This is a genomic window from Lichenibacterium dinghuense, from assembly GCF_021730615.1.
Classification (GTDB): Bacteria; Pseudomonadota; Alphaproteobacteria; order Rhizobiales; family Beijerinckiaceae; genus Lichenihabitans; species Lichenihabitans dinghuensis.
In genome coordinates this window covers 2,822,917-2,878,509 of the sequence record NZ_JAJLMN010000001.1, presented here as the reverse complement: position 1 = coordinate 2,878,509, position 55,593 = coordinate 2,822,917, and the positions used below count along the sequence as shown (strand labels likewise).

Annotated in this window: 56 protein-coding genes (1 of these 56 only partly in view); 32 read left to right on the top strand and 24 right to left on the bottom strand. The window is 72.9% G+C overall.

Annotated features, from left to right (window positions below; translation table 11 throughout):
• Positions 1-73 precede the first annotated feature (73 nt).
• A complete protein-coding gene (locus L7N97_RS13725) occupies positions 74-511 on the top strand; it encodes a helix-turn-helix domain-containing protein (protein WP_237478920.1) in 438 nt (145 codons plus the stop codon).
• Positions 512-639: 128 nt separating this feature from the next.
• On the opposite strand, the gene L7N97_RS13720 is transcribed toward L7N97_RS13725, so the two are convergent.
• From L7N97_RS13720 to L7N97_RS13705, 4 genes are all read right to left on the bottom strand, one after another.
• Entirely contained in the window at positions 640-1,812 is a 1,173-nt protein-coding gene (locus tag L7N97_RS13720) for a dimethylmenaquinone methyltransferase (protein WP_237478919.1), read from the bottom strand.
• A 91-nt stretch (positions 1,813-1,903) separates the two neighbouring features.
• On the bottom strand, positions 1,904-3,094 hold the full coding sequence (locus L7N97_RS13715; RefSeq protein WP_237478918.1) for a PA0069 family radical SAM protein: 1,191 nt from the start codon (positions 3,092-3,094) through the stop codon (positions 1,904-1,906).
• 104 nt (positions 3,095-3,198) lie between these two features.
• Positions 3,199-3,663, bottom strand: a complete 465-nt coding sequence (locus L7N97_RS13710) for a hypothetical protein (RefSeq protein ID WP_237478917.1) — start codon at positions 3,661-3,663, stop codon at positions 3,199-3,201.
• 4 nt (positions 3,664-3,667) lie between these two features.
• Positions 3,668-3,931, bottom strand: coding sequence for a helix-turn-helix domain-containing protein (locus L7N97_RS13705; protein ID WP_237478915.1), 264 nt, complete (start codon positions 3,929-3,931; stop codon positions 3,668-3,670).
• Positions 3,932-4,115: 184 nt separating this feature from the next.
• Here L7N97_RS13705 and L7N97_RS13700 point away from each other — a divergent pair, with 184 nt between their 5' ends.
• From L7N97_RS13700 to L7N97_RS13680, 5 genes are all read left to right on the top strand, one after another.
• Complete coding sequence (locus L7N97_RS13700) at positions 4,116-4,943, top strand: glutamine amidotransferase (protein ID WP_237478913.1); 828 nt, start codon at positions 4,116-4,118, stop codon at positions 4,941-4,943.
• A gap of 66 nt (positions 4,944-5,009) precedes the next feature.
• Entirely contained in the window at positions 5,010-5,957 is a 948-nt protein-coding gene (locus L7N97_RS13695; protein ID WP_237478912.1) for a class I SAM-dependent methyltransferase, read from the top strand.
• Positions 5,954-6,709 carry a pseudouridine synthase gene (locus L7N97_RS13690; protein WP_237478911.1) on the top strand — a complete coding sequence of 252 codons (756 nt, stop codon included), beginning with the start codon at positions 5,954-5,956 and terminating at the stop codon, positions 6,707-6,709. The genes L7N97_RS13695 and L7N97_RS13690 overlap by 4 nt, the downstream gene beginning before the upstream one ends.
• Positions 6,710-6,806: 97 nt before the next feature.
• Positions 6,807-7,016: a hypothetical protein gene (locus L7N97_RS13685; protein WP_237478910.1), complete on the top strand. Its 210-nt coding sequence runs from the start codon at positions 6,807-6,809 to the stop codon at positions 7,014-7,016.
• 158 nt (positions 7,017-7,174) lie between these two features.
• Positions 7,175-7,420, top strand: a complete 246-nt coding sequence (locus L7N97_RS13680) for a DUF6894 family protein (RefSeq protein ID WP_237478909.1) — start codon at positions 7,175-7,177, stop codon at positions 7,418-7,420.
• 167 nt (positions 7,421-7,587) lie between these two features.
• Here the strand turns inward: L7N97_RS13680 and L7N97_RS13675 are convergent, their stop codons facing one another.
• Together L7N97_RS13675 and L7N97_RS13670 are read right to left on the bottom strand one after the other, a co-directional pair.
• Complete coding sequence (locus L7N97_RS13675; protein ID WP_237478908.1) at positions 7,588-9,021, bottom strand: M20 family metallopeptidase; 1,434 nt, start codon at positions 9,019-9,021, stop codon at positions 7,588-7,590.
• The gene (locus tag L7N97_RS13670) at positions 9,018-10,436 is read right to left on the bottom strand and encodes a M20 family metallopeptidase (protein WP_237478907.1); all 1,419 of its coding nucleotides are present in this window, start codon (positions 10,434-10,436) and stop codon (positions 9,018-9,020) included. Before L7N97_RS13670 ends, L7N97_RS13675 begins: the two co-directional genes overlap by 4 nt.
• A 256-nt stretch (positions 10,437-10,692) precedes the next feature.
• On the opposite strand from L7N97_RS13670, the gene L7N97_RS13665 reads away from it, so the two are divergent.
• The 5 genes from L7N97_RS13665 (at position 10,693) to L7N97_RS13645 (ending at position 18,462) form a co-directional block, all read left to right on the top strand.
• On the top strand, positions 10,693-12,486 hold the full coding sequence (locus L7N97_RS13665; RefSeq protein ID WP_237478906.1) for a peptide ABC transporter substrate-binding protein: 1,794 nt from the start codon (positions 10,693-10,695) through the stop codon (positions 12,484-12,486).
• Between the two features lie 130 nt (positions 12,487-12,616).
• Positions 12,617-14,407 carry a peptide ABC transporter substrate-binding protein gene (locus tag L7N97_RS13660; protein WP_237478905.1) on the top strand — a complete coding sequence of 597 codons (1,791 nt, stop codon included), beginning with the start codon at positions 12,617-12,619 and terminating at the stop codon, positions 14,405-14,407.
• A gap of 32 nt (positions 14,408-14,439) precedes the next feature.
• Positions 14,440-15,399 (top strand): ABC transporter permease, encoded by a 960-nt coding sequence (locus tag L7N97_RS13655; protein ID WP_237478904.1) that lies wholly within the window; start codon positions 14,440-14,442, stop codon positions 15,397-15,399.
• A 106-nt stretch (positions 15,400-15,505) separates the two neighbouring features.
• Complete coding sequence (locus tag L7N97_RS13650; RefSeq protein WP_237482226.1) at positions 15,506-16,441, top strand: ABC transporter permease; 936 nt, start codon at positions 15,506-15,508, stop codon at positions 16,439-16,441.
• A 161-nt stretch (positions 16,442-16,602) separates the two neighbouring features.
• Positions 16,603-18,462: an ABC transporter ATP-binding protein gene (locus L7N97_RS13645; RefSeq protein ID WP_237478902.1), complete on the top strand. Its 1,860-nt coding sequence runs from the start codon at positions 16,603-16,605 to the stop codon at positions 18,460-18,462.
• 75 nt (positions 18,463-18,537) lie between these two features.
• Here the strand turns inward: L7N97_RS13645 and L7N97_RS13640 are convergent, their stop codons facing one another.
• Positions 18,538-19,914, bottom strand: a complete 1,377-nt coding sequence (locus L7N97_RS13640) for an MATE family efflux transporter (protein WP_237478900.1) — start codon at positions 19,912-19,914, stop codon at positions 18,538-18,540.
• A gap of 172 nt (positions 19,915-20,086) precedes the next feature.
• On the opposite strand from L7N97_RS13640, the gene L7N97_RS13635 reads away from it, so the two are divergent.
• The 4 genes from L7N97_RS13635 to L7N97_RS13630 all read left to right on the top strand — a co-directional run bounded on the left by L7N97_RS13635 (position 20,087) and on the right by L7N97_RS13630 (position 21,275).
• Complete coding sequence (locus tag L7N97_RS13635; protein ID WP_237478898.1) at positions 20,087-20,335, top strand: DUF6894 family protein; 249 nt, start codon at positions 20,087-20,089, stop codon at positions 20,333-20,335.
• A 118-nt stretch (positions 20,336-20,453) separates the two neighbouring features.
• Entirely contained in the window at positions 20,454-20,588 is a 135-nt protein-coding gene (locus L7N97_RS29760) for a hypothetical protein (RefSeq protein ID WP_255721663.1), read from the top strand.
• Between the two features lie 71 nt (positions 20,589-20,659).
• Positions 20,660-20,794 carry a hypothetical protein gene (locus L7N97_RS29755; protein ID WP_255721662.1) on the top strand — a complete coding sequence of 45 codons (135 nt, stop codon included), beginning with the start codon at positions 20,660-20,662 and terminating at the stop codon, positions 20,792-20,794.
• Positions 20,795-20,843: 49 nt separating this feature from the next.
• A complete protein-coding gene (locus tag L7N97_RS13630; RefSeq protein ID WP_237478896.1) occupies positions 20,844-21,275 on the top strand; it encodes a hypothetical protein in 432 nt (143 codons plus the stop codon).
• Here L7N97_RS13630 and L7N97_RS13625 read toward each other — a convergent pair whose 3' ends face one another.
• From L7N97_RS13625 to L7N97_RS13615, 3 genes are all read right to left on the bottom strand, one after another.
• Complete coding sequence (locus tag L7N97_RS13625) at positions 21,276-22,073, bottom strand: DUF2189 domain-containing protein (protein WP_237478894.1); 798 nt, start codon at positions 22,071-22,073, stop codon at positions 21,276-21,278.
• A gap of 232 nt (positions 22,074-22,305) precedes the next feature.
• Positions 22,306-22,578: a hypothetical protein gene (locus L7N97_RS13620; protein WP_237478893.1), complete on the bottom strand. Its 273-nt coding sequence runs from the start codon at positions 22,576-22,578 to the stop codon at positions 22,306-22,308.
• Positions 22,579-22,658: 80 nt separating this feature from the next.
• On the bottom strand, positions 22,659-23,225 hold the full coding sequence (locus L7N97_RS13615) for a TetR/AcrR family transcriptional regulator (RefSeq protein WP_237478892.1): 567 nt from the start codon (positions 23,223-23,225) through the stop codon (positions 22,659-22,661).
• Positions 23,226-23,433: 208 nt separating this feature from the next.
• Here L7N97_RS13615 and L7N97_RS13610 point away from each other — a divergent pair, with 208 nt between their 5' ends.
• The 3 genes from L7N97_RS13610 to L7N97_RS13600 are packed head-to-tail and all read left to right on the top strand — an operon-like array spanning position 23,434 to position 28,135.
• A complete protein-coding gene (locus L7N97_RS13610; protein WP_237478891.1) occupies positions 23,434-24,918 on the top strand; it encodes an HlyD family secretion protein in 1,485 nt (494 codons plus the stop codon).
• A complete protein-coding gene (locus tag L7N97_RS13605; protein ID WP_237478890.1) occupies positions 24,915-26,498 on the top strand; it encodes a DHA2 family efflux MFS transporter permease subunit in 1,584 nt (527 codons plus the stop codon). The genes L7N97_RS13610 and L7N97_RS13605 overlap by 4 nt, the downstream gene beginning before the upstream one ends.
• Positions 26,499-26,500: 2 nt before the next feature.
• The gene (locus L7N97_RS13600; protein WP_237478889.1) at positions 26,501-28,135 is read left to right on the top strand and encodes an efflux transporter outer membrane subunit; all 1,635 of its coding nucleotides are present in this window, start codon (positions 26,501-26,503) and stop codon (positions 28,133-28,135) included.
• A gap of 98 nt (positions 28,136-28,233) precedes the next feature.
• On the opposite strand, the gene L7N97_RS13595 is transcribed toward L7N97_RS13600, so the two are convergent.
• From L7N97_RS13595 to L7N97_RS13570, 6 genes are all read right to left on the bottom strand, one after another.
• A complete protein-coding gene (locus L7N97_RS13595) occupies positions 28,234-28,515 on the bottom strand; it encodes a hypothetical protein (RefSeq protein ID WP_237478888.1) in 282 nt (93 codons plus the stop codon).
• 159 nt (positions 28,516-28,674) lie between these two features.
• Positions 28,675-28,902, bottom strand: coding sequence for a hypothetical protein (locus L7N97_RS13590; RefSeq protein ID WP_237478887.1), 228 nt, complete (start codon positions 28,900-28,902; stop codon positions 28,675-28,677).
• Between the two features lie 220 nt (positions 28,903-29,122).
• Complete coding sequence (gene leuC, locus L7N97_RS13585) at positions 29,123-30,550, bottom strand: 3-isopropylmalate dehydratase large subunit (protein ID WP_237478886.1); 1,428 nt, start codon at positions 30,548-30,550, stop codon at positions 29,123-29,125.
• A 201-nt stretch (positions 30,551-30,751) separates the two neighbouring features.
• On the bottom strand, positions 30,752-31,177 hold the full coding sequence (rplS, locus tag L7N97_RS13580; RefSeq protein ID WP_237478885.1) for a 50S ribosomal protein L19: 426 nt from the start codon (positions 31,175-31,177) through the stop codon (positions 30,752-30,754).
• Positions 31,178-31,293: 116 nt separating this feature from the next.
• Positions 31,294-32,472, bottom strand: coding sequence for an MFS transporter (locus L7N97_RS13575; protein WP_237478883.1), 1,179 nt, complete (start codon positions 32,470-32,472; stop codon positions 31,294-31,296).
• A gap of 4 nt (positions 32,473-32,476) precedes the next feature.
• Positions 32,477-33,664 (bottom strand): MFS transporter, encoded by a 1,188-nt coding sequence (locus tag L7N97_RS13570; RefSeq protein ID WP_237478881.1) that lies wholly within the window; start codon positions 33,662-33,664, stop codon positions 32,477-32,479.
• Positions 33,665-33,894: 230 nt separating this feature from the next.
• On the opposite strand from L7N97_RS13570, the gene L7N97_RS13565 reads away from it, so the two are divergent.
• Positions 33,895-34,539, top strand: coding sequence for a VOC family protein (locus tag L7N97_RS13565; protein WP_237478879.1), 645 nt, complete (start codon positions 33,895-33,897; stop codon positions 34,537-34,539).
• 41 nt (positions 34,540-34,580) lie between these two features.
• On the opposite strand, the gene L7N97_RS13560 is transcribed toward L7N97_RS13565, so the two are convergent.
• Positions 34,581-35,459, bottom strand: a complete 879-nt coding sequence (locus tag L7N97_RS13560; RefSeq protein ID WP_237478877.1) for a beta-keto acid cleavage family enzyme — start codon at positions 35,457-35,459, stop codon at positions 34,581-34,583.
• Between the two features lie 143 nt (positions 35,460-35,602).
• Between L7N97_RS13560 and L7N97_RS13555 the strand changes: the two genes are divergently transcribed.
• Both L7N97_RS13555 and L7N97_RS13550 read left to right on the top strand, forming a co-directional pair.
• Positions 35,603-36,319 (top strand): hypothetical protein, encoded by a 717-nt coding sequence (locus tag L7N97_RS13555; RefSeq protein WP_237478876.1) that lies wholly within the window; start codon positions 35,603-35,605, stop codon positions 36,317-36,319.
• Positions 36,316-36,825, top strand: a complete 510-nt coding sequence (locus L7N97_RS13550) for a hypothetical protein (protein WP_237478875.1) — start codon at positions 36,316-36,318, stop codon at positions 36,823-36,825. Before L7N97_RS13555 ends, L7N97_RS13550 begins: the two co-directional genes overlap by 4 nt.
• Positions 36,826-36,922: 97 nt before the next feature.
• Here L7N97_RS13550 and L7N97_RS13545 read toward each other — a convergent pair whose 3' ends face one another.
• Positions 36,923-37,684: an ABC transporter ATP-binding protein gene (locus tag L7N97_RS13545; RefSeq protein ID WP_237478873.1), complete on the bottom strand. Its 762-nt coding sequence runs from the start codon at positions 37,682-37,684 to the stop codon at positions 36,923-36,925.
• Positions 37,685-37,821: 137 nt separating this feature from the next.
• Here L7N97_RS13545 and L7N97_RS13540 point away from each other — a divergent pair, with 137 nt between their 5' ends.
• Both L7N97_RS13540 and L7N97_RS13535 read left to right on the top strand, forming a co-directional pair.
• Positions 37,822-39,207 (top strand): ActS/PrrB/RegB family redox-sensitive histidine kinase, encoded by a 1,386-nt coding sequence (locus tag L7N97_RS13540; RefSeq protein WP_237478871.1) that lies wholly within the window; start codon positions 37,822-37,824, stop codon positions 39,205-39,207.
• Positions 39,208-39,344: 137 nt separating this feature from the next.
• Positions 39,345-39,914, top strand: coding sequence for an ActR/PrrA/RegA family redox response regulator transcription factor (locus tag L7N97_RS13535; RefSeq protein ID WP_237478870.1), 570 nt, complete (start codon positions 39,345-39,347; stop codon positions 39,912-39,914).
• 13 nt (positions 39,915-39,927) lie between these two features.
• Here L7N97_RS13535 and L7N97_RS13530 read toward each other — a convergent pair whose 3' ends face one another.
• The 3 genes from L7N97_RS13530 to L7N97_RS13520 are packed head-to-tail and all read right to left on the bottom strand — an operon-like array spanning position 39,928 to position 41,249.
• Positions 39,928-40,575: an alpha/beta hydrolase gene (locus L7N97_RS13530; protein WP_237478869.1), complete on the bottom strand. Its 648-nt coding sequence runs from the start codon at positions 40,573-40,575 to the stop codon at positions 39,928-39,930.
• An 18-nt stretch (positions 40,576-40,593) separates the two neighbouring features.
• A complete protein-coding gene (locus L7N97_RS13525; protein ID WP_237478868.1) occupies positions 40,594-40,971 on the bottom strand; it encodes a DUF5615 family PIN-like protein in 378 nt (125 codons plus the stop codon).
• Positions 40,968-41,249 carry a DUF433 domain-containing protein gene (locus tag L7N97_RS13520; RefSeq protein ID WP_237478866.1) on the bottom strand — a complete coding sequence of 94 codons (282 nt, stop codon included), beginning with the start codon at positions 41,247-41,249 and terminating at the stop codon, positions 40,968-40,970. Before L7N97_RS13520 ends, L7N97_RS13525 begins: the two co-directional genes overlap by 4 nt.
• Before the next feature lie 130 nt (positions 41,250-41,379).
• Here L7N97_RS13520 and L7N97_RS13515 point away from each other — a divergent pair, with 130 nt between their 5' ends.
• The 9 genes from L7N97_RS13515 to L7N97_RS13475 all read left to right on the top strand — a co-directional run bounded on the left by L7N97_RS13515 (position 41,380) and on the right by L7N97_RS13475 (position 52,140).
• Complete coding sequence (locus L7N97_RS13515; RefSeq protein ID WP_237478865.1) at positions 41,380-42,594, top strand: lytic murein transglycosylase; 1,215 nt, start codon at positions 41,380-41,382, stop codon at positions 42,592-42,594.
• Between the two features lie 218 nt (positions 42,595-42,812).
• Positions 42,813-44,054 (top strand): aromatic ring-hydroxylating oxygenase subunit alpha, encoded by a 1,242-nt coding sequence (locus tag L7N97_RS13510; protein WP_237478863.1) that lies wholly within the window; start codon positions 42,813-42,815, stop codon positions 44,052-44,054.
• On the top strand, positions 44,051-45,139 hold the full coding sequence (locus tag L7N97_RS13505; protein WP_237478861.1) for an FAD-binding oxidoreductase: 1,089 nt from the start codon (positions 44,051-44,053) through the stop codon (positions 45,137-45,139). Before L7N97_RS13510 ends, L7N97_RS13505 begins: the two co-directional genes overlap by 4 nt.
• A 122-nt stretch (positions 45,140-45,261) precedes the next feature.
• The gene (gene fdhA, locus L7N97_RS13500) at positions 45,262-46,446 is read left to right on the top strand and encodes a formaldehyde dehydrogenase, glutathione-independent (RefSeq protein WP_237478860.1); all 1,185 of its coding nucleotides are present in this window, start codon (positions 45,262-45,264) and stop codon (positions 46,444-46,446) included.
• Positions 46,447-46,528: 82 nt separating this feature from the next.
• A complete protein-coding gene (locus L7N97_RS13495) occupies positions 46,529-47,014 on the top strand; it encodes a formate dehydrogenase subunit gamma (protein ID WP_237478858.1) in 486 nt (161 codons plus the stop codon).
• A complete protein-coding gene (locus tag L7N97_RS13490; protein WP_237478856.1) occupies positions 47,011-48,552 on the top strand; it encodes a formate dehydrogenase beta subunit in 1,542 nt (513 codons plus the stop codon). Before L7N97_RS13495 ends, L7N97_RS13490 begins: the two co-directional genes overlap by 4 nt.
• 26 nt (positions 48,553-48,578) lie before the next feature.
• On the top strand, positions 48,579-51,422 hold the full coding sequence (gene fdhF / locus L7N97_RS13485) for a formate dehydrogenase subunit alpha (RefSeq protein WP_237478855.1): 2,844 nt from the start codon (positions 48,579-48,581) through the stop codon (positions 51,420-51,422).
• Positions 51,419-51,715 (top strand): formate dehydrogenase subunit delta, encoded by a 297-nt coding sequence (locus tag L7N97_RS13480; RefSeq protein WP_237478853.1) that lies wholly within the window; start codon positions 51,419-51,421, stop codon positions 51,713-51,715. Before fdhF ends, L7N97_RS13480 begins: the two co-directional genes overlap by 4 nt.
• Before the next feature lie 266 nt (positions 51,716-51,981).
• Entirely contained in the window at positions 51,982-52,140 is a 159-nt protein-coding gene (locus tag L7N97_RS13475) for a DUF1127 domain-containing protein (RefSeq protein WP_237478852.1), read from the top strand.
• 84 nt (positions 52,141-52,224) lie between these two features.
• On the opposite strand, the gene L7N97_RS13470 is transcribed toward L7N97_RS13475, so the two are convergent.
• The 3 genes from L7N97_RS13470 to L7N97_RS13460 form a co-directional block, all read right to left on the bottom strand.
• Positions 52,225-53,919: an electron transfer flavoprotein-ubiquinone oxidoreductase gene (locus L7N97_RS13470; protein ID WP_237478851.1), complete on the bottom strand. Its 1,695-nt coding sequence runs from the start codon at positions 53,917-53,919 to the stop codon at positions 52,225-52,227.
• 169 nt (positions 53,920-54,088) lie between these two features.
• Positions 54,089-54,916, bottom strand: a complete 828-nt coding sequence (locus tag L7N97_RS13465) for a substrate-binding periplasmic protein (RefSeq protein ID WP_237478849.1) — start codon at positions 54,914-54,916, stop codon at positions 54,089-54,091.
• Between the two features lie 34 nt (positions 54,917-54,950).
• Positions 54,951-55,593: the 3' portion of an amino acid ABC transporter permease gene (locus tag L7N97_RS13460; protein WP_237478847.1), read on the bottom strand. The gene runs 17 nt beyond the window's last position; the window shows 643 of its 660 coding nt (coding positions 18-660); its start codon lies off the right edge, out of view — the gene reads right to left on this strand; its stop codon occupies positions 54,951-54,953.

Genomic DNA, 55,593 nt, shown 5'->3' with positions numbered 1-55,593 from the left:
GGTCGCATCCCATGCACGTTCCCCGAGGGCCGCCGCGGTTGTGGCGGTGCTCCACCCGCGGGCGAGAAGGTCGATGAACGAGCAGCTGTCGAAACGCACCGCCGAGGCCGACAAACGGGTGGGGGCCTGCGTGCGCGCGGCCCGCGTCAAGGCCGGGCTGAGCCAGTCGAAACTCGCCGCCGAGCTCGGCATCACCTTTCAGCAGCTGCAGAAATACGAGAAGGGGAAGAACCGCATCGCGGTGAGCACCCTCCTGCTCATCGCCGACGCCCTGTCGCTGCCCGTGCAGGGCTTCTTCGACTCCGTGGAGCGCCAGGCCACCGACGCCAGCGACTGGCCGGACCTCCTGAGCAAGGACAATATCCGGTTGATCCGGGCCTTCTCCAACATCGGCGATCCCGAGGTCAGGCGCCGCATCATGGGGCTCATCCTGGCCGTCACCGAGGACGGCGAGGAGCTGAACTTCCCGCCCACCGCTGAGCCGCCCGCGCGGGACGCCCACGCGGCCTGACGCCCGGACGCCGCGCCGGAGCACTCCCGGCCGGACAGGACCCGGGCCGACAGTCGAATTTTCTCCTCGCGACCTTCCCCATCCTGAGCCGGGCGGTGGGTCGAGACTTCTGCCTGCCGGTCCGACGCCTACAGCTTGAGCCCGCGCAGCGCTGCGAAGGGGCTCGACGCGGGATCGGGCTTCGGCGGGTCGAGCAGGGGCACCACCTGCGCGACCGCATCCTCCAGCGAGGCGACGGCGCCGCTCGTGAGCCGGCCGCCCGCCGCGTCGCGATGGCCGCCGCCGCGGAATTTTCGGGCAGCGTCGAGCGCCGTGCCGTCGTTGGAGCGGAACGACATGGTGCCGGCGCGGCCGACGTTGATCACCAGCGACGCGTCCCCGCTCGTCATGACGACGTCCGACACGCGCTGGAACGTGCCCGCGTCGAGCCCGAAGCTGAGCTTCGCGCCGCCGGGCAGCCGCCGGAACAGCTCCGGCGACACCGCCAGCAGCGACGCGATGCGGGTGCGCGTGGTGGCCTCGGGGTCGTCGCCGGGCCGGCCGGACAGCGCCGCGTCGACGATGCGGGCCCGCAGGCTCCCGGCGTCGCGCTCGATGGCGGCCGGCGTCGCGCCGCCGCCGAGCCGGGCCGCCATGCCGAGCAGCAGGTCGCCGATGAAGCGGTCGTGCCACGGGTGGCCGAGCGGCACGAAGCCCGTCACGTTGTCCCAGAACACCTCGTCGAGCACCTGGGCCTGGCGGAAGAGCGGCCGGTCCTTCTGCCACAGGTCGACGGCGTCGACCGCCTCGACCAGCACCGCCATCGCGTCGGCGAGTGCCGGGTCGGCGTCGTGCGCGGCGTAAAGGTCCGCGTGGTCGCGGGCGAGGCGCGTGGCGCAGCGCGTGTCGTCGATCAGCACCGTGACGGCGGGGTCGCCCGTCGCGATCGACTTGAGGCTCGGCCAGGGCGACGCCGGGTCGGCGTCGGCCTGCACCAAACCGCCCTCGCTCAGGCGGTCGAGCGAGGAGGCGTGGTGGTCGAGCACGACGAGGCGGTGGCGGCGCTCGGGCGGGCGCTTCGCGTTCATGGCCACGAAGTCCTTGATGAAGCTGACCGCGACGGGCTCGAGCCCGAGGTCGGTCATCAGCAGCATCTCGGGCTCGGCCGCGCCCCCGAGGCGCTTCAGCTCGGCCGCGACCACGGGGCCGACGTCGGAATAGCGCGCCACGTGGACCAGGCGCCCGATCGCGGCGCGGGACGCCGCGACCGTGGACGCGCCGTAGCCGTCGAGGTCGTGGTGGGTGAGCTGCGTGATCTTCACGGGCGGGCCTTCGGGACGGAGGACGTCGGGGTCGGCCCGAGCCGATAGCACGGCGCGGGCCCCGGTGGCGCCCCTCCCCCGGTCCCCGGCGTCAGAACAGGCTGAGCTGCTGCCCGTGCGGGGCGGGCGCCTGGAACAGGTCCGTGCGGAGCTTGGCGCGCACCTTCGGGAAGCCGAGCTTGGCCGCGGCGATCTCGAAGCGCCGGCCGAGCATCCAGGCGTAGGGGCCGGTGCCGGTCATCCGCTTGCCCCAGGTCGCGTCGTAGTCCTCGCCGTCGCGCATCGACTGCACGAGGCCCATGACGTGGCGCAGCTTGTCAGGGAAGTGCGCCAGGAGCCATTCCCGGAACAGGTCGCGCACCTCGGCCGGCAGGCGCAGCACGACGTAGCCGGCCTCGACGGCGCCCGCCTGCCGCGCCGCCTGCAGGATGGCCTCCATCTCGTGGTCGTTCACGGCGGGGATCATCGGCGCCGTCATCACCGTCACGGGGATGCCGGCCTCGCTGAGCTGCCGGATGGCGTCGAGCCGCTTGCGGGGCGCAGGCGCACGGGGCTCCATGATGCGGGCGAGCGCGGGGTCGAGCGTGGTCACCGACACCGCCACCTTGACGAGGCCCTTGGCCGCCATGGGCGCGAGCAGGTCGATGTCGCGCACCACCAGCGCCGACTTGGTGATGATGCCGATCGGGTGGCCGCAGCGCTCCAGCACTTCGAGGATCGAGCGCATCACCTTCCGCTCGCGCTCGATCGGCTGGTAGGGGTCCGTGTTGGTGCCGATCGCGATCGTGCGCGGCTTGTAGTTCGGCGCCGCGAGTTCGCGCTCCAGCCGCCCCGCCGCGCCCTCCTTGGCGAAGAGCCGGGTCTCGAAGTCGAGCCCCGGCGACAGGCCCACGAAGGCGTGGGTGGGCCGCGCGAAGCAGTAGACGCAGCCGTGCTCGCAGCCCCGGTAGGGGTTGATCGAGCGGTCGAAGGAGATGTCGGGCGAGTCGTTGCGGGTGATGACGGTCTTGGGCCGCTCCACCGTCACCGTGGTGGCGAGGCGCGCGGGGTCGGGCGCGGAAGCCTCGTCCCGAGGCTCGGCGACCCGCTCCTCGGCCTCGAAGCGCCCGGCGGGGTTCGACACCGCACCGCGGCCGCGGCGGCGGTTCGCCAGCACGTCGTCGAGCGACAGCGGCTCGGCGCGGCGCGGCGGGTGCTCGGCCCTGCGGTGCTTGACCGGCGTGCCGGCCGCGGGGAAGGGCGGCGCGATCGGCGTCCCGCCGACATCGAAACCGGTCAACATCGGCGCTCTCCGGGCTCGAAAGCGGGGCATCGCTGTGGATAACCCCGCCCGGTCCGGAACAGATAGAGAACACCGCCGGAGGCGTCAATCGCCGAATCGGGCCCTCAGGGCTTGGGGCTCGGCGGCTTCGCGGCGTGCTCGTCCGCGGGATGCGGGGCCGACGGCACGGCCGCCTTGGCGGGCGCGCCGCCGGGTGCGGGCGCCGCCACCGTGCATCGCGCGTAGCGCAGCGGGCGGGCGATCTTCAGCCGGGCCGCCTGGCGGCGCATCTGCATCAGGTCCGGCCCGAGCATGCGGATCGTCTCGGTGTAGTTGCCGGGATGCTCGGCGCGGCGGCAGTCCTCGAAGATCTCGAACTGCCCTCCCCCGGCCGCCACCTTGCGGTAGGTGCAGTGGCCGGTCGGAAAGGTGACCTCGTGCGCCGTATAGGTGCGCACGCGCGGCGCGTTGGCGGCGCAGACGCGGTTGGCCCGCACCCAGGTCCCCTCGAACGGGTAGGAGGGTTCGGCGGCGAGGGCCGGCAACGCCCCCGCGGCAACGGCCATCAGGCCGATCAGAGCGGCGCGCAAGCCTTCACTCGTCATTGTAGGAGTTCATCTCTTCGAGCGGCACGGTCTTGGCGGTGGTGAGGCGCGGGTCGTAGCGCACGCCGTCCGCGTCGAGGAACGCGATGCCGGCGCCCTCCAGGGTGGCGCGCAGCCGCGCCGAGGCTATGCCGTCGCCGCCGCCATGCTCCATCTGCGCCACGTCCTCGGACGAGAGTCCCGCCTCGCGGGACAGCTCCTCGGCCGTCATGCCGAGGGCGGCGCGCGCCATCCGGACCTGCACAGGTGTCATCGCGTGTTCCCCTCGTCGACCCGTTCACCGGCCTGCGGCGTCACGGTGGCGCCGGATTTCCACCACAGAGCGTCTCTGGTCCCATCATAGGGCGATGCCGGAGGTGCGGCAACGCCGCGGCCCGCCGGCGGCGGCGTGGCACCGGACTTGCTGCGGGCGGCGGGAAGCGGGAGAAAGCGCTGGAATGCGAGACCTATGTCCGTCGGACGCGCCGCCCCGTCCCGTTCCGGCCGCGGCGCGGCCGATCCTGGTCGTGCTCCACCAGGAGCATTCGACGCCGGGCCGCGTCGGGCGGCTGCTGCGCGCCATGGGCCACCCGCTCGACGTGCGCCGCCCCCGCTTCGGCGACCCCCTCCCGGGCACCATGGCCGACCACGCCGGGGCGGTGATCTTCGGCGGGCCGATGAGCGCCAACGACCCCGAGCCCTGGATCAAGGCCGAGATCGACTGGACGGCCGTGCCGCTGCGCGAGGGGGCGCCGCTGCTGGGCCTGTGCCTCGGCGCCCAGATGATCGCGCGCCAGCTCGGCCAGCGGGTGGCGCCGCACGCCGACGGGCACGTCGAGGTCGGCTACTACCCGATCTTCCCCACCCCGGCCGGCGACGCGCTGGTGGGCCAGCCCTTCCCGCGCTGGGTGTACCACTGGCACGGCGAGGGCTTCTCCCTGCCGGCGGGCGCGGAAGCCCTCGCCGAGGGCACGGACTTCGCCTGCCAGGCGTTCCGCTACGGCCGCGCCGCCGTCGGCCTGCAGTTCCACCCGGAAGTCACCTACGCGATGATGAGCCGCTGGATCGTGCTCGGCCACGAGAAGGCCTGCGCCAAGAACGCCCGCCCGGTCCACCAGCACCGGCCGGACTGGTTCCTGCACGACGCGCCGGTGGCCCGCTGGGCCGAAACCTTTCTGCGGGCCTGGGCCGACGGCGCCCTGCCCGAGCCCCGCGCGCGGCCGGCCGGCCCCGGCCCGAGTTGCCCGATCCCGGACGATGCCGCGCCCCGCGTCTCGGCCGCGTGACCGGCCGCCGACGGCGCCCGGCCGCCCGGCCCGATCTGACCGTGGCGTTCGGCGCCGCCCATCCCTATGTTCCGCGCGAGCGGACGGGGAGGCGGCGTGGGCGAGGCGGCGAGGCGGGGCGTGTACGGCAGCCCCATCGAAGGACTGAAGATCGACACGGCGGGGGCGGAGCAGCTGTCGCCGCTCGTGCCCGGCGCGGCGGCGCTGGAGGACCTCGGCGAGGGCGCGCTCGACGGGCTCGTGATCGTGGCGCCCCCCGGCACGGCCGAGCGCCGGCACGCGCTGGCGCTGGGCCTGAAGGCCCTCAGGCCCGGCGCGCCCTTCACGGTGCTGGCCCCCAAGGACAAGGGCGGCTCCCGGCTCGGCGACGAGCTCGACGCCTTCGGCTGCCGCTTCGAGGAGACCGGCAAGCGCCACCACCGCATCTGCGTCGGCGTCCGGCCCGAAGCGCCGCAGGGGCTCGACGAGGCGGTCGCGGCCGGCGCGCCGCGGCTCGTCGAGGCGCTGGGGCTGTGGTCGCAGCCCGGCATCTTCTCCTGGGACCGGCTCGACCCCGGCTCCGCCCTGCTGATCGAGATGCTGCCGGCCCTGGCGGGGCGGGGTGCCGACTTCGGCTGCGGCCTCGGCGTGCTGAGCCACGCCGCGCTGCGCTCGCCCAAGGTGAAGGCGCTGACCCTGATCGACGTCGACCGCCGCGCCGTCGAGGCGGCGAAGCGCAACGTCGACGACCCCCGCGCGACCGTGCGCTGGGCCGACCTCCGCACGGGCCCGCAGGGGCTCGCCAACCTCGACTTCGTGGTGATGAACCCGCCGTTCCACCAGGGCGGCATCGAGGACCAGGGCCTCGGCCAGGGCTTCGTGGCGACGGCCGCCAAGGCGCTCCGGCGCGGCGGCGCGCTGTGGCTCACCGCCAACCGGCACCTGCCCTACGAGGGCGTGCTGAAGCCGCTGTTCGGCCGCGTCGAGGTGCGGGCCGAGGCGCGCGGCTTCAAGGTCTTCGAAGCGCGGACGTGACCGCCTCCGTCCGCATCGACCGGCTGCTCGGCAACCTCGGCTACGGCTCCCGGCGCGAGGTCATGGCCCTGTGCCGCTCCGGCCGCGTGCTGCTCGACGGCGCCCGCGTGCCCTCGGCCGACCTCAAGGTGGCGCTGGAGCCGGCCCTCGCCGCGCGGCTCACCGTGGAGGGCGAGGCGCTGGACCCGCTGCCCGGCCTCGTGGTCGCGATGAACAAGCCGCTCGGCCACACCTGCTCGCACGACGACGCCGGGCCGCTCGTCCACGACCTGCTGCCGGAGCGCTGGCGGCACCGCGACCCGCCGCTGTCGAGCGCCGGCAGGCTCGACAAGGACACAACGGGCCTGCTGCTGCTGACGGACGACGGCCCCCTGCTGCACCGGATCATCTCGCCGCGGAGCGAGGCGCGCAAGCGCTACCGCGCCACCCTGGCCGAGCCGCTGCGTGCGGACGCGGCGGCGGTGCTGGCCTCGGGCACGCTGGTGCTGCGCGGCGAGGACCGGCCGCTCCTGCCGGCCGACCTCGTCGTCGAGGCGCCGACCCTGGCGGTCGTGACGGTGGCCGAGGGCCGCTACCACCAGGTCCGCCGCATGTTCGCGGCCCTGGGAAACCACGTCGTGTCGCTGCACCGGGACCGCATCGGCGCGCTCGACCTGCCGGCCGATCTGGCGCCGGGCGACTGGCGCATCCTGGAACCCGGCGAGGTCGCGGCGGCGCTGGCGGCGGCTCCCTCCCCTGCGTCCGACGATTGACATAGGATGATGACACGGTGCCACAGTGCGCTTCCGCGCGTGGCGCCCCGAACCGCCCCGGCCTATCTCGAAGGGACTGCAACCCAGGTGGACCTCCATGCTCGACAGGCTGTGGCGCCGCCTGCTCTGGCCGGCGGTGATGCGCGACGCTGACCGCCTGATCGAGGCCCACGGCCGCGGCGCCTACGGCATGGCGCGGCTCGGCGCGACCGCGTCCCACGAGGTGGACGGGCACGGCCACTGGTGCAGCGTCGCCCGCGAGATCGCCCGGCGGCTGGAGCAGGACTACCGCGTCCGCCAGGGGTGAGGGCCCGTCGGCCGGCCCTGCATGCCGTCCCGCGGGCGAAAGCGTCGCGGCGCCGTCGCGCGACCGGATGCAACCGGTATGACGCATGTGAATGCGGGCCGCCCGAGGCGCCTCCACCGTGGGTGCGTGGATCCCCTCTGACCGGATCGGGGTGCGAGATGCCGTTCTTCTTCTTCGACATCGTCGACGACGGTGTGTTCAGCCGCGACGACTACGGCGTCGACCTGCCGGGGGTCGACGAGGCGCGGGATCAGGCGATCGACCTGATCCCGGACGTCGTCCGCACCGGTCTGGCGGACGGCGCGCGCCACACCGTCACCTGCTCGGTGCGGGACGAGCCCGGCCGCGTGATCTACCGAGGAACGCTCACCTACGAGGGAGGGCGGCCGGAGGATGGTTCCTGACGCCGCCAGCCGGGGCGGCGACCCCTCACGGTCCTCGCCGGGCGACCCGTGGCCGCGGCACGGGCCGCCCTCGATCCCGCGAAGCATAGAGGCGCGCAGACCGAGGAGAGGCGGGCCATGCGCGCCCCTCATCCCCCCCCGCGAGAGAGCATCGGGGAGGGCAATGTTCAGGCGGCCCGCGCTGCCCTTCGCGCCCTCACCCCCGCCCCGTCCTCGCCGAGGTCGAAGAACAGCCCCGCCATCACGGCGAGCCCTTCCCGCGCGATCGCGCCGAGCATGTGCTCGTTCGGCGCGTGCTGGCCGCAGGCCGCGTAGGAATGCGGCACCCACAGGGTCGGCAGGCCCAGCGTGTCGGCGAAGACGTCGTTGGGCAGCGAGCCGCCGAGGTTGGGCAGCAGCGCGACCCTCTTCCCCGTGGTGCGCTCGATCGAGCCCGCGGCCCAGCCCACCCAGGGGTCCTCGGGGTCGAGCCGCGTGGCGCCCAGCACCTCGCCCCGCGACGCCCGCACGTCCAGGGTGTCGAGCCCGATCGCGTCGAGGTGGCGGCGCAGCGCCGGCACGAGGCTCCGCCAGTCCGTGCCCACCACGAAGCGGAGCTGCAGCGTCGCGCGCGCCTCGTGAGGGATCGCGTTCTGCGGCCCTTCCGGCGTGCCGGCCAGCATCGCCAGCACCTCGACGCTGTTCCAGCCGAAGACCCGCTCGGCGTCGGTGAGGCCCGGCTCGCCCCAGCCGGCGTCGACCGCGGGGTCGTCCGGCCCGCCGCCGACCGCGAGGCCGGCCAGCGCCGCGCGCACGGCCGCGGGGATCGGCGGGGGCCGCAGCGCCTCGACCAGGATGCGCCCGCGCGCGTCGACGATGGAGGCGATGGCGGCGCTGAGCACCGTGGCGGGGTTGCGCAACAGGCCGCCCCAGTTGCCCGAATGGTGCGCGCGGTCGCGCAGCGCGACGGTGAGCTCGAAGTTGAAGGCGCCGCGCGCGCCGAGGAACAGCGTCGGCCGGTCGGCGGCGAGGCGCGGCCCGTCGGACGCGATCAGCAGGTCGGCTTTGAGGGCGTCGCGATGCGCGGCACAGAAGTCGTCCAGCCCCGGCGAGCCCGTCTCCTCGCCGGTCTCGATCAGCACCTTGGCGTTGAAGCCGAGCCGGCCGCCGCGCGCCCGGAGCACACGCTCCAGCGCGGTCAGCACCACCGTGTGCTGGCCCTTGTTGTCGGCGGTGCCGCGCCCGTAGAGGCGGTCGCCCTCGACCGTCACCGCGAAGGGGTCGAGGCCCGCCCGCCAGGCGGCGTCCTGGCCCAGCACCGTGTCGCCGTGGCCATAGAGGAGCACGGTCGGCAGGTCGTCGCCCTCGCGCCGCTCCGCCACGAGGAAGGGCCCGAAGCCGGCCCGCCCGTTGGGGTGGATGGTCGACGCGAAGCCGAGGGCCGCGAGGCTCGGCGCCATCTCGTCCGACAGGTAGGCGCGGAGCGCGCCGAGGTCGGCCTCGCCTTCGCCGCCGCTCTGGCTGACGGAGCGCATCGCCACGCGCCGCCGCAGCGCGGCGAGGAAGGAGCCGTCGTCGTAGGCCGCGACGGCCGCCGCGACGGCCTCGTCCCGCGGGCTCACGCGACCGACATGGTCAGTGGGGGCTCGACCCCGGCCGGCAGCGGCGAGGTGTAGCCGCGCGGGCCGGTGCGGGCCGCGAGGTCGGCCTTGGCCTCGGCGAGGAGGTCCGGGTCGCGCACAAGGGCGGCGCCGGTGGCCGCCATGGCCTTCGCCACCTGCACCATGGCCTTGTGGGCGGCGGGGGACTGGCCCTGCGCCACGACCTGCCAGGTGTGGAACGGCGTGCCGATCGCGACCGTGGGCGCGTGGGCCTGCACGGTGGGCACCACCCAGCTCACGTCGCCGACGTCCGTCGAGCCCACCGCGGGCTCGCGCCTGGCGTCGAACGGCACGAGGAAGTCGGCCAGCGGCGCGTCGGTGGGCGCCATGCCGATCGTCTTGTAGACGGCCTCGACGGCGCCGGCGCCGAAGGTCGCGCGGATGTCGCGCGCGAAGGCGCGGTCGGCCTCGTCGAAGTGGGGCGCGCCGAGCTCGGCCATCACCTCGTGCAGCTTGCGCTCCAGCGGCGCGTTGGCGACGAGGTTCGACACGGCGGACACGATGCGGACCTCGACCTCGGTCTCGGTCATCAGGGCGGCGCCCCGCGCGATCTTCTTCACGCGCTCGACGAGGTCGAGCATGTCGGCGAGCTCGCGGGCGCGGATCGAGTAGCGCACGCGGGCGTGGGCCTGCACGACGTTGGGCGCGATGCCGCCGGCTTCGAGGTAGGCGTAGTGCACGCGCGCGTCGCTCGGCATGTGCTCGCGCATGTAGTTGACGCCGACGTTCATCAGTTCCACGGCGTCGAGCGCCGAGCGGCCGAGGTGCGGGGCCGCCGCGGCGTGGGACGAGCGGCCGGTGAACACGAAGTCGGCGCGCGTGTTGGCCAGCGCGATCGCCGGCGCCACCTCCCAGAAGCTCGACGGGTGCCAGGTGATGGCGGCGTCGGCGTCCGCGAAGGCGCCGGCCCGCACCATGAAGGCCTTGGCGGCGCCGCCCTCCTCGGCCGGGCAGCCGTAGTAGCGCACGCGGCCCGGCGTGCCGGTGGCGGCGAGCCAGTCCTTCACCGCGGTGGCGGCCAGCAGCGCCGCGGAGCCGAGCAGGTTGTGGCCGCAGCCGTGGCCGGGACCGCCGCTTTCGAGCGGCCGGGGCTCGGCGACGCCGGCCTCCTGGCTGAGGCCCGGCAGCGCGTCATATTCGCCCAGGAAGGCGATGACGGGCCCGCCCTCGCCGGCCTCGCCCATCACCGCCGTGGGGATGCCCGCGACGTTCTCGGTGACGCGGAAGCCCTGGTGATCGAGCTCGGCCACGTGCTCGGCGGAGCTCCGCCGCTCGGTGTAGCAGACTTCCGGCATGGTCCAGACGCGGTCGGACAGCGCGATCAGCCGCTCGCTCTGGAGGTCGACGTGTCGCCAAAGGTCGTTGCGGTTGTCCATGGCCTCGATCCCGTCATCAATGGGCGCCCACCGGCTGCCGCACGGACGCGCCGCGACGGCCTCAGGTCGCGGCAGCCTAGCACGCGCCGCGGCAGGGTCACATGCATGCAGAGGGCCAGGCGCCGGGCCGGCACCGGCCGCACGGGGCCCGCGCGGGCCGGCGCCGCCCGCACAGCCTAATTCGTGGGCAGCCCTTGCGGAACGCGGCACCTTCGCCATGCTGGGGGAGGAACGGCAGCCGGAAGGGTGGCGAGCGATGGACGAGACGGAACTGCGGGGCCTGATCGCGGACGTGAAGGACGGCCGGCTGACGCGCCGGAGCTTCGTGGGCCGGATGGCGGCCCTGGGCCTCACGGCGCCGATGACGGGCGCGCTGCTGGCGCAGGGCGGCGTCGCGCTGGCGGCCCCCTCCGAGGGGGCCGGCTACAAGCCCACCAGGGCGGGCGGCGGCGGCACGGTGAAGATGCTGTTCTGGCAGGGCCCCACCGCGCTCAGCGCCCATTTCTCGACGGGGCTCAAGGACGCCGAGGCGTCGCGCATCTTCTACGAGCCGCTCGCCAACTGGACCTCCGAGGGCACGCTCGTGCCGGTGCTCGCGGCCGAGATCCCGTCCAGGGAGAACGGCCTCCTCGCGGCCGACGGCAAATCCGTCACCTGGAAGATCAAGCCCGGCGTGACGTGGCACGACGGCAAGCCGCTGACCGCCGACGACCTCGTCTTCACCCGCGACTTCGTCGGCGACCCGGCCTCGGCCTGCGTGACGCTGACGACCTATCGGGACATCAAGGTCGAGAAGGTCGACGACCTCACGGTCAAGGTGCTGTTCGACGAGCCGACGCCCTTCTGGGCCAACGCCTTCGTGGGGGTGAACGGCGAGGTGCTGCCCCGCCACGTCTTCGCGCCCTACATGGGCGCGAAGTCCCGCGAGGCGCCGGCCAACCTCGCGCCGGTCGGCACGGGCCCCTACACGTTCGTGGAGTTCCGGCCGGGCGACACGCTGCGGGGCAAGCGCTTCGAGGGCTACCACCAGCCCAACAGGCCCTATTTCGACGCCTTCGAGCTCAAGGGCGGCGGCGATTCGGTGTCGGCGGCCCGCGCCGTGCTGCAGACGGGCGACTACGACTACGCCTACAGCCTCGCGGTCGAGGACGAGGTGCTGAAGCGCCTGGAGGGGGGCGGCAAGGGCCGCGTCGACATCGTGTTCGGCAACGTGCCCGAGTTCATCTACCTGAACCCGACCGACCCCAACAAGGAGGTCGACGGCGAGCGCTCCTCGCTGAAGACGCAGCACCCGGCCTTCAAGGACCCGGCGGTGCGCCGGGCCATGGACATGCTGATCGACCGCAAGTCGATCGGCGAATACATCTACGGCCGCACCGCCAAGCCCACGGCCAACATCCTCAACGGCCCGCCCGACGTCGTGTCGACCGCGACGCGCAACAGCTTCGACATCGCGGGCGCCAACAAGCTGCTCGACGAGGCCGGCTGGGCGCGCGGCCCGGACGGCATCCGCGCCAAGGACGGCTACCGGATGCACTTCGTGTATCAGACGTCCATCAACGCCCTGCGCCAGAAGATCCAGGCCATTGTCAAGCAGGCGGCCGCCAAGGCCGGCATCGAGATGGAGCTGAAGGGCATCGCCGCCTCGGTGTTCTTCTCGGACGACCCCGGCAACACCGACACGGACGCCCACTTCTACGCCGACATGCAGGGCTACGCCGACACGGCGACGACGCCCGACCCGGCCGACTTCATGAAGCAATACGTGTCCTGGGAGATCACCCAGAAGAGCAACAAGTGGACGGGGCAGAACCAGTGCCACTGGTCGAGCCCCGAGACCGACGCGCTCTACAAGCAGGCCGCGGCGGAGCTCGACCCCGTCAAGCGCGCGGCGCTCTACATCAGGATGAACGACATCGTGGTGGCCAACAACGTGCTGCCCCTCGTGCAGCGCGGCTCGGTCGTGGCCCTCGCCGGCACCCTGCACGCGCCGCGCAGCGCCTGGGACGTCGACATGGCGAACCTGCCCGACTGGTACAAGGACGCGTGAAGCCTGCCGGGCGCCGCACGCCCGCCCCGCGTGCGGGCCCGTCCTGCATGCAGGGCGAGCGGCATGGCGCCCGTCTTGCATGTGGATCGTTACCACGCGGCGCGCGGCGCGCCCGGGCCGGGAGTGACAGATGAACGAGCAGGATCTGCGGGGCCTCGTCGCCGACGTCCGAGGGGGACGCCTGTCGCGGCGGGGCTTCGTGCAGCGCATGATCGCGCTCGGGCTCACGGCGCCGATGGCCGGCGCCATGCTGGGCGGTGCCGGCACGGCCAGCGCCGCGACGGCGGGTGATCCCTACAAGCCCACCAAGGCGGGCGGCGGCGGGCCGCTGAAGCTGTTGTTCTGGCAGGGCCCGACCGTGCTGAACGCGCACTTCTCCACGGGCACCAAGGACGCGGAGGGTTCCCGCCTCTTCTACGAGCCGCTCGCGGCGTGGGACGACGACGGCAACCTCGTGCCGGTCCTCGCCACGGCGGTTCCCTCGGAGGAGAACGGCATGCTGGCGGCCGACGGCAAGTCCGTCACCTGGAAGATCAAGCCCGGCGTGACGTGGCACGACGGCAAGCCGCTGACCGCCGACGACCTCGTCTTCACCTGGGAGTTCATCAAGGACCCGGCTGCGGCCTGCGTCACGATCGCCACCTACCGCGACATCACGGTGAAAAAGGTCGACGATCTCACGGTCGAGGTCGTCTTCGCGGGTCCGACCCCGTTCTGGGCCGACGCCTTCGTGGGCCGCAACGGGCTGATCCTGCCCAAACACGTCTACAGCGACTACATGGGCGGCAAGTCGCGCGACGCGCCCGCCAACCTGATGCCGATCGGCACCGGACCGTACCGCTGCGTCGAGTTCCGGCCCGGCGACACGGTGCGGGGCGAGCGCTTCGAGGCCTATCACAAGCCCAACCGGCCCTACTTCGACACGGTCGAGCTCAAGGGCGGCGGCGATGCCGTGTCGGCGGCCCGCGCGGTGCTGCAGACGGGCGACTACGACTTCGGATGGAACCTGCAGGTCGAGGACGAGGTGTTGAAGCGGCTCGAGGACGGCGGCAAGGGCCACGTCAACACCGTCTTCGGCAACTATTGCGAGTTCATCTATCTCAACGCCACCGACCCCAACAAGGAGGTGGACGGCGAAAGGTCCTCGCTGAAGACGACGCATCCCGCCTTCTCCGACCCGGCCGTGCGGCGCGCCATGAACATCCTCGTCGACCGCAAGTCGATCTCGGATTACATCTACGGCCGCACCGGCAAGCCCACGAGCAACGTGGTCAACGGCCCGGCGCGCTACACTTCCACCAACACGCGCTACGCCTTCGACGTCGCGGGTGCGAACAAGCTGCTCGACGACGCCGGTTGGGCGAAGGGCTCCGACGGCATCCGCGCCAAGAACGGCTACCGGATGCACTTCCTGTTCCAGACGTCGATCAACGGCCCGCGGCAGAAGACGCAGGCCATCATCAAGCAGGCCGCCGCCAAGGCCGGCATCGAGATCGAACTCAAGGCGGTCCCGGCCTCGGTGTTCTTCGCGGGAGATCCGGGCAACACCGACACGGATGCGCACTTCTACGCCGACATGGAGGAATACGCGAACCAGGCGACCACGCCCGACGCGGCCGACTGGATGAAGCAATATGCGACATGGGAGATCGCCCAGAAGAGCAACAAATGGTCGGGCTGGAACTACTCCCGCTGGTCGAACAAGGAATTCGACGACCTGTTCAACGGGAGCAAGGTCGAGCTCGACCCCGTCAAGCGCGCCGCGATGTTCATCAAGATGAACGACATCGTGGTGACGGACAACGTCCTTCCCATCATCCAGCGCGCTTCCGTGGCGGGCCTGTCCAACAGGCTGCACGCGACCCGCAGCGGCTGGGACAACGACCTGTGGGCCGTGTCCGACTGGTGGAAGGACGCGTGATCCTGCCGTCCGCCATCCGGGAGGCCTGAGCCTTGGGCGCCTACCTGACCCGCCGCCTCCTCATCGCGATCCCGAGCCTGCTCGGGATCAGCCTGATCCTGTTCGTGGTGCTGGCGCTGGCGCCGGGGGACCCGTTCAGCGAGCTCGCCACCAACCCGAGCGTGCCGCCCGAGGTCCGCATGGCGCTGCGGGCCAAGTTCGGCCTCGATGACCCGGTGATGTTCCGCTACTGGCACTGGCTCGTCGCCATGGCGCAGGGCGACTGGGGCTTCTCGTTCCAGAGCCGCACCGACGTCGCGGGGCTGATCCTCGGCCGCGTGCCGACCACCATCTTCGTGGTCGGCTCGTCGCAGGTGCTGGCGCTGCTGATCGCCGTGCCGGTCGGCATCGTCGCCGCGGTGCGGCCCTACTCGGTGTTCGACAAGGTCGCCAACACGCTGGCCTTCGCGGGCTTCTCGCTGCCGACCTTCTTCACCGGCATCCTGTTCATCCTGGTCTTCTCGATCAACCTGCACTGGCTGCCCTTCGTCTACGACGCGGACATCCAGGCGACGGGCTTCGCCTGGTACTGGCTTCACGTGAAGCAGGCCATCATGCCGGTCTGCGTGCTGGGCTTCTTCCAGGCCGCCTCCTACACGCGCTACGTCCGCTCGGCCGTGCTCGACGTGGCGCGGCTCGACTACGTCACGACGGCCCGCGCCAAGGGCCTGTCGGACCGCACGGTGACGCTGCGCCACGTGGCCCGCAACGGCCTCATCCCCGTGGTGACGCTGGTGGCGCTGCAGATGCCCGCGGTGTTCGGCGGCGCCATCGTGACCGAGCAGATCTTCCGCGTGCCGGGGATCGGGTCGCTGCTCATCACCGCCATGCTCAGCAACGACACGCCGGTCGTGATGGCCGTCACCTTCGTCTTCGCCTGCCTAGTCGTCCTGTTCAACCTCATCGCGGACCTGCTCTATGGCTGGCTCGACCCCCGCATCTCCTTCGGCTGACCTCGCGGTGGCTGACCTCGCGGTGAAGGGAGACCCGGCCTATCTCGGCCTCGACCCGGCCCCCGCCTCGACCGGGTCGCACCTCGTGTCGGACGGCACGGCGGCGGTGGCCTCGGCCTATCCGGCGCTGGCCGCCGCCGTGCCGGACGCGCCGGCGGTCGAGAAGCGCCGCTCGGGCGCCGGCGAGGTGTGGTTCCGCTTCAGCCGGCACCGCCTGGCGCTCGTCAGCGTGGTGGTTCTGGCCGCGCTGGTGCTCGGCGTCGTGCTCGGCCCGCTCCTGTGGCCGACCGCGATCGACGACATCGACTTCTCGGCCATGCTGCAGGGCCCGTCCGCCGCGCATCCGCTCGGCACCGACGACCTCGGGCAGGACCTGCTGGCCCGCATGATCTACGGCGGCCGCATCTCGCTCGCGGTCGGCATCGCCGCCATGCTGGTGGCGACCACCGTCGGGCTGACCGTGGGCTCGCTCGCCGGCATGTCGCGCGGGGCGCTCGGGCCGGTGCTGATGTGGGTGACGGACCTGTTCCTCGCCCTGCCGCAGCTGCCGCTGCTGCTGCTGCTCATCTACCTGTTCCGCGACGCGCTGAAGCGGGTGTTCGGCGTCGAGGGCGGCGTCTTCGTGATGATCGTGCTCGTCATCGGCGGCCTCGGCTGGATGCCGGTGGCGCGGCTCGTGCGCGCGCAGTTCCTGTCGCTGCGCGAGAAGGAGTTCGTGGAGGCGGCCCGCTCGCAGGGCGGCACCACGCTGCACCTCGTGCTGCGCCACATTCTGCCGAACGCGCTGGGGCCCGTGATCGTGGCCGGCACCATCGAGGTGTCCTCCGCCATCATCGCGGAATCGACGCTGTCCTTCCTCGGCCTCGGCTTTCCGCCCGACATCCCGACCTGGGGCCGCATCCTGTTCGACGCCAAGGACCACCTCGACACGGCGACCCACTGGGCGCTGTTCCCCGGCCTCGCGATCTTCCTGACCGTGCTGTCGATCAACTTCATCGGCGACGGCCTGCGTGACGCGCTCGACGCGCGCCGCGTGGTCTGAGCGAAACTCCCCTTCTCCCCTCGCGGGAGAAGGTGTCGCGGCGAAGCCGCGACGGATGAGGGGGCAACCCCGACGCGTGCCGCCTGCCCCCTCATCCGACCCCGCTTCGCGGGGCCACCTTCTCCCGCGAGGGGAGAAGGAGACCGCTTCGAGATTCCCCCATGACCGCACCCCTCCTCGACGTGCAGAACCTCACGACCAGCTTCCGGCGCGACGGCGCCTGGCGCGAGGTCGTTCACGGCGTGTCCTTCGCCGTGAACCCGCGCGAGACGGTGGCGCTGGTCGGCGAATCCGGCTCGGGCAAGAGCGTCAGCGCCCTGTCGGTGATGCGCCTCACCCCGCAGGGCTCCAGCCGCAGCGGCGGGCGCGTGCTGTTCGAGGGCCGCGACCTGCTGGCCCTGCCCGAGGCCGAGATGCGCAAGGTGCGGGGCGACGCCATCGCCATGGTGTTCCAGGAGCCCATGACGAGCCTGAACCCGGTGCTGACGATCGGCTTCCAGGTCGCCGAAAGCCTGATGCTGCACCGGGGCATGAGCCGTGAGGCCGCCGAGGCCGAGGCCGTCCGCCTGCTCGACCGCGTTCGCATCCCGGCGGCCCGCTCGCGCCTCAACGACTACCCGCACCGCTTCTCGGGCGGCATGCGCCAGCGCGTCGTCATCGCCATGGCGCTGGCCTGCCGGCCGAAGCTGCTCATCGCCGACGAGCCCACCACGGCGCTCGACGTCACCGTGCAGGCGCAGATCCTCGACCTCCTGAAGTCCCTGCAGGACCAGGAGGGCATGGCGGTGCTGTTCATCACCCACGACATGGGGGTGGTGGCCGAGATCGCCGACCGCACGGTGGTGATGCGCCACGGCCGCGCGGTCGAGAGCGGCGACACGGCCGCGATCTTCCGCGGCGCCGAACACCCCTACACGCGGGCGCTGCTGTCCTCCGTGCCGAAGCTCGGCGCCATGGCGGGCGAGCCGCGCCCCACGCGCTTCCCCATCGTGTCGACCACCACGGGCGCGGTCGACGTGCCCCCCGCCCTGCCCGACGCCGTGTCGGCCGCCCAGGTCGCGGGGACGGAGCGGCCGCTCCTGCAGGTGAGCGGCCTCACCACGCGCTTCGACATCCGCGGCGGGCTCCTCGGCCGCGCCCGCGGCCGCGTCCACGCGGTCGAGAACGTGTCCTTCGACCTCCGCGCCGGGGAAACGCTGTCGCTCGTCGGCGAGTCCGGCTGCGGCAAGTCCACGACCGGGCGCTCGGTGCTGCGGCTGATCGAGCCGCAGGCCGGCACGGTGCTGTTCGACGGCGACGACGTGCTGAAGCTCGGCCCCGCCGCCCTGCGCGAGCGGCGCAAGGGCATGCAGATGATCTTCCAGGACCCCTTCGCCTCGCTCGACCCCCGCATGACGGTGGGCAAGGCCATCGCGGAGCCGATCCTCCTCAACCGCCTCGGCACCCGGGCCGAGGCGAGGGAGCGCACCGCCGACCTCCTCACCCGCGTCGGCCTCAGCCCCGACATGGCGGGGCGCTTCCCGCACGAGTTCTCGGGCGGGCAGCGCCAGCGCGTCTGCATCGCGCGCGCCCTGGCGGTGCGGCCGAAGCTGATCGTGGCGGACGAGAGCGTGTCGGCCCTCGACGTGTCGGTGAAGGCGCAGGTGGTGAACCTGATGCTGGAGCTGCAGGCGAGCCTGGGCCTCGCCTTCCTGTTCATCTCCCACGACATGGCCGTGGTGGAGCGCGTGAGCCACCGCGTGGCGGTGATGTACCTCGGCGAGATCGTCGAGATGGGCCCGCGCGCGGCCGTCTTCGGCGCACCGCAGCACCCCTACACGCGGCGCCTGCTGGCGGCGGTGCCGGTGCCCGACCCCGCGCGCCGGGGCGCCCGCGCGGCGCTCGCGGTCGACGAGATCCGCAACCCCATCCGCGGCCTCGACTACCTGCCGCCCGAGCGCCAGTACCGCGAGGTGTCGCCCGGCCACGTCGTGCAGGTGTGGGGCGAGGAATGGGAGAAGGCGCCGGCCGCGGCGGCGTAGCCGGCCGGGGCGGCCCCGGCACCCGGGGGGACGTGGCCGCCCGGTGCGCGGCCGCCCGCCGCTCCTCCGAACGCGTCAGATCCCGCCCGGCCGCAGCCGGGAGCGCCAGCGGCCCAGCAGCATCGCGGCCACCGCGAAGAGCCCCGCCACCAGGCCCACCCACACGCCGGGCGCGGCGTAGCGCGGCGCCAGCAGGGCCGCGACCGGCACGCCGAAGCACCAGTAGCCGAGCGCGGCGATGACCATGGGGGCGCGCGTGTCCTGCAGGCCGCGCAGCATGCCGGCCAGCACCACCTGGGCGCCGTCGGCGATCTGGAACGCGCCCGCCAGCGCGAGCAGCAGCGTCGCGGTGCGGACGACCGCGGCGGCTCCGGGCTCCGCGGGATCGAGGAACAGCCCGATGATCGGCCCCGGCACCGCGAGCATGAGGGACGCCGTGACCGCCATGGCGCCGACGCCGAGCATGAGGCCCGACCATCCGGCGCGGGCCGCGGCGCCGCGATCGCGCGCGCCGGCCGCGCGGCCGACCCGCACCGACACCGCCTGGGCGATGCCGAGCGGCACCATGAAGGCGAAGGACGCGACCTGCAGCGCGATCGCGTGGGCGGGCAGAGCCGAGGGGTCGTGGGCGCCGACCAGCGCCGTCGTGGCTGCGAAGGCGCCCGTCTCCAGCACGATGCCGATGCCGATCGGCAGGCCGAGCCGCCACAGCGCCCCGCAGGCGGGCAGCGGCGGGCGGCCGAGGCCCCGGAGCAGGCGGAGGCCGCGAAGCTGTGGGTCGCGCAGCACGGCCGAGGCCAGCACCGCCGCCATGAACAGGTTGGACAGGGCCGTGGCCAGCGCCGACCCCTCCATCCCCAGGGCCGGCAGGCCGAGATGCCCGCCGATCAGGCCCCAGTTCAGGCCCGCGTTGACGACGATGCCGAGCGCGCCCGTCATCACCGCCCAGCGCGGGCGCTCCACCGCGGCCAGCATGGAGCGCAGCACGAGGTAGACCAGCACCGGCAGCAGCCCCCACTGCAGGGTGTGGAGGTAGCCCGCCGCGGCGCGCGCCAGCGCGGGCTCCTGGCCGAGCGCGCGGAAGACCGGCTCCGCCCCCCACAGCAGGAGCCACATCGGCCCGACGATCGCCGCGGCGTTCCACAGCCCGCCCTGCACCACGCGCCGCGCCGCGGGCCCGCGCTCGCCGGTGCGGCCGAGCTCGGCGGAGATCAGCGGCGACACGGCGGCCGTGAGCCCGATGCCGAAGGTCAGCGCCACGTTGTAGAGCGCCATCGCCAGGGTCACGGCGGCCAGCGCCTCGGGGGCGATGCGGCCCACGAAGGCCGCGTCCGTGAGGTTGATCGCCATCTCGATGGCGTTGGTGACGACGAGCGGCAGGCCCAGCGCCGCGCAGGCCCCGATCTCCCGGCGCCAGGACGGGGCGGGGGCGGGCGGCGCGGACGACAGCATCGCACTTTCCTACAGGGGCGGCGCGCGGAGCGCCATGGCGCATCGGGCCGCCTCCCCCCGCGGTGCCTCGAACGTGGCCGGTCCCGCCCTCGGGCCACATAGGTGAATGCGCGATTCCGCCCGACCCTCTAACCGCTGTGCTCCCCGGGCCGTGGCCGAAGGAGATCGCCGGTTGCCTCGCTACTTCTTCGACACCGACGACGGCGACCGCGTGTACCGCGACGACGACGGGACCACGCTCGCGAGCGTCCACGAGGTGATCGACGAGGCGCGAAAACTCACCTTCGACCTGTTCTACGGGTCCCCCACGGTCGGGCGGACCATCATCGCCTGCGTCGCGAGGGACGAGGCCGGTGGCATCGTCTACCGCCTCATGATGGACGTCAGCGGCGAGACGGGGCCGCGCGCCGACCTCGGCTGAACCCGCCCCCCGGCCGGCCCCTCCCCCGGGCCGTTGCGCCGCCGGACGAAACCGGCCGCCCGACGGATCGACTCTCCCGCCCCGGCGTTGCGATTCCGGGACCACGGGGAGGCTCGCCATGACGTCCGTCGACCGACGCATCTGGTATGTCGTGGGCGTGGTCGCGCTCGCGATCCTGCTGTGGCTCCTCCTGGACCACGCCCTGTTCCCGACCCTGCCGGTGCCCGCCGGCGCGCCGCCGATCACCCGGTGACGCGGGCCCGCAACTCCCCGCCGCGCGGCGCGTTGGCCGCCACCGGGCACGAGCGAGGGGCGGAGGGCGGGATGATCAACAGAATCGGCGGCGGGGCGGGCTACATCCTGGTCATCCTCATCGTGGCGATCGCGGCGCTGCTCTTCGCGAGCCACGAATACTTCCCGGCCTTCAACCCCGCGGGCGGCACCTCGGCCGCCAAGTAGCCCGCGGCCGGACGGCCCGATCCTTCCTGACCTCCAACGGAGCATCGACGTGGACGACGCCACCAAGTTCATCCGCATCTTCGGCGAGCACCAGGGGCGCGCGACCTATGCGGGCCGCCTCCAGATCCGCGACGCGAACTTCATCGCGGACCTCAAGGCGCGCCTGTCCGGCCTCGCGGCGCGCGACAACCGCCTCCGCCACAGCGGCTGGCTGATCGACTTCTCGCCGACGCAGACCGACGACCTCACCGAGCGCTCGCTGTTCCACGCGACGCTGACCTCGGCGACGCTGGGCGAGCGGCGGCTCGACGTCCGCGTCGGCCGCGACTGGGTCGAGATCGGCGACGTCGCCATGGAGAGTTCGGTGCGCACCAGCGCCACCAACGTCGAGCGGGCGCTGGAGAACGCCTTCCGCCGCGCCGTGGTGATGGTGCCCCAGGGCAGGGTCGACCCCGCCCGGGTCCAGAGGGTGGACGCCTGATCAGGCCGCCGGCACGGCGCGGCGGTACAGGTGCCAGGTGGCGTGGCCGAGCACCGGCAGCGCCACCGCCAGCCCGACGAAGACGGGCAGGCAGCCCACGAACAGCACCGCCGCCACGATGAAGCCCCACAGCGCCATCGGGCCGGGGCTGGCCCGCACGGCGCGGAGCGAGGTCCGCACGGCATCCGTCGCGGTGCCGCCCCGGTCGAGCAGCAGCGGCAGCGACACCACGGCCAGCGCGAAGGCCAGGGCGGCGAAGAGCGCGCCGAGCCCGTTGCCGAGCACCACCAGGGTCCAGCCGGCCGGCGTGCCGAAGGCGAAGCGGAGCAGGTCGCCGACCGACTGCGGGTGCTGGTCGCCGGCCAGCGCCGTGAACAGGAGCTGCGCGGTGGCGATCCAGGCCACGAAGATGCCGAGCTGCACCAGCGCCAGCGCCGCGATGGCGGGCGCGCCCGGCCGGCGCAGGGCGTCGAGCGCGTCGTGCCAGGTCGGCGCCTCGCCGCGCTCCCGCCGCCGGCTCAGCTCGTAGGTGCCCAGCGCCGCGAAGGGGCCGAGAAGGGCGAAGCCGGCCGACAGCGGATAGGCCAGCGGCAGCAGGTCGCCGTCCACCGTGAGGCGGGCGATGATCATGCCGATCACGGGGTAGATCACCACGAGGAAGATCACGTGCGTCGGCATGGCCATGAAGTCGGCGAGGCCGGCGCGGAGCGCCGCGCGGATGTCGTCGACCGTGACGGCGCGGACCGGGACGGCGGCGGGCAGGCGCCCGGCGAGGCTGGACGGCATGGACAGGGACATGGATCGCACCTCGGATCCGGAGGGATGGGGCGCGACGGTCGCTCGGTGGAAGCGGGACAGGGCGGGCGACGGTCGGCGGCGGACCGCCGAAACGGCGGGCGGTGCTGACGAGATCCGCTTTCCCGGGTAGGGCGAGTGGTCAGCGAGGCGACTGAGGTTCGACCCGACGATTGCACGTCTTGCGAGTGAAATTAGACCCGCCCGCCCATCCGCGCAACGCCCATGTTTCGCGTCACTTCTTGCAACTTTTGTTGACCCATTCGCCGAGGTCGATGCCGCCCGACGAATACACCTTGGGGCCGAAGGTGGCGTCCGCGAAGGAGCCCTTCTTGTCGGGATAGACCAGGGTCGCGTCCTTGTCCGCCTCGATGGTGCCGTTCGGGTACAGGCGGAAGTCGTCGCAGTTGATCGACAGATCGCCCGGCCCCTTCACGACGGTCTCGGCCGAGGCCGGGCGGAGGCAGGCCGCGACGGCGAAGCTGGCGAGGAGGACGGGTCGGACCATGCGGGCGTCTCGCGATCTGAACTGAAGCGAAGGGCATATGTCGCGCTCCCGTTGAAGATCCAGGTGGCCCGGCTGCCGCGTCACCGCGCCCCGTAGTGCCCGACGAACATGGCCACGACCTCGTCGACGCGCTCCTCGATCTCGGCCCGCTCCATCGGCGGCGGGTCCTGCAGCACGAGCCGCGACGTGTGGCACTGCGACGTCACGGCGCCGAGGAAGATGCTGGCGGCCAGGCCCGCGTCCCGGCCGCCGAACTCGCCGCGCCCCCGCGCCGCTTCGAGGTATTCGGTCAGCCGCTCCCGCGTGCGCTCGGGCCCCAGCGCGTAGAAGATGCGGCCGATGGCGGGGTCGCGGGGCGCCTCCGCCACCACGAGCCGCAGCAGCGCCGTCACCTCCGGGCTGGTCATGGCTTCGAGCAGGTTGATCCCGAGGTCGCGCAGGATCTCGGCCATGGCGTTGGGCCGTCCGAGGTCGGCGTCGAGCCGGCCGCGCAGCAGCCGCGCGCGGTTGCTCACCACCTCGGCGAAGAGCCCCTCCTTGCCGGCGAAGTGCCGGTACAGCGTCTCCTTGGAGGCGCCGGCCCGCGCCGCGACATCGCGCATCGTGGTCTCGGCGAAGCCCTGCGCCAGGAACACGGCCTCGGCCACGGCCACGATCTCCTCGCGCCGGCGTGCCCCGCGGGGCACAGGGGTTGGATCATTGTGGGACAGGCCCGTGGGGTCGCTTGACTTCGCACCCATCCGCTCGCCTTATATCCGAACCCGCCGGTTCGGTTACGCGCGTCCCAGCCTACAAGTGGCCGTCGGCGGCGCCTAGCCTCGCCGGCCGGCGAGACTGCCCCCTGGAAGACCCACGATGACCCCGAGCGACGCCGACGAGGCCCACGCGCAGGACGACGACCGCGCACCGCCCCGCCGCCGCGCCCGGCGGGACGTGCTGGAGATCGGCCGCGGGAACGGCCGCAACGGCGACCGCCGCTCGGGCGGCCGCGGCGCCGAGCACGCGCGCGACCTCGACGAGGACCGGGACGACGACCAGGACGAGGGCGACGACCGCTCACGGCGCGGCGGGAACCGCGGCCGGGACCGCGACGACGACCGCCGGAGCGAGCGGCGCGACGAGGCGCCCCGCCGGGACGACCGCAGGAAGCGCGACGCGTCGGACGACGACGGGGACGATCAGGACGACCGCAAGGACGGGGACCGCGGCGACAAGAAGGCCGCCGACAAGGACAAGAAGGGCGAGGACGCGAAGGGCGGCCAGAAGGGCGATGACGGCGAGGACGAGTCGCAGAAGCGCCGCAAGAGCCGCCGCCCGCTGATCATCACCATCGCCGTGGCGGCGGCGGTGCTGCTGATCGGATTCTTCGTCTACTACTACTTCTCCCACAAGGGGAAGGCGGAGACCGACGACGCCTACACGGACGGCTACGTCGTGGCCGTGGCGCCGCGCGTGTCGGGTCAGGTCGTGTCGCTCGACGTGGTCGACAACCAGTTCGTCCACAAGGGCGATCCGCTGATCCACATCGACCCGCGCCCCTTCACCTATTCGCGCGACCAGGCCAGGGGCAACCTCGACGCGCTGAAGGCGCAGATCCAGCAGCAGAAGCTCGGCGTCGAGATCGCCAAGAAGAACTTCCCGGCGGCGCTGCAGCTCGCCCAGGCGAACCTCCTGTCCGCCAAGGCGAACCTGACGCTGCAGGAGTCGAACAACCGCCGCCAGATCAACCTGCCCAAGCAGGCCACGACCCAGCAGGAGGTCGACACGACCCAGGCGGGCCAGCAGCAGGCCGAAGCCTCGGTGGCGCAGGCCCAGGCGCGCGTGACGCAGGCCGAGCCCGTGCAGCAGAACATCGGCCAGTCGCAGCAGCAGGTCGACCAGCTCCAGGGCCAGGCCGAGCAGGCGCAGGCACAGCTCGACAACGCCGAGCTCAACCTCGAATTCACCGTGGTGCGCGCCGCCCAGGACGGCTGGGTGACCCGCCGCAACGTCGACGCCGGCAACTACGTCACCTCCGGCACGCAGATCATGTCGCTGGTGACGCCCGACCTGTGGGTGACGGCCAACTACAAGGAGACGGAGCTCGACGGCATGGTGCAGGGCGCCACCGCGACCATCTCGATCGACGCCTATCCGAACCTCAAGCTGACGGGCCACGTCGACTCGATCCAGAAGGGCTCGGGCTCGAAGTTCTCCGCCTTCCCGGCCGAGAACGCCACCGGCAACTTCGTCAAGATCGTGCAGCGCGTGCCGGTCAAGATCGTGATCGACTCCGGCCTCGACCCCAAGATCCCGGTGCCGCTGGGCCTCAGCTGCGAGCCGACGGTGATCCTCAAATGAGCGACGCCGGCGCCGCGGGCGGCTGGAAGCCCTCCTACAATCCCTGGCTCATCGCGCTGGCGGTGACGCTGGCGGCCTTCATGGAGATCCTGGACACCACCATCGTCAACGTGGCGCTGCCCTACATCGCCGGCACGCTCGCGGCCTCGTCCGACGAGGCCACCTACGCGCTGACCTCCTACCTCGTCGCCAACGGCATCGTGCTCACCATCGCGGGCTGGCTGTCGGACACGATCGGGCGCAAGCGCTACTTCATCATCTGCCTGACGATGTTCACGGTGTTCTCGTTCCTGTGCGGCATCTCACAGAGCCTCGGGCAGCTCGTGATCTTCCGCGCCTTCCAGGGCTTCTTCGGCGGGGGGCTGCAGCCGAACCAGCAGGCCATCATCCTCGACACCTTCCCGCCCGCGAAGCGCAGCGCCGCCTTCGCGGTGACGGCCATCGCCACCATCGTGGCGCCGGTGCTCGGGCCGACGCTCGGCGGCTACCTCATCGAGCACCTCGACTGGCGCTGGATCTTCTTCGTCAATATCCCCTTTGGCGCCGTGGCGGTGTTCGCCAACTTCGTCCTGGTCGAGGACCCGCCGTGGGAGAAGGAGAAGAGCGCCAAGAAGAGTCGCGGCATCGACTACGTCGGCCTCGCGCTGATCAGCCTCGGCCTCGGCTGCATGCAGATCGCGCTCGACCGCGGCGAGGACGACGACTGGTTCGGCTCGCGCTTCATCGTCATCATGTCGGTGCTGGCCTTCATCGGCATCTTCGGGGCCATCTGCTGGCTGCTGACCGCCAAGAAGCCGATCATCAACCTCGACGTGTTCACCGACAAGAACTTCGCCATGGGCTGCGTGCTGATCGCCGCCATGGGCATGATCCTGTACGCCTCCGCGGTGCTGATCCCGCAGTTCTCACAGCAGCAGCTCGGCTACACGGCGCTGCTGTCGGGCCTCATCCTGTCGCCGGGCGGCATCGTCGTCATCATGCTGATCCCCATCGTCGGGCGGCTGATGAAGGTCGTGCCGACGCGCTACATCGTGATGACGGGCTTCACCATCATGGGCTTCGCGCTCATGTATTCGAGCCGCCTGACGGTCACCATCGACTATTGGACGCTGGTGAAGATGCGCTCGTTCCAGACGGCGGCGCTGGGCTTCCTGTTCGTTCCGATCTCGACCATCGCGTACCTGACGCTGCCGCAGAAGTACCGCTCGGACGGGGCGGCGCTGTTCTCCATGTTCCGCAACGTGGGGGGCGCGGTCGGCATCTCGGTCGCGACCGCCCTCGTGACGGAGCGGCGCCAGGCCGACCAGGCCCACCTGTCGAAGTTCATGACGCCGCTGAACCAGGGCTACAACGAGCTGATCCAGAAGTCGGAGGCGACGCTGCGCACCCTCGGGCGCGCCGCGGGCTCGGTGCACGACCAAGCCGTGTCGCACACCTACCAGATGTACATGCAGCAGGCGGCCGTGCTGGCCTACAACAACGTGTTCCAATATTCGGCCGTGGTGGCGTTCATGGTGGTGCCCCTGTGCTTCTTCATCTCCAAGAAGACCGCCGCGGGCGGCGGCGGCGGGGGCCACTGATCATGTCGACCACGCGATCCCGCCCCCTCGCGGTCCTGCTGCTGGCTTCCGCCGCGCCGGTTCTCGCGGCCGCGCTCTCGGGCTGCACGATGGGGCCCGAATACGTGTCGCCGCTGCCGCCCATCGTGGAAAGCAAGAGCTACCTCGACAACGGCGCCAAGGTGAAGTCGCCGCTCAAGGTGCTGGCCGGCACGACCTCGGCCGAGCCCGACGCGCAATGGTGGCGGGTGTTCCGCGACCCGATCCTGTCGAGGCTCGAGGCCCGCGTCGCCGAGCAGAACCTCGACGTGCAGACCGCGAGCCTGCGCCTGCGCGAAAGCCGCGCGCAGCTCGGCACCGCCGCGGCGGCCGCGCTGCCCACGGTGAACAGCGCTTCCAACGCCTACCGGATGCAGTACAGCCAGAACGGCATCGTCAGCCTGATCCCGTCCTCCACCTTCGGCGGGGGCGGCACGGGCGCGGGCGGCGGCACCGGGGGCGCCGCGGGCGGCAGCGCGGCATCCACGCTCGGCAACCCGTTCGAGAGCTACACGGCGGGCTTCGACGCCTCCTGGGAACTCGACCTGTGGGGCCGCGTCCGCCGCAACATCGAGGCTTCGGAGGCCATGGTGGACGCGTCCGCCGAGCAGCGGCGCTCGACGCTGGTCTCCGTGCTGGCCGAGCTCGCGCGCGACTACGTGCAGTTGCGCGGCATCCAGGAGCAGATCCGCATCCAGGAGGCCAACGCCAAGGTGAACCAGGACATCCTGGACATCGTGCGGACGCGCGCCAAGGGCGGCCTCGTCACTGGCCTCGACGTGGCCAGCGCGTCCCAGCAGGTGGAAGGCATCCGCGCCAACATCCCGCAGCTCCAGCAGCAGGAGACCCAGGCGGTCGACGCCATCGGGCTGCTGCTGGCCGAGCCGCCGCTGACGCTGTCCCAGGAGCTCGTGCCATCCAAGGCCATCCCGCCCGTGCCGCCCAAGGTGCCGGTGGGCGTGCCGTCGAGCCTCATCATCCGCCGGCCCGACATCCGCGTGGCGGACGCGCAGCTCCACGCCGCCGTGGCGGAGATCGGCGTCGCGGAGGCGGAGTTCTTCCCCACCGTGACCATCACGGGCTCGCCGCAGTTCAACGCGCTCGACCCCAACAAGGTGTTCCGCGGCAACTCGCTGCAATACATGAACGTGGGGCCGTCGATCTCGATCCCGATCTTCGACGGCGGGCGGCTGAAGTCGAACCTCGTGCTGGTGCAGGCGCGCCAGCAGGAGGCCGCCATCGCGTACCAGAAGGCGGTGCTCCAGGCCTGGCACGACGTGGTCAACGCGCTGGCGGCGCTGAAGGGCGACGAGGGGCGCCGCGCCTTCCTGCAGCGCCAAGTAGCGGACGCGCGGCGCGGCCTCGCGCTGGCGCGCACCCGTTACACGCAAGGCGTCGACACCTTCACCACGGTGCTGCAGAACAGCCAGAACGTGCTCGGCGCCGAGGTGAACCTCAGCCAGGCCACGGCCAACATCTCGACCGACTTCGTGGCGCTCTACAAGGCGCTCGGCGGCGGCTGGGAGACGACCTTCCCGGACAAGCCGGTGCCGCCGCTCGACCTCGCCGCCGTGACGGTGCCGCAGGGCGACCTCGCGCTCAAGCCCGACGCGCCGTGAGAGTGCGGGACGCACCCGTCGCGTCCCGCCGAGACCGCCCCGCCCGAGGCCGTCATCCCGGAGTGCCGCCCCGGCCCGGTGGGGCCGGGGCGCACGCCTCAGGCCGCGAGGCGGCATCCCGGCTGCGCGGCCCGATCCCCCCGATGCGGCGCCGACGCCCGCGCCCGCGCCAGACGGTCCGGGTCGGCGATGATGTCGGCGATGTCCTCGGCCACCGCCTGGACGATCTCGGGCGTCGCCGCGATGCCGAGCACGCGCAGCGCGGTCGCGGCCTGCCCCCGCGCGATGTCGCCCAGCACGGCCGGATGGGCCGAGCCGTTCCAGGCCACGGCCTCGAGAGCGATGCGGGCGAGGACGCGGTCTTCGACGACGGTGGTCATGGGGCGGCTCCGATGTTGCGGTCTTCCGCCCATCGAACGCCGAAACGGTTAACAAAACATGACCGCGAGCGCGGCAGCCTCACCTCGGCGTGTGCCGCTCGGCTCGATTGTCGGCCGTGGTTGTGATCCGGTTCCTCGGATCGCGATCCGCCTCCGGCCTCAACCGTTGCCGCATTTGCGGAGGTAGATCGCGCGGGCTTTGCCTTCTACGCCGACGGAGTCGGCCTTCCTGGCGCAGTGCTCCGCCCGCACGCTGCGGGGTTTGCGGCCCAGCCTCGTCGCCGTGTAGGGCGAGAGCGCAGCGCCCACCGGGGCGACCGTGTCGGCGGAGGCGGCGCCGGCCGGCAGCGACAGCGCCAGCAGGGCGAGCAGGGTCAGCTTGGTCATGGATGATCGTCCGGTCGTGGGCCGAAGGCGGATCCCCGGCTCGCGGGTCCCTTAACCGTCGAGCGTGGGGCCGTGTTGCCCCGGCCGGCCCCGAAACTGTGCCGTCCGCGGCTCCACGCGCGCCGGCGGCGGATCGCGACGGGGATCCCGAAAAATGGAAAAAGGCCCGCCCGGATCTCCCCGGGCGGGCCCTTGCACGTCAGCGGGGCACGAGCGCCGCTCAGTGCGCCTTCTCCATCTCCCGTACGTCGACGAAGTGGCCCGCGATGGCCGCCGCCGCCGCCATGGCGGGCGACACCAGGTGCGAGCGGCCCTTCGGCCCCTGGCGGCCCTCGAAGTTGCGGTTCGAGGTGGTGGCGCAGCGCTCGTGCGGGCTGAGCTTGTCGGGGTTCATGCCAAGGCACATGGAGCAGCCCGGCTCCCGCCACTCGAACCCTGCCTCGGTGAAGATGCGGTCGAGCCCTTCGCGCTCGGCCTGCAGCTTCACGAGGCCCGAGCCCGGCACCACCATGCCGCTGACCGAGGGGGCGATGCGCTTGCCATCCAGGATCTTGGCGGCCGCGCGCAGGTCCTCGATGCGGCCGTTGGTGCAGGAGCCGATGAAGATCTTGTCGAGGCGGAGGTCGGTCATCCGCTCGCCGCCCTTGAGGCCCATGTAGTCGAGGGCGCGGCGGATGTTGTCGCGCCGGCTCTCGTCGAAGTCCTCGACGCGCGGCACCGTGCCCTGCACGGAGACGACGTCCTGCGGGCTCGTGCCCCAGGACACGATGGGCGGCAGCGCGGCGGCGTCGAGGCGCACCACCTTGTCGAAGTGGGCGCCCTCGTCGCTCTTCAGCGTCGACCAGTAGCGCATCGCGGCGTCCCAGGTGTCGCCGGTGGGCGACTTCGGCCGGCCCTTCAGGTAGGCGAAGGTCTTCTCGTCGGGCGCGACGAGGCCCGCGCGGGCGCCGCCCTCGATCGACATGTTGCAGATCGTCATGCGGCCTTCCATCGACAGCGCGCGGATGGCCTCGCCCGCGTATTCGATGACGTAGCCGGTGCCGCCGGCGGTGCCGATCTCGCCGATGATGGCGAGGATGATGTCCTTGGCGGTGACGCCGGGCGGCAGCTGCCCGTCCACCTGGACCAGCATGTTCTTGGCCTTGGCCTGGATCAGCGTCTGCGTGGCGAGCACGTGCTCGACCTCGCTGGTGCCGATGCCGTGCGCCAGCGCCCCGAAGGCGCCGTGCGTCGAGGTGTGGCTGTCGCCGCACACGATGGTGGTGCCGGGCAGCGTGAAGCCCTGCTCGGGCCCGATGATGTGGACGATGCCCTGGCGGCTGTCGAACTGGTCGTAATATTCGATGCCGAACTCGCGCACGTTCTCGGCCAGGGTCTCGACCTGGACGCGGGACTCCGGCTCCTTGATGCCGACGGTGCGGTCGGTGGTCTGGATGTTGTGGTCCACCACGGCGAGGGTGCGCGAGGGCGAGCGCACGCGGCGGCCGGAAGCGCGCAGCCCCTCGAAGGCCTGCGGGCTCGTCACCTCGTGGACGAGGTGGCGGTCGATGTAGAGGAGGCAGCTGCCGTCGTCGCGGCGCTCGACCACGTGGTCGTCGAAGATCTTGTCGTAGAGCGTGCGGGGGTTCCGCGCGGCGGTCTCGTCCATGGTCCTGCTTCCCTCCGATCCTCTACGGCGGCCCGCGGTCGGCCGGCGCCGGGCCGCGCCTTCCCGAAACGAGACCGGCCGGGCGGCCCGGTGTCGGATCCGCCCGGCCGGTCGCCGATACCCTATGTAAGGTGCCGCTCACCCGGCGGCAGTCCCATCGGGCCGCCGCTCACTCGGCGGCGGTACGCCTCAGGCCGCCGCTCACTCGGCGGCGGTGGCCTTGCCGCTCTTCTGCTTGGCCTTGGACAGGTTCTTGGCCTTCGCCACCGTGTCGATGCGCTCGGCGATGCGGGCCGACTTGCCGCGGCGATCGCGCAGGTAATACAGCTTGGCGCGGCGGACCTTGCCGCGGCGGACCACCTTGATCGAGTCGATGTTCGGCGAATAGACCGGGAAGACGCGCTCGACGCCCTCGCCGTAGGAGATCTTGCGGACCGTGAAGGACTCCTGGATGCCGCCGCCGGTGCGGGCGATCACCACGCCCTCGTAGGCCTGAACGCGGGTGCGCTCGCCTTCCTTGACCTTGACGTTGACCACCACGGTGTCGCCCGGCTGGAAGTCGGGGATGGTCTTGCCGGCGGAAACGCGCTGCGCTTCCTCGGCGTTGAGGATGGCGATGATGTCCATGATCGTCCTTCGCCGGAGGCAGCGTTGACGCTGCCGCGTTTCGGCTCGCTGTTGTGAGTTGAGGGCGCGTCCTACAACGGCGGGACGGGCTTGTCGACCCGGTTTCGCTGGGGATCTCAGGCCCGCCGCAGCCCCGGCGCCAGCGCGAGCGCGACGCCGCACAGCCCCGCCATGGCCCAGAAGACGTGGAGCCCGAGCCCCGCGTAGAGGTAGCCCGAGGCGAAGGTCAGCGCCGCCGAGGCCAGCCCAAGCGCGACGTTGCCGTAGACGGCCTGCGCGGTGGCGCCGAGCCGCTCGGGCACGGCCGTGCCGATGACCCGCATGGCGCCGAGGTGGAACAGCGCGAAGGTGAGGCCGTGCAGCGCCTGCACGGCCGCCAGCGCCGGCCAGGCCAGGGTGAACCCCATCACGCCCCAGCGCACCATCCCCGCCCCGGCCGCCACCGCGGCCGCGCCGGCGGGGCCGACCCGGTCGATGATCCGGGGCCCGAGCACGAAGAAGACGAAAACCTCGGCCAGCACGGATTCCGACCACAGGAGGCTCACGGCCGTGCCGCCGTAGCCGGCGCCGCGCCAGGTGATCACCGCGAAGGCGTCGTTGACGGCGTGGCTGCCGACGATCAGCGCGGCGACGAGGAGCAGGGTGCGGTAGGCCGGCACGGCGAGGAGCGTGCGCGCCGCCGCGAGCGTGCCGCCGCGGTCGGCCTCGCCGGCGGCGTCCGGCGCCGCCACGCGCGTCGCTGCGAGCGCCATGGCGAGGAACAGCGCCGAGCTCGCCGCGATGATGCACCACAGGCCGAAGCGGTCGACGAGCTGGCCCGACAGGAGCGTGCCGGCCACGAAAGCTGCCGAGCCCGCGCCCCGCACCCAGCCGTAGCGGAAGCCGCCGCGGACCATCGAGGCCGCCACCGCCAGCGCGTCGGACAGCGGCGCGAGGCTCGCCTCGGTCGAGGAATGCGCCATGCACACGAGGAGCAGCGGCAGGAGCCCGTAGGCGCCGAGGTAGAGCGTGCCGATCAGCCCGGACAGCAGGGCCGCGGCGGCCAGCACGCCGCGGCGCGCGCCGAGCCGGTCGGCGAGGCGCCCCGCCGCGGGTCCCGAGGCGATCCGCACCACCGTGCCGGTGGACAGCACGGCGCCGATGCTTTCCGCGCCGAGCCCGTGGCTCTGGAGGAAGGACGGCAGGTAGGCGGATTCCGCGCCGTAGGCGGAATAGAGCGCGGCGTAGAGCAGGAGGAAGCGGGGCAGCGGTGAAGCGGCGGGCGAGGAGGGGCGCGCGTCGCTCACGGCCGCCATGGCGTCATCCCCTCGCCGGGGCGGGCGCGGGCGCGCGGTCCCCCCGCGTCGCCATCCGCCAGCCGACGAGCCATGAGACCAGCCCCGCCGCGGCGACGCAACCCAGCGTCAGGAAGGCGACGGGGAAGCCCGCGTGCTGCGCCACGAAGCCGGCGAGCAGCGGGCTCACGGCCGCGCCGGCGCCGTAGGCCGTCATCACCCCGCCGAGCCCGGCGTTGGCGTGGCCGGTCTTCGACATGATGTCGATGCTGAGCGCCGGGATGGCGACGCCGGCGAAGCCCATGGACACCCCTTCCAGCACCTCGACGAGGCCGATCATCGGCAGGGCCTGCGAGTACATCAGCAGCCCGGCCCGCACCGCGACGAGGCCGAGGCCGACCGCCAGCACGGCGACGTGGCCGATGCGCCCAGCGAGGCGGGGCACGACGGCGGCGCCGGCGATCATGACCACCTGCACGGTCACGGTCATGCCGCCGGTGACGAGGCTCGGGTCCTGCCCGGCCTTGACGAGCGACTGCGCCAGGAAGGGCAGCATGGCGCCGCTCGACGCCATGAAGGCGAAGGCGGCGAGGCCCAGCACCAGCAGCGGCCGGCTCTCGACGAGGGCGCGGAAGGCGGACTTCGAGCCGGGATCGCCGCCGCGGGCGGCCTCGTCGTCGATCGAGCCCGGCGGGATGCGCGACACGACGGCCGTCGTGGCGGCGGCCATGACCGCGATGGCCAGCGCCACCCAGCCGAGGCCGAGGAAGTAGCCGAGCGCGGCGGACAGCGCCGCGTTGGCGGCGTTGCCGCCGTGGTTGAACGTCTCGTTGCGGGCCACCTGCATGGCGTATTTGGCGCGGCCCACGATGCCGAGCGTCATGGCCGACACGAGCGGCGCGAGGCCGGTGTCGGCGACGCCGATGATCACCTGCCCGGCGGCCACGACCCAGAGCGACTTCGTCGCCACGATGAGGCCGGCGCCGACCGCGATGGCGACCACAGCGGCCGCGACGCTCCCGCGCTTCGACGTGGTGCGGTCGACCAGCGCGGACAGCGGCGTCGTGGCGACGACGCCGGCGACGCCCGCGAGGCTCATGGCGATGCCGGTCGAGGCGGGGTCGAACCCCTCGTGCTGGAGGTAGACGCCGAGGAAGGGCCCGAACCCTTCCCGCGCGCCCGCCATGGCGAAGTTGAGGGCTTCCAGCCCCATCGGCACGTTCCTCCGTCGATCCGTGTGCGGGCGCCCTTGTCCTACATATTGCGTGGACGCTTTGAGATCAGGGGTGCGGGCCTGCGGCGGATGGGCTGAGCCGCGGGTCCCCGGGGCCGGCCGTGGGTCCGCCTGCAGGGCAGCCCCCTTCCAACCCGTCGCGTGGACAAGGCTGCGCGCGGGCGGCACAACGGGGCGAGGCCGCGCCGGTGCGGCCGGGACGGTGCCCGATGACCGAACTCGACCACCTCCTCTGGGCCGCCCCCGACCTCGACGCCGGCATCGCCGCCCTCGCGGCCTCGACCGGCGCGACGCCCGCGGTCGGCGGCTCGCATCCCGGCTTCGGCACCCGCAACGCGCTCCTGTCGCTGGGGTCGGCCTACCTCGAAGTGATCGCGCCCGACCCGGCGCAGGATCTGGCGGACAACCGCGGCGGCCGCATCGCGGCGCTGCCCCGGCCGGGCCTCTTGACCTTCGCGGTGCGGACGCCGGACCTCGCCGGCTTCGCCGCGGCGGCGCGGGCGGCGGGCCTGTCCGTCGGCGAGCCCGTCGCCATGTCGCGCACGCGCCCGGACGGCCTGCGCCTCGCCTGGGCGGTCCAGGACGCGGACAGCGGCGCCCATCCGGACCTCGTCCCCTTCGCGATCGACTGGCAGGGCTCCCCGCACCCGGCCGCCACGGCGCCGGCCGGCTGCACCCTGGTCGACTTCGCGGCCCTGCACCCGGACCCCGCGCCCCTCGCCGCGATCTACGCCGCGCTCCGCGTGCCGGTCGCGGTCCGGCCGGCGCCCCGTCCGGGGCTGACCGCGACGCTGGCGACGCCGCGCGGGACCGTGGTGCTCGCGGAAGCCGGGATGGGTTTCGCGGCGGCGTGACGCGCCTGTCGCGTCATGGGTCCGCGTTCGACCGGCTCGGGTCAGGTCCTGGCCCGCAGGCTCGCCCGCACCTCCGCGGGCGTCGCGGGCTCCGAGCCGGCGGCGCGCACGAGGCGCGCGGCCTCGTCCACGCGGGCGAGGTTGCCGACCGCCGTGCCGAGCGGGGCGTCCTCCAGCCCGACGCGGACGTGCCCGCCCCGCCGCACCGCTTCCCCGATCAGCGGGCGCACCTCGAAGTCGAGCCCGGCCACCATCCAGGGATGCCCCGGCGCGCGGCGCGCCAGCATGGCGAGGTAGAGGTCGAGCGCCTCAGCGCCGGGGTCGGGGCCGAAGGTGAAGCCGTCCGAGAACATGAAGCGGTAGACCGGCGCCGGGCAGCCCGGCGTCGCGGCCGCGAAGGCGGCGCCGAGGCGCAGGAAGCCCGGCTCGTAGACCGCGAAGCTCGGCGTGAAGCCGTGGAGGGCCGCGAGGTCGAGGCCGCGCCGCACGTCCTCGCCGGGGTTGAGGTAGGTGCGGCCCGGCCCGCCCGCCGCCGCCTCGGCGAAGCCCGCGAGGTTGATCGAGCCGGGATCCACCACCGACCATTCGAGCAGTCCGCGCCGCGCGAGGCTTTCCACCGCGGCGTAGCGCTTCGCCGGCGCGTCGGGGCCGAAGGCCGCCGCGCCGCCCACGAAGGGCAGCGTCGGGTAGACGATCGCGTCGCAGCGCGCGCGGATGCGCTCGATGGCGGCCGCGTAGGTGTCGGGGTCGTCGTCCTGCTCGCCCGTCGCGGGGTCGTAGGCGTGGAGATGGACGATCGCCGCGCCGGCCTGCGCGCAGGCGATCCCCTCGGCCACGATCTCGTCGACCGTCAGCGGCATCAGGGGCTGGCGGCGGCGCGTCCAGGGCCCGTTGAGGGCGACCTCGATCCAGGTGGGCATGCGCGGCCTCCGCGTCCCGTCGCGCTCCGGCGACGCCGGGATGGAACGCGGGACGGGACGGCGTCGATCCCGCCTTGCGCGGCGGAACGCGATCAGGTGTCATGACCCGCGCGCCGGGACCCCCTCGGGCGGGGATGCGTTGCATGAGTTCCATGGCCGACCACGGCGAGTTCCGCTTCCAGATCGACGGCGCGGGCGCCGAGCCGCTCCCCATGGCGCGGCTCGCCGACGTGCTGCGCGATCTCGCCGCGGTGTTCGGCGAGCGCGGCGCCGTGCGCTTCACGGGCGCCGAAGCCGGCGCGGCCGTGCCGCTGATCCGCGTCGAGCGCGGCGCGCTGCCCGCCGTGCGCGAGCGCCTCGCCGCGGTCGGGCGCGGGACCGGCCCGGCCGACGCCATGCGGGCCTTCAACGCGCTCGACGAGCGGCTGGGACAGGCCGGCCTCACCGCGACCCTGTCCGACGGGGCGGGCGAGGCGGTGCTGCGCTTTTCCGGCCGCGGCGACGCCGACGCGCTGCAGATCCGCCAGGACGGCAGCATCGACGGCGAGGTCGTGCGCGTCGGCGGCCAGAGCGAGGAGGCGCGCATCCTGCTCCGCTCCGGCGACGCGGTGCTGGCCGACATCACGGCCTCGCGCGAGCTCGCCAAGGAGCTGGCGCGCCACCTCTACGAGCCGGTGCGCCTGCACGGGCCGGGGCGCTGGACGCGGCTCAGCGGCGGCCAGTGGGTGCTCGACGGCCTCAAGGTCGAGCGCTTCGACGTGCTGGCCGACGCGCCCCTGCCCGACGCGCTCCGGGCGCTCCACGCCCTCCAGGACCGCTGGGACGGGCCGGGCGCCCGGCGCGCCGGGGAAGCCGCGTGAAGGTCGTCCTCGACGCCGAATTCCTGCTGCTCCTGCTCCGGCCGGACCACGCGGTGCCGCGCGACCCCGCCACGGGCGACGAGGTCCCGGCCTGGCGCGCCCGGCTCGGCGAACTCGTGGCGCGCCTGGAGGAGGAGCGCAGCAGCGTCGTGATCCCGACGCCGGTGCTGGCGGCCCTGCTGCTGCGCGCCGGCCGCGCCACCGACGCCGTGCTGCGCCGCATCGAGGCGCGCCGCGCCTTCCAGGTCCAGCCCTTCGACCTGCGCGCCGCCGTGGAGGCCGCCGCCATGGCGTGGGACGGCGGCGAGGCCGAGGCCGCCACGGGCGCGGCCGAGCGCGCCCGCCAGGTCGTCGCCATCGCTCGGGTGAACGGTGCCGCGCGGATCTACAGCGACGATGCCGAGGTGGGCGCGCTCGGCCGCCGACACGGTCTCGACGTCGTCGGCCTCGCCGCGCTGCCCCTGCCCGCGCAGGGCAAGCTCGACCTCGGCGAGCCGGCGGGGTGAGGGCGCGACGCACGGGGGTGTGAGGACCGGTCGAGCGCCCGTCTCCCCTCGCGGGGGAAGGGTGCCGAACCCGACGCTCCGGGCGCCGCGGGCCCGATCAGCGCTCCCCCGCCCCGCCCGTCCCCCGCGCCACGTCGAGGAACACCTCCTCCAGCGTGTCGCGGTTGAAGCGCGCCTTCAGCGCGTCCGCCGTGCCGTCGGCGTGGATGCGCCCCGCCTTCATCACCACCACGCGGTCGCACAGGCGCTCGACCTCGGCCATGTTGTGGGACGCGAGCAGGATGGTGGTGCCGCGCGCGCGCCGGTCCGCCTCGATGAGGCCGCGCACCCAGTCGGCGGTGTCGGGGTCGAGCGAGGCGGTGGGCTCGTCGAGCAGCAGCACGTCGGGGCTGTTCAAGAGCGCCTTGGCCAGCGCCACGCGCGTCTTCTGCCCGGCCGACAGGGCGCCGGCGGGCCGGTCCATGAAGCCGTCGAGCGACAGCTGCGCGCCCAGCGCTGCCACGCGGGCGCGGCGGTCGCGCAGCCCGTAGAGCCGGGCGAACACGTCGAGGTTCTGCCGCACGGTGAGCCGGTGCGGCATGTCCACGTAGGGGCTCTCGAAGTTCATGCGGCCGAGCACGCGGTGGCGCTCCGTCGCCATGTCGGCGCCGAGCACCCGCGCCTGCCCGCTCGTCGGCAGGATCAGCCCCATGATCATGCCGATCGTGGTGGTCTTGCCGGCGCCGTTGCCGCCGAGCAGCCCGCAGACGGCCCCCCGCGGGATCTCCAGCGTCAGCCCGTCCACGGCCGCGTGGCCGCCGTAGCGCTTGGTGAGGTCGCGGAGCGCGATGGCGGGCTCGGCCGTCGATTCAGCATGCATGAGCGCGGCTATAGACGTTTCGCCGCGCCGCATCGAACCTTCCGCCCCCCGGGCAAAACCGCGCGGGGCCGCCCGGGCGCCGGCGGGGCCGCTATAAGGGCCTCCCCTTGATCCGGCGAGGACATTTCCCCCGAACCATGCCCAACATGATCGACATCGACCTCGGACGGCCGGCGCGGCGGCTCCGCGTCAACACGCTGTCGCGCCTGCGCTGGCTCGCCCTGACGGGCCAGGCCGGGGCCGTGCTGTTCACCCATTTCGCGCTGGGCTTCCCGCTGCCGCTGATGGCCTGCCTCGGCGTGATCGCCCTGTCCGTGGTCTGCAACACCTGGCTCAGGTTCCACTATCCCCTCACCCATCGCCTGAACGACCGCGCCGCCACGGCGCTGCTGGCCTACGACCTCCTGCAGCTGTCCGCCCTGCTCTACCTCACGGGCGGGCTCGAAAACCCCTTCTCCATGCTGTTCCTGGCGCCGGTGATGATCTCGGCGGCGTCGCTGCCGCCCTCGCGCACCGTGCTGCTCGGCGGCCTCGCCGTGGTGGCGGCGACCTTCCTGGTGCGATGGCACGAGCCCCTGCCCTGGCACCCCGGCGAGGAGATGCGCCTGCCGGTGCTGTTCTCCGCCGGCATCTGGTGCGCGGTGGTGATGGGGGTGGGCTTCATCGGCGTCTACGCGTCGCGCGTGGCCGAGGAAGCGCGCCAGCTGTCGGACGCGCTGGCCGCCACCGAGCTCGTGCTGGCGCGCGAGCAGCACCTGACGCAGCTCGACGGGCTCGCCGCGGCCGCCGCCCACGAGCTCGGCACGCCGCTCGCCACCATCACGCTGGTGGTGCGCGAGATGCTGGGGCTGGTGGCCAAGGCGGGCGCGACGATCGACGTGGCCCAGATCGCCGACGACATCCGCCTGCTCGACCAGGAAGCGCAGCGCTGCCGCGCCATCCTGGGCAAGCTGACCTCGCTCGGCACCGAGGACGCCGGGCCGCTCGGCGAGATGACGCTGAGCCACCTCGTCGAGGACGTGGCCGGGCCGCAGCGCAACTTCGACGTGGCCGTGACGGTGACGCCGATCGGCTTCGACGAGGAGCCCGTCTGCGCCCGCAACCCCGCGATCCTGTACGGCCTCGGCAACCTCGTCGAGAACGCCGTCGATTTCGCCCGCCACCGCGTGCAGATCGATGCCCATTGGACGCCCGACATCGTGTCCGTGACGGTGCGCGACGACGGGCCGGGCTTCGCGGCCGAGATCCTGTCGAAGCTCGGCGAGCCCTACGTCACGACGCGCCGGGCCGGGGGCCGGGCCAAGTCGGCGACCGACTCGGGCCTGGGCCTCGGGCTGTTCATCGCCAAGACGCTGCTGGAGCGCTCGGGCGCGCTGGTGGCGACATCCAACGCTTCCGCCCCCGAGACCGGCGCCGTGGTGACGGTGACCTGGCCGCGCGACGTGTTCGAGCGCGGCCTCGCGCGCGCGAAGCCGAACGGGCCCAAGCGGCAGAAAGGCCCTCGTGCCCCTGGTTTGTTCTGACCGCGGACCCATCTAGGCTGAACCGGCGTTCATCGCCGACACGCCTGGCCCGCCCGACGCGACGGGCCCCTGCTCCCGCGGGAGGGGGGCGCCGCCCGCGTCCCGCCCGAGGCCTCACCAGCACGGGACACACGCGCATGAGCCTGCAACCCACCTCCGCCGACGCCGCCCAGGTCCTGCACGGGGATGGCTCGCTGCTCATCGTCGACGACGACAAGCCCTTCCTGACCCGCCTCACCCGCGCCATGGCGAGCCGCGGCTTCCAGGTCGAGGCGGCGGAGTCCGTCGCCGAGGGCCTCAGCGCCATCGAGAAGAGCCCGCCCGCCTACGCCGTGATCGACATGCGCCTCGCCGACGGCAACGGCCTCGACGTCATGTCGGAGCTGAAGAACAAGCGCCCCGACGCGCGCGCCATCATCCTCACCGGCTACGGCAACATCGTCACGGCCGTCACCGCGGTGAAGCTCGGCGCCTTCGACTACCTCGCCAAGCCGGCCGACGCCGACGAGATCTACGGCGCCCTGATGGCGCTGCGCCACGACAAGGCCGAGGTGCCCGAGAACCCGATGTCGGCCGACCGGGTCCGCTGGGAGCACATCCAGCGCATCTACGAGCTGTGCGGCCGCAACGTGTCGGAGACGGCCCGCCGCCTCAACATGCACCGCCGCACGCTGCAGCGCATCCTCGCCAAGCGCGCCCCGCGCTGAGCGGGGTCGCCCCTCACGCGCCGAAGGACCCGTCGCGCAGGAACCGCAGCGCGGCGGCGATCGCCTCCGGATGCGAGGCGAGCCGCGTGTGCGACGTGTGGATCACCCGGTGGTCGGCCATGCCGGCCAGCCGCGTGCTCGCCACCGTCACCTTGCCGTCGTTCGGCCCCGGCAGCAGCAGCGCCGCGGCGAACGGGTTGAGCGGCCGGTCCCCGGCCAGGATGCCGAGCTCGTAGTCGACTGCGCCGAGCGCGGCCTTCAGCTCAACCGTCTGCCCCGTGACGAGTTGCTGCCCCGCCGGCCCGAAGACGAGGCGGTAGGGCGGCCAGCCGCGCAGGAAGTCCGCGACCTCGCTGCCGTTGTTGGGCGTTCCCAGCATCACGGTGCGGCCGAGCCGCGCCGGGCGGTGGCGGGCGAGGTAGACGCGCGCCAGCAGGCCGCCCATGGAATGCGCCGCGACGTGCAGCGCCCCCTCGGTCGCCGCCGCGAAGCGCGACACCGCGGGGTGGATCGCCTCGGCGAGGTCGGCCAGCGGCAGGCGGCGGCTGCGGTAGTCGAGGTTCAGCACGGGATAGCCGGCCGCCTCGAGGGCGCGCTGCAGCGCGCGCATCGACGCCGAGGTGCGCGCTATGCCGTGGAGCAGGAGGACGGCGTCCGCCATCTGTCGCGTGATCCTCCTTTACGGCAGGGGCTCGATCGTGATCCGCCCATCGCCGTCGATGGTCAGCACGGCATTGACCATGAGGTCGGCGGCCCGCACGTCGTCCTGGGCGGTGAGGCAGGCGACGACCTCGCCCATGAGCCGGCGTGCTTCGACCCGCGCGACCGACGGCAGCACGATGATGCCGGGATGGACGTCCACCCGCGCCGCGAGGTCGCGGAAGTCGTCCGCATTCTCGGTGACGACGATGCGGTCTTCGTGAATCGCGCGGGCGAAGATCGTGTGGTCCGCCTCACCGAGCCGCCCGAGATCTCGCGGGTGGACGGCGTCGTATCCGAGGTCGTGGAGGTCGCGGACCAGGGACGGCGAGATGCACTCGTCGATGAAGAACCTCACACGTCCCGCCGCGCGCCACCGCGGATGGGGCGGGCCGCGGCGGCTCCGTCGTCGTAGGCGATCGCCGCCTCGAAGGCTTCCCGCGTCACCTCGGGATAGTCCGCCATCAGGTCGACGAGGCTGTCGCCGCCGGCGACGCGCCCCTTCACGGAGGCCACCGTGATCCGCGTGCCCCGGATGACCGGACGCCCGCCCATGAGTCCTTCGACGCGGGCGATGAGGTCGGGGGCCGCCGGCCCGACGGCGGCTTCGGAAGGCTGCATGAAAGCGGAAACCATCGTGTCTCCTGATGGCCAGGCGGTCGCCGGCGAGGTAGGACCGCCTCGCCCGGCATCGGCGCACCGCTTCGCAGCATCGCACGCGGAGCGCCCCGGTCCAAGGCCGGGCGCGATCGCGGGAGGATCGACGATGCAATGGCCGCCGATGATGGCCCGCGCTCTGTCCGGGCCGGCGCTGACCCTGCTCCTGGCGCTTCCCGCGGCCGCCGAGCCCGCGCCGCAGCCCCCCTCCCCGGCCGCGCTCGCCGCCTTCGTGGCGTCGCTGAGGCCCGCCGCTGCGGCGCGCGGCGTCACCCCGGCCACCTTCGACGCGGCCTTCGCCGGGGTCGCGCCCGATCCGGCCGTCGCGGCCCTGACGCGGCGCCAGGCCGAGCTCAACAAGCCGACCGGCGCCTACCTCGCCGCGGCGGTGACGCCGGCGCGCGTCGCGGAAGGGCGGGCGCTGCTGGCGAAGTACAGCGACGACCTCGCCGCGATCGAGCGTCGCTTCGGCGTGCCGGGCCCGATCCTGGTCGCGATCTGGGGGCTGGAAACCAACTACGGCGCCGCGCCGGGCGCCAAGGACGTGATCCGCTCCATGGCGACGCTGGGCGCCATGGGCTACCGCGCCGATCTCTACCGGGACGAGCTGCTGGCGGCGCTGGACATCCTGCAGCGCGGGGAAGCGCCGCGCGACGCGCTGCGCGGCTCCTGGGCGGGCGCCATGGGCCAGCCGCAGTTCATGCCGTCGAGCTTCCTGAAATACGCGGTCGACTGGCACGGCGACGGCCGCCGCGACATCTGGGGCGACGCGCCGGACGCGCTGGCCTCCATCGCCGACTTCCTGCACGAGCAGGGCTGGACGCCGGGCCAGCCCTGGGGCTTCGAGGTGCGGCTGCCGGACGATTTCGACCTCGGCGCCGCGTCGCGCGCGCCCTTCCCGGCTTGGGCGGCGCGGGGCGTCGTGCGCGCCGACGGGGACGCCCTGCCGGGGGACGGGACCGGCATCCTGTATTTCCCGGCCGGCTCGCCCGGCCCGGCCTTCCTGGTGACGACGAACTTCTCCGTCATCAAGACCTACAACTCGTCGGACAGCTACGTGCTGGCGGTCGGCACCCTGGCGGACCGGATGGCGGGCGGCCCGCCGGTCGCGGCCGCCTGGCCCACCGCGGCGCCGATCGGCCGCGACGACCGGATCGCGCTGCAGGCGCGCCTCGCCGCGCTCGGCCTGCCGGTCGACGACCGCACCGGGCGCATCAGCCTCACCCTGCGGGACGCGATCCGCGAGGCGCAGAAGCGGGTCGGCCTCGTGCCGGACGGCAACCCGACCGCGGCGCTGGTGCGCGCGCTGGAGCGGGGAGGCTGAGCCGCCGGCGGCGACCATCGCGTCGGTGGCCCGCCTGAGCTGCACCGCTCCAGGGGGTGCGACGGTGCCGGTCCCCCGATCGCGTGGCCGCCCGACGTCGGCGCGAGGGGCGATGTCGCCTCCGGTGGGGTCGCTGCCGCTTCCCTGCAAGTCGGGCGCCCCCCGCCGTGGCACCTGTTCCGCACAGTCCCTGCTCGGTCAGAGGACAGGAGGACGAGATGGAATCCTTGAAGAAGCTCCTCCGCGATCGCATCCCCATGCACAGCCTGGCGCGGGAATTCTACACGTCCCAGGACGTGTTCGACGCCGACATGAAGTTCATCTTCGGGCAGCACTGGATCTGCGCCGGCGTCGAGGCCGACGTGCCGGATGCGGGCGACGTCGTGACGGTCGAGTTCGGCGACACCTCCGTGCTGATCGTGCGCGACGACGACATGGAGGTCCGCGCCTTCCACAACGTGTGCCGCCATCGCGGCGCCCGCCTGGTGCCCGAAGGCAAGTCCAACGTCGGGAATCTGGTGTGCCGCTACCACGCCTGGGCCTACGACCTGACCGGCAGCCTCGTCCACGCCGACCACATGGCGGCCGACTTCGACCCCAAGTGCCGGAGCCTGAAGCCCGTCCACCTGCGGTCTGTCGGGGGGCTCCTGTTCATCTGCCTGGCCGAGCAGCCGCCGGCGGACGTCGACACCCTGTCCGCGGTGATGACGCCCTACCTGGCGCCGCACGACCTCGCCAACGCCAAGGTGGCCCACACGGTCGACCTTATCGAGGAGGGGAACTGGAAGCTCACCATGGAGAACAACCGCGAGTGCTACCACTGCGGCGCCAACCATCCCGAGCTCACCACCTCGCTGTTCGCCTACGGCTTCGGCTTCGCGCCGGAGAACATGGACGAGGACGAGCGAGCCGAGCTCGAGCGCTATGACACGATGGTGCTTGAGCGGCAGACCGCGTGGGAGGCGGCCGGCCTGCCCTCGCGCAACGTCGAGCGGCTCAACGACGTGACCGGCTTCCGCTGCGAGCGCCTGCCCATCGACCGCCACGGCGAAAGCCAGACCCTCGACACCCGGGCGGCCTGCGCCAAGCCGCTCGGCCAGCTCAAGGACGCGCGCTCCGGCGGCCTGTCCTTCTGGACGCAGCCCAACAGCTGGCACCACTTCATGGCCGACCACATCGTGGTCTTCATGGCGCTGCCGCTGTCCCCGGAGCGGACGCTGGTGCGCACCAAGTGGCTGGTCCACCGGGACGCGGTCGAGGGCGTCGACTACGACGTCGACCGCCTCACGGCCGTGTGGACGGCCACCAACCGCCAGGACGCCGACCTCGTCGAGATGACCCAGAAGGGGGTCAAGAGCACGGCCTACGAGCCCGGCCCCTACTCGCCCTACACCGAGGAGCTCGTCGAGAAGTTCCAGACCTGGTACGTGAGCCGCCTCAAGGCGGGGCTGGACGCGTGAGCGACCTCCCTCCCCCGACCTGGAACCCCGGCGAACACGAGGCCCTCGTGTGCCGGGCCGTGCGGCGCGAAACCGCCGACGTGTCCACCTTCGTGCTGTCGGCGCCCGCGCCGCGGCGCTTCGCCTACCGGGCGGGCCAGTTCATCACGATCGAGGTGACGGCCGGCGGCGCCACCTACAACCGGTGCTACACGCTGTCCTCGACGCCCACGCGCCCCGACCTCGTGTCCATCACGGTCAAGCGCGTGCCCGGCGGCCCGGTCTCGAACTGGCTGCACGACAACCTGCGCCCCGGCATGCCGCTCCCCGCCACGGGGCCGATGGGCGAGTTCGTGCGCGAGGCCGCGCCCGCGCCCAAGCTCCTCTACCTGACGGCGGGCAGCGGCATCACGCCCCTGATGTCGATGGCGCGGGCGACCCTCGACGAGGCCGCCGAGGCCGACATCGTGTTCTTCCACAGCGCGCGCACGCCGGCCGACATCGTGTTCCGGGCGGAGCTCGACTATTTCGGCCGCCTGAACCGCGGGGTCCGCACCGTCGCGGTCTGCGAGGCGGACGGCGGCGAGGCCTGGTCCGGGCCCCGCGGCCGCCTGACCCTGGAGATCCTCGCCGAGGCCTGCCCGGACTTCCGCGAGCGCGCGGCCTTCACCTGCGGCCCCAACGGCTACATGGCCGGCGTGCGGGCCATGCTGGAGGGGGCGGGCTTCCCCATGGCCCGCTACCACCAGGAAAGCTTCTCCTTCGAGACGCTCGCGAAGGACGAGCCCGCGGTCGCCGAGGCCGTCGAGGCGGCGGAGCCCATCGCGGCGCCCGCGCCCGCGGCGGGGTTCCGCGTCCACTTCAGCAAGAGCGGCATGACGGTCGACTGCGCGGCCGACGACACCGTGCTGTCGGCCGCCCGCAAGGGCGGCATGCGCCTGCCGTCGAGCTGCCGGCAGGGCGTGTGCGGGACCTGCAAGAGCAAGCTCGTGTCGGGCACCGTCGACATGAAGGCGGCCGGCGGCATCCGGCCGCGCGAGGTCAGCCAGGGCCTGGTCCTGCTCTGCTGCTCCCGCCCGACGAGCGACCTCGTCGTCGACCGCTGAGGCGGCCCGGCGCGGGATCGACGCCGCCAGCGATGTTTCGCCAATACGGGTCGCAAGGAGGACAGGCCCGCGCCCCGGAGCGGTCCATGCTTCGCGCATAAACAAAGCGGGGGGGGGATGTCATGGGCGACAATCGCGGCGTCGTGTATCTGGGCCGGGACAAGGTCGAGGTGCAGTCGATCGACGATCCCAAGATGGAAACGCCCGACGGGCGGCTGATCACCCACGCGGCCATCCTCAAGGTCGTGTCCACCAACATCTGCGGGTCGGACCAGCACATGGTGCGCGGGCGCACCACGGCGCAGCAAGGCCTCGTGCTCGGGCACGAGATCACCGGCGAGGTCATCGAGGTCGGCGCCGACGTCGAGATGGTGGCCAAGGGCGACCTCGTGTCCGTGCCCTTCAACGTCGCCTGCGGGCGCTGCCAGTGCTGCCGCGAGCAGAACACGGGCGTGTGCCTGACGGTGAACCCGGCGCGGCCGGGCGGCGCCTACGGCTACGTCGACATGGGCGGCTGGATCGGCGGGCAGGCCCGCTACGTCATGATCCCCTACGCGGACTTCAACCTGCTGCGCTTCCCCGACAAGGCGCAGGCGATGAGCAAGATCCGCGACCTGACCATGCTCAGCGACATCCTGCCGACGGGCTTCCACGGCGCCGTCACGGCCAAGGTGGGCGTCGGCTCCACGGTCTACGTCGCGGGCGCCGGGCCGGTGGGCCTCGCGGCCGCCGCCTCCGCGCGCATCCTCGGCGCCGCGGTGGTGATGATCGGCGACTTCAACGCCGACCGGCTCGCGCATGCCGCCAAGGTGGGCTTCACGCCGGTGGACCTGTCCAAGCACGACAGGCTCGGCGAGATGGTCGAAGCGGTGGTCGGGCGGCCGGAGGTCGACAGCTTCATCGACTGCGTGGGCTTCGAGGCGCGCGGCCACGCGGGCGGCGAGCAGCCGGCCGTGGTGCTGAACCAGGCCATGGCGCTGACGCGGGCCGCCGGCTCCATCGGCATCCCCGGCCTCTACGTCACCGAGGACCCCGGCGCCGTCGAGGAAGGCGCGAGGACTGGCAACCTGTCGCTGCGCTTCGGCCAGGGCTGGGCGAAGAGCCAGTCCTTCCACACCGGCCAGACCCCGACGCTGCGCTACAACCGCCAGCTCATGCAGGCGATCCTGCACGACCGGCTGCCGATCGCGGAGGTCGTCAACGCCACCGTGATCCCGCTGGAGCAGGCCGCGGAGGGCTACAAGTCCTTCGACGACGGGGCCGCCAAGAAGTTCGTGCTGGACCCCCACGGCCTGCTGGCGGCCTGACGCGGCGCCCGGCCGCTCCCCCGGCCGGGCCCTCCCCCTACGCCGCGGCGCCACCCGACGCCCCAGGATGAGACCCGCCACCATGTCGCTCGCGCCCCCGCCGCATCGCCCCTGGGACCCCGCCGAGGCCGAGGCCGTGGTGGCCGGCCACGCGGGCCTCGATGGGGCCGCCCTGCCGATGCTGCACGCCCTGCAGGAGCGCTTCGGCCACGTGCCCGAGGCGGCGGTGCCGATCGTCGCCGAGGCGCTCAACCTGTCGCGGGCCGAGGTGCACGGGGTGGTGACCTTCTACCACGACTTCCGCCGCTCGCCCCCCGGCCGGCACACCGTCAAGCTGTGCCGCGCCGAGGCCTGCCAGGCCACCGGCGCCGTCGCGCTGGCCGAGCACGCCATGCGGCGCCTCGGCGTCGGCTGGCACGGCACCACCGCGGACGGCGCCGTGACGCTGGAGCCGGTCTTCTGCCTCGGCCTCTGCGCGAGCGGCCCCGCGGCGCTGGTCGACGGCGAGCCCGCGGCCTTCCCGGACGCCGCCGCGCTCGACGCCGCGCTGGCGGAGCTGCGCGCGTGACCCGCCTCTTCGTGCCGGCCGACTCGCAGGCCGCCGCGCTCGGCGCCGACCGCGTCGCCCTCGCCCTCGCCGCGGCCTGCCCCGGGGCCGAGATCGTCAGGACGGGCTCGCGCGGCCTGTTCCACCTGGAGCCGATGGTGGAGGTCGAGGCGGGCGGCGCGCGCGTCGCCTACGGCCCCGTGCGGGCCGCCGACGTGCCGGGCCTCATCGCGGCCGGCCTGATGGACGGCGCTCCCCACCCGCTGCGGCTCGGCGCGCCCGCCGCCATCCCGGCCCTCGCCCGGCAGGACCGGCTCACCTTCGGCCGCTGCGGCGCGGTCGACCCCGCCTCGCCGGAGGACTACGCCGGTCACGGCGGCTGGGCCGGCCTCGCCCGCGCGCTGGAGCTGGGCGGCACCGCCGTGGTCGACGCCGTGAAGCTGTCGGGCCTGCGCGGCCGCGGCGGCGCAGGGTTCCCGACCGGCATCAAGTGGAACACGGTGCTGCTCGCCGAGGCGGACCGGAAATACGTGGTCTGCAACGCCGACGAGGGCGACAGCGGCACCTTCGCGGACCGCATGCTGATGGAGGGCGACCCCTTCCAGCTGATCGAGGGCATGGCCATCGCGGGCGTCTCTGTGGGCGCGACGCGGGGCTACGTCTACGTCCGCTCCGAATATCCCCGCGCGGTCGCGGCGCTCCGGCGCGCGGTCGCGGCGGCCGAGCGCAGCGGGCACCTCGGGCCCTCGGTGATGGGCTCGGGGCACGCCTTCACGATCGAGGTGCGGGTCGGCGCCGGCGCCTACATCTGCGGCGAGGAGACGGCGCTGCTCGACAGCCTGGAAGGCCGCCGCGGCACCGTGCGGGCCAAGCCGCCGCTGCCGGCGCTGGAGGGCCTGTTCGGCCGCCCCACGGTCGTCAACAACGTCCTGTCCTTCGCGGCCGTGCCCTTCGTCCTGGCCCAAGGTCCGGAAGCCTACGCGGCCTACGGCACGGGCCGCTCGCGCGGCACGCTGCCCGTGCAGCTCGCCGGCAACGTGCGGCGCGGCGGCCTCTATGAACTGCCCTTCGGCGTCACGATCCGCGAGGTCGTCGAGGACATCGGCGGCGGCACGCGGTCGGGGCGCCCGGTGCGGGCCGTGCAGGTGGGCGGGCCGCTCGGCGCCTATTTCCCCGAGGCGCTGCTCGACACGCCGCTCGACTACGAGGCCATGGCGGCCGCCGGTGGGCTGCTCGGCCACGGCGGCGTGGTGGTGTTCGACGACGCCGTCGACCTCGCCGCGCAGGCGCGCTTCGCCTTCGAGTTCTGCGCCGCCGAAAGCTGCGGCAAGTGCACCCCCTGCCGCATCGGCGCGGTGCGGGGCGTCGAGCTCGTCGACCGCATCCGCGGGGGGCGGCGCGGCGCGGCGGAGTTCGCGCTGCTCGACGACCTGCTGGAGGTGATGGCGGAGGGCTCGCTCTGCGCCATGGGCGGGCTCACCCCCGTGCCCGTGCGCAGCGCCCTCGCCCACTTCCCCGAGGACTTCGCGGCGCCGCGCCTGCGCGCGGCCGCCGAATGAACCCGACCGATCGAAGGCCGACCGCCATGGCTCTGATCCGCGAACTCGACACCGGCACGCCCATCCGCGCGTCCGACCACGCCGTCACGCTGACGATCGACGGCGCGGAAGTGACGGTGCCGCGCGGCACCTCCGTCATGGCGGCCGCGGCCCTGATGGGCACGTCGGTCCCCAAGCTCTGCGCCACGGACTCGCTCGAACCCTTCGGCTCCTGCCGCCTGTGCCTCGTCGAGATCGAGGGCCGCCGCGGCACCCCGGCCTCCTGCACCACGCCCGTCGAGCCCGGCATGGTGGTCCGCACGCAGACGCCCAAGCTCGCCAGGCTCCGCCGCGGCGTGATGGAGCTCTACATCTCCGACCATCCGCTGACCTGCCTCACCTGCTCGGCCAACGGCGACTGCGAGCTGCAGACGCAGGCTGGCGCCGTGGGGCTGCGCGACGTGCGCTACGGCGAGGCCGGCGCGAGCCACCGCGCCGCCCCGACCGACGCCTCGAACCCCTATTTCACCTTCGAATCCTCGAAGTGCATCGTGTGCAACCGCTGCGTCCGCGCCTGCGCCGAGGTGCAGGGCACCTTCGCGCTGACGATCCAGGGGCGCGGCTTCGATTCGCAGGTCAGCTTCGGCGGCACGAGCGCCTTCGGCTCCGAATGCGTGAGCTGCGGCGCCTGCGTCCAGGCCTGCCCGACCGCGACGCTGAACGAGAAGTCCGTGATCGAGATGGGCGTGCCGGAGCACTCGGCCGTCACGACCTGCGCCTATTGCGGCGTCGGCTGCTCCTTCAAGGCCGAGATGAAGGGCGACGAGGTCGTCCGCATGATGCCCTACAAGGCCGGCAAGGCCAACGCGGGCCATTCCTGCGTCAAGGGCCGCTTCGCCTACGGCTACGCCACCCACCGCGACCGCGTCACGACGCCCCTGGTGCGGGAGCGCATCACCGACCCCTGGCGCGCCGTGTCCTGGGAGGAGGCGATCCGCACCGCGGCGGACCGGTTCAAGGCCATCCAGGCCCGGCACGGGCGGGACGCCGTCGGCGCCATCGCGTCCTCGCGCTGCACCAACGAGGAAGCCTACCTGGTCCAGAAGCTGGTGCGCGCCGCCTTCGGCAACAACAACGTCGACACCTGCGCGCGGGTATGCCACTCGCCCACCGGCTACGGCCTCAAGGCGACGCTGGGCACCTCGGCCGGCACGCAGGACTTCGCCTCCGTGGCCGAGGCCGAGGTGATCCTGGTGATCGGCGCCAACCCGACCGACGGCCACCCGGTCTTCGCCTCGCGCATGAAGCGCCGCATCCGCGCCGGCGCGAAGCTCGTCGTGGTCGACCCGCGCCGCATCGACCTCGTGCGCAGCCCCCACGTCGCGGCGGCCCACCACCTCCAGCTCCGGCCCGGCACCAACGTGGCGCTGCTCAACGCCATGGCGCACGTGGTCGTGACCGAGGGCCTGGTCGACGAGGGCTACGTCGCGACGCGCTGCGACGTCGCCAACTTCGAGAGCTGGGCGCGCTTCGTCGCGGGCGAGCGCCACGCCCCCGAGGCGACCGAGGGCGTCACGGGCGTGCCGGCCGCGGAGGTGCGCGCGGCGGCGCGGCTCTACGCCTCGACGCGGCGCTCGGCCATCTACTACGGGCTCGGCGTGACCGAGCACAGCCAGGGCTCGACCACCGTAATGGCCATGGCCAACCTCGCCATGGCGACCGGCAACATCGGCCACCCCGGCGCCGGGGTGAACCCGCTGCGCGGGCAGAACAACGTGCAGGGCTCCTGCGACATGGGCTCCTTCCCGCACGAGCTGCCGGGCTACCGCCACGTGTCGGACGACGCGACGCGCGACAGCTTCGCGGCCCTGTGGGGCGCCGACCTGTCGGCGGCGCCGGGGCTGCGCATCCCCAACATGCTCGACGAGGCAGTGGCGGGCCGCTTCAAGGGCCTCTACGTCCAGGGCGAGGACCCGGCCCAGTCGGACCCCGACACGCAGCACGTCACGGCCGGCCTGCGCGCCATGGACTGCGTGGTGGTGCAGGACCTGTTCCTCAACGAGACCGCCAAATACGCCCACGTGTTCCTGCCGGGCTCGTCCTTTCTGGAGAAGGACGGCACCTTCACCAACGCCGAGCGGCGCATCTCGCGCGTGCGCAAGGTGATGGCGCCGAAGAGCGGGGTCGGCGACTGGAAAGCCACGTGCCTCCTGTCCGAAGCGCTCGGCTACCCGATGAGGTACCGCCACCCGTCCGAGATCATGGACGAGATCGCGGCCCTGACGCCGACCTTCGCGGGCGTGTCCTACGACCGGCTCGACGCGCTCGGCTCGATCCAATGGCCCTGCAACGCCGAGGCGCCCGACGGCACGCCGACCATGCACGTCGACCGCTTCGTGCGCGGCCGCGGCCAGTTTATGCTGACCGACTACGTGCCGACCGAGGAGCGCACCGGCGCGCGCTTCCCCCTGATCCTCACCACGGGCCGCATCCTCAGCCAGTACAACGTCGGCGCCCAGACGCGGCGCACGGAGAACTCCGCCTGGCACGGCGAGGACCTGCTGGAGGTCCACCCCTTCGACGCGGAGCTGCGCGGGATCGTCGACGGGGACCTCGTGTCGCTGGAAAGCCGCTCGGGCGAGGTCGCGCTCCGGGCGCGGGTGACGGAGCGGATGCAGCCCGGCGTCGTCTACACGACCTTCCACCACGCCAAGACGGGCGCCAACGTGATCACCACCGACAACGCCGACTGGGCGACGGACTGCCCCGAATACAAGGTGACGGCCGTGCAGGTGCGCCGCACCAACCGCCCGTCCGACTGGCAGGCGCGCTTCGCCGAGGAGGAGGTGAGCCTCACCCGAATGGCGGCGCGGCTGGAGGCGGCCGAGTGAGCGCGGCGGATCGGGACGCCAGGCTCGTCGGGCGCGCCAACGCGGTGGCGGCCTTCTTCCGGGCCTACCCGGCCGCGGAAGGCGCGGCGGGCGTGCGCGACCACATCGACGCCTTCTGGACGCCGGCCATGCGGGACGCGCTCCGCGGCCGCGCGTCGGCGGGCGACGGCGCGGGGCTCGACCCGCTCGTGCGGGCCGCGTTCCTGGACCGCCCGCAGGCCGCGGCGCCCGGGCGCCCCGAGACGGACGGGCCGCGCGAGGCCGGCGCCATCGGGGCCAGCGACAGCGGCTGACGCCACCGCGGCGCCGGGGACCCATGCCGGAAGCGCATGAGGCCGGTTCGAACGATGAGGAAAGGATTGGCGGCCTGCGGCGCGGTTCAGCAGCCCGAGGCAGACCTGCCCAGCCGTTGGGCACAGGGGTGAACGATGTCTGAATGAGGCATGCATACGATGCATGCCAAGCCGCCGTCCGGGACGGCTATCGGACGGCCGCCGGATCGACCATCTGTCGGGCACAGCCGGCGGATGCCGGCAGGGTCCTCAGGTCCGACATCGCCATGATCATCACCCGCCTCCTCAGCCAGGTTCGCGCTTGGCACCGCAACCGCGACACCATCAACCACCTCCTGTCCCTCCCCGACGGGCGGCTGAACGACATCGGCCTTTCCCGCGGCGCCGTGATCCCGACCGTCCGGGGCGAGGCCCAGGACGCCTGATCCGGCCACGGCGCCCCGTCCCGCCGCCGAGCCGTCTGCCCGGCCGGGACGGGCGATGCGGCCGGCGGCGCGGTCGTGTCGGCCTCACATGTTGGGGTAGTTGGGTCCGCCGCCGCCCTCGGGCGGCACCCAAGTGATGTTCTGCGACGGGTCCTTGATGTCGCAGGTCTTGCAATGCACGCAGTTCCCAGCGTTGATCTGGAACCGCGGCTCGCTCTTCTTCAGCTCGTCGCCGTACACCACCTCGTACACGCCCGCCGGGCAGTAGAGCCGCGCCGGCTCGCCGTAGAGCGGCAGGTTGCGCGCGATCGGGAGCGACGGGTCCGCCAGCACGAGGTGGGCCGGCTGGTTCTCCTCGTGGTTCGTGCCCGACAGGTACACCGACGACAGCTTGTCGAAGGAGAGCACCCCGTCCGGCTTCGGGTAGGCGATCGGCTTCACCTCGTCGAGCCGCTTCAGCGTGGCGTGGTCCGGCTTGCCGTGGGAGAGCGTGCCGAAGGGCGAGCCGCCGAACAGCTGCTGGCACCACATGTCGATGCCGCCGAGCGCCACGCCGGGCATGGTCCCGAAGCGCGACCACAGCGGCTTCACGTTGCGCACCCGGCGCAGGTCCGTGCCGATCGCCGAGGACCGCCACGCCGCCTCGTAGGACGACAGCTCGTCGTTGGCCCGGCCGGCGTCGAGCGCCTCAACGGCGTGCTCGGCCGCCATCATGCCGCTCAGGATCGCGTTGTGCGAGCCCTTGATGCGCGGCACGTTGACGAAGCCCGCCGCGCAGCCCACCAGCGCGCCGCCCGGGAAGCTGAGCTTCGGCACCGACTGCCAGCCCCCTTCCGTGATGGCGCGCGCCCCGTAGGCGATGCGCCGCCCGCCCTTCAGCGTGTCGGCCATCATCGGGTGCGTCTTGAAGCGCTGGAACTCGTCGAAGGGCGACAGCGTCGGGTTCTCGTAGTTGAGGTGGACCACGAAGCCCACGCTCACGAGGTTGTCCTCCATCCCGTACATGAAGGAGCCGCCGCCCGTGCGGTTGCCGAGCGGCCAGCCGAAGGAATGCTGCACGAGGCCGGCCTTGTGCGTCTCGGCCGGCACCTCCCACAGCTCTTTCAGGCCGATGCCGTATTTCTGGGGATCGCGCCCCGCGTCGAGCGCGAAGCGGCGGATCAGCGTCTTGGCCAGCGAGCCGCGGGCGCCCTCGGCCACCAGCACGTATTTGGCGCGCAGCTCCATGCCGCGCGTGTAGCCGTCCGTCACGGCGCCGTCCCGGCCGACGCCCATGTCGCCCGAGGCGACGCCCACCACCTCGCCTCGGCTGCCGTAGAGCACCTCGACGGCCGCGAAGCCGGGGTAGATGTCGACGCCGAGCGCCTCGGCCTGCCGGCCGAGGTAGCGGGCCACGTTGGCGAGCGAGCCCACGAAGTTGCCGTGGTTGCTCATCAGCTTGGGCATCAGGGCGTTGGGCAGCCGCAGGCCTCCCGCGGGCCCGAGGACGTAGAAGCGGTCGTCGCTGACCTCGACCGTGAGCGGGCGGTCATCGTGGGTCCGCCAGTCGGGGAGGAGCGCGTCGAGGCCCGCGGGGTCAACCACGACGCCGGACAGCACGTGGCTGCCGACCTCGGCGCCCTTCTCCAGCACCACGACGGCGAGGTCGGGCCGGAGCTGCTTCAGGCGGATGGCGCTGGCGAGGCCCGCGGGCCCGGCGCCCACCACCACCACGTCGAACTCCATCGCCTCGCGCGCCGGCGCCTCGAAGCCGCCCGCCGCGCCGTCGCGCTCCGCCATGTCGGTTGTTCGCTCTTCACTGCCGTCCGGACCCCGCCCGCGGAGCGGCCGAGGCGGTTTCCCGTGCGGGGAGCGCCCCTTCGGGCGCTCCGGTCGTGTCGTTCCGAGATGGCCGGCGCCGCGCCGGCCCGGCGCTACGGCATCCCGGCCCCTTCGGCCGGATGCAGCGTCACTGCATGATGCGGGGCGCGCCGACGTCGGCGCCGGACGGATCGAGCCCGTTCTGCTTCAGCAGGTTCGCGATGGTGCCGTCGGCGTGCATCTTGGCGATGCCGTCGTCCAGGGCTTCGCCGAGCGCCTTGTTGCCCTTGGTGTAGAGCAGGCCCGACTGGGCCGGCTCGACCGAGGACTGCACGCGCGGGTCGGGCTTCGACACCAGGATCTTGATGCCCGGATAGCCGCCCTTCTTCTGGGCGTAGACGCCCGTCGCGTAGCTGTCGACGCCGACGTCGATGCGCCCCGCCGCGAGGTCCTGCGCGAGCGCGACCGGGCTCGGGTAGAGGTGCAGGTTGCTGCCGAGCAGCTTCTGCAGCTCGGGCACCCAGTTGAAGCCCGACACGGTGCCGACCTGCTTGCCGATCAGGCCCTGCACGGTGTCGATGCCGTCCTTCGAGTAGATGCCCATCTGGTCGAGGTAGGTCGGCGCCGACACGTCGAGCACCTTGGCGCGGAGCTGGGTGCGGTACCAGTCGCCGCCCGAAACGTCGGCCTTGCCGGTGAGCACGTATTGGATGGCGGCCGCGGCGTCGACCACCACCGGCGCCACGGCGAGGCAGTTCTCGGCGGCGATCTTCTTGGCGATCTCGCTGTCGATGCCGCCGATGTCGCCGCCGGACGTGCCGGTGGTGAAGGGCGGGTACTCGTAGACCGCGACGGTGAGCTTGCCCGGCGCCACGGTGGGGAAGGTGTGGGCCGGCTTGCAGTCGGCCGCGAGAGCCGCCGTCGAGAGGCTCGCGGCCGCCGCGAGGGCGAGGGCCAGGGTTCTGGTGTTGGGCATCGTCGATTCGTCCAGGGGTTGGAAGGTGGGGCCGTCAGGCGGCGTGGCGGCCGAGCCGGCGTTCCAGGCCGGCGACCAGCAGGGTCGCCGGGATGCAGATCGCCGCGTAGAGCAGGCCGGCCAGCACGAGGATCGGCATGTAGGCGAAGGTCGTGGAGCCGATCGCGTAGGCCTGGCTGACGAGCTCGGGCAGCGCGATGGCGAAGCACAGCGAGGACGCCTGCAGCATCAGGATCGCGAAGCCGAGCAGCGCCGGCAGCGCCACGCGCAGGCCCTGCGGCAGGATCACGAAGCGCAGCTCGTCGAGCCGCGTGAAGCCGATCGCGGCGGCGGCCTCCTTCTGGCCGTGCGGCACGGCTTCGAGACCGGCGCGGATGATCTCGCTCGTGTAGGCTCCGGTGCACCACGCGAAGGCGAAGCTCGCCGCCGTGAAGGAGGACAGCGACAGGCCGGCCGACGGCAGGCCGAAATAGGCGAACTGGAGCAGGATCAGCACCGGGGCGCCGCGGCCCACCTCGACCACCCCGAGGGCGAGCCAGTGCGGCAGCGGCGAGCGGGCCTGGACGCCGAGCGCCAGCAGCAGGCCCAGGGGGACGCCGAACAGCAGCCCCACGCTCGTCACCTCGACGCTGACCTTGAGCCCGTCGAGCAGCGAGGGGAGCCACTCGGCCCAGAAG

Coding starts and splice junctions, on each gene's coding strand:
- L7N97_RS13705 (WP_237478915.1), bottom strand. CDS start 3,931: ATGACACCTGTGCAGGTCCGGATGGCGCGCGCCGCCCTCGGCATGACG.
- L7N97_RS13565 (WP_237478879.1), top strand. CDS start 33,895: ATGACCGAACTCGACCACCTCCTCTGGGCCGCCCCCGACCTCGACGCC.
- L7N97_RS29760 (WP_255721663.1), top strand. CDS start 20,454: ATGACGTCCGTCGACCGACGCATCTGGTATGTCGTGGGCGTGGTCGCG.
- L7N97_RS13465 (WP_237478849.1), bottom strand. CDS start 54,916: ATGCCCAACACCAGAACCCTGGCCCTCGCCCTCGCGGCGGCCGCGAGC.
- L7N97_RS13545 (WP_237478873.1), bottom strand. CDS start 37,684: ATGCATGCTGAATCGACGGCCGAGCCCGCCATCGCGCTCCGCGACCTC.
- L7N97_RS13520 (WP_237478866.1), bottom strand. CDS start 41,249: ATGGTTTCCGCTTTCATGCAGCCTTCCGAAGCCGCCGTCGGGCCGGCG.
- L7N97_RS13700 (WP_237478913.1), top strand. CDS start 4,116: ATGCGAGACCTATGTCCGTCGGACGCGCCGCCCCGTCCCGTTCCGGCC.
- fdhF (WP_237478855.1), top strand. CDS start 48,579: ATGGCTCTGATCCGCGAACTCGACACCGGCACGCCCATCCGCGCGTCC.
- L7N97_RS13685 (WP_237478910.1), top strand. CDS start 6,807: ATGCTCGACAGGCTGTGGCGCCGCCTGCTCTGGCCGGCGGTGATGCGC.
- L7N97_RS13535 (WP_237478870.1), top strand. CDS start 39,345: ATGAGCCTGCAACCCACCTCCGCCGACGCCGCCCAGGTCCTGCACGGG.
- L7N97_RS13645 (WP_237478902.1), top strand. CDS start 16,603: ATGACCGCACCCCTCCTCGACGTGCAGAACCTCACGACCAGCTTCCGG.
- leuC (WP_237478886.1), bottom strand. CDS start 30,550: ATGGACGAGACCGCCGCGCGGAACCCCCGCACGCTCTACGACAAGATC.
- L7N97_RS29755 (WP_255721662.1), top strand. CDS start 20,660: ATGATCAACAGAATCGGCGGCGGGGCGGGCTACATCCTGGTCATCCTC.
- L7N97_RS13590 (WP_237478887.1), bottom strand. CDS start 28,902: ATGACCAAGCTGACCCTGCTCGCCCTGCTGGCGCTGTCGCTGCCGGCC.
- L7N97_RS13620 (WP_237478893.1), bottom strand. CDS start 22,578: ATGGTCCGACCCGTCCTCCTCGCCAGCTTCGCCGTCGCGGCCTGCCTC.
- L7N97_RS13660 (WP_237478905.1), top strand. CDS start 12,617: ATGAACGAGCAGGATCTGCGGGGCCTCGTCGCCGACGTCCGAGGGGGA.
- L7N97_RS13575 (WP_237478883.1), bottom strand. CDS start 32,472: ATGGCGGCCGTGAGCGACGCGCGCCCCTCCTCGCCCGCCGCTTCACCG.
- L7N97_RS13725 (WP_237478920.1), top strand. CDS start 74: ATGAACGAGCAGCTGTCGAAACGCACCGCCGAGGCCGACAAACGGGTG.
- rplS (WP_237478885.1), bottom strand. CDS start 31,177: ATGGACATCATCGCCATCCTCAACGCCGAGGAAGCGCAGCGCGTTTCC.
- L7N97_RS13665 (WP_237478906.1), top strand. CDS start 10,693: ATGGACGAGACGGAACTGCGGGGCCTGATCGCGGACGTGAAGGACGGC.
- L7N97_RS13595 (WP_237478888.1), bottom strand. CDS start 28,515: ATGACCACCGTCGTCGAAGACCGCGTCCTCGCCCGCATCGCTCTCGAG.
- L7N97_RS13470 (WP_237478851.1), bottom strand. CDS start 53,919: ATGGCGGAGCGCGACGGCGCGGCGGGCGGCTTCGAGGCGCCGGCGCGC.
- L7N97_RS13605 (WP_237478890.1), top strand. CDS start 24,915: ATGAGCGACGCCGGCGCCGCGGGCGGCTGGAAGCCCTCCTACAATCCC.
- fdhA (WP_237478860.1), top strand. CDS start 45,262: ATGGGCGACAATCGCGGCGTCGTGTATCTGGGCCGGGACAAGGTCGAG.
- L7N97_RS13670 (WP_237478907.1), bottom strand. CDS start 10,436: ATGGACAACCGCAACGACCTTTGGCGACACGTCGACCTCCAGAGCGAG.
- L7N97_RS13715 (WP_237478918.1), bottom strand. CDS start 3,094: ATGTTGACCGGTTTCGATGTCGGCGGGACGCCGATCGCGCCGCCCTTC.
- L7N97_RS13570 (WP_237478881.1), bottom strand. CDS start 33,664: ATGGGGCTGGAAGCCCTCAACTTCGCCATGGCGGGCGCGCGGGAAGGG.
- L7N97_RS13625 (WP_237478894.1), bottom strand. CDS start 22,073: ATGTCCCTGTCCATGCCGTCCAGCCTCGCCGGGCGCCTGCCCGCCGCC.
- L7N97_RS13640 (WP_237478900.1), bottom strand. CDS start 19,914: ATGCTGTCGTCCGCGCCGCCCGCCCCCGCCCCGTCCTGGCGCCGGGAG.
- L7N97_RS13610 (WP_237478891.1), top strand. CDS start 23,434: ATGACCCCGAGCGACGCCGACGAGGCCCACGCGCAGGACGACGACCGC.
- L7N97_RS13560 (WP_237478877.1), bottom strand. CDS start 35,459: ATGCCCACCTGGATCGAGGTCGCCCTCAACGGGCCCTGGACGCGCCGC.
- L7N97_RS13530 (WP_237478869.1), bottom strand. CDS start 40,575: ATGGCGGACGCCGTCCTCCTGCTCCACGGCATAGCGCGCACCTCGGCG.
- L7N97_RS13600 (WP_237478889.1), top strand. CDS start 26,501: ATGTCGACCACGCGATCCCGCCCCCTCGCGGTCCTGCTGCTGGCTTCC.
- L7N97_RS13475 (WP_237478852.1), top strand. CDS start 51,982: ATGATCATCACCCGCCTCCTCAGCCAGGTTCGCGCTTGGCACCGCAAC.
- L7N97_RS13680 (WP_237478909.1), top strand. CDS start 7,175: ATGCCGTTCTTCTTCTTCGACATCGTCGACGACGGTGTGTTCAGCCGC.
- L7N97_RS13540 (WP_237478871.1), top strand. CDS start 37,822: ATGCCCAACATGATCGACATCGACCTCGGACGGCCGGCGCGGCGGCTC.
- L7N97_RS13515 (WP_237478865.1), top strand. CDS start 41,380: ATGCAATGGCCGCCGATGATGGCCCGCGCTCTGTCCGGGCCGGCGCTG.
- L7N97_RS13695 (WP_237478912.1), top strand. CDS start 5,010: ATGTTCCGCGCGAGCGGACGGGGAGGCGGCGTGGGCGAGGCGGCGAGG.
- L7N97_RS13555 (WP_237478876.1), top strand. CDS start 35,603: ATGAGTTCCATGGCCGACCACGGCGAGTTCCGCTTCCAGATCGACGGC.
- L7N97_RS13510 (WP_237478863.1), top strand. CDS start 42,813: ATGGAATCCTTGAAGAAGCTCCTCCGCGATCGCATCCCCATGCACAGC.
- L7N97_RS13495 (WP_237478858.1), top strand. CDS start 46,529: ATGTCGCTCGCGCCCCCGCCGCATCGCCCCTGGGACCCCGCCGAGGCC.